Origin of the sequence: Brachybacterium saurashtrense (genome assembly GCF_003355475.1) — a bacterium.
Lineage (GTDB): Bacteria > Actinomycetota > Actinomycetes > Actinomycetales > Dermabacteraceae > Brachybacterium > Brachybacterium saurashtrense.
The window spans coordinates 3,173,851-3,230,210 of record NZ_CP031356.1; the positions used below are offsets into that span (position 1 = coordinate 3,173,851).

General features: G+C 72.8%; 52 protein-coding genes (2 of these 52 only partly in view). 30 read left to right on the top strand and 22 right to left on the bottom strand.

Features of this window, described 5'->3' with window-relative positions; translation table 11 throughout:
* The 3 genes from DWV08_RS14300 to DWV08_RS14310 form a co-directional block, all read right to left on the bottom strand.
* Positions 1-886, bottom strand: the 5' portion of a protein-coding gene (locus DWV08_RS14300) for a TRAP transporter substrate-binding protein (protein ID WP_115414409.1). Its footprint begins 164 nt before the window's first position; 886 of the gene's 1,050 nt are visible here — the first part of the coding sequence; the start codon lies at positions 884-886; the stop codon falls past the left edge of the window.
* A gap of 181 nt (positions 887-1,067) precedes the next feature.
* Positions 1,068-1,898, bottom strand: coding sequence for a sugar phosphate isomerase/epimerase family protein (locus DWV08_RS14305; protein WP_115414410.1), 831 nt, complete (start codon positions 1,896-1,898; stop codon positions 1,068-1,070).
* A complete protein-coding gene (locus tag DWV08_RS14310) occupies positions 1,895-2,671 on the bottom strand; it encodes an SDR family NAD(P)-dependent oxidoreductase (RefSeq protein ID WP_115414411.1) in 777 nt (258 codons plus the stop codon). Before DWV08_RS14310 ends, DWV08_RS14305 begins: the two co-directional genes overlap by 4 nt.
* 623 nt (positions 2,672-3,294) lie before the next feature.
* Here DWV08_RS14310 and DWV08_RS14315 point away from each other — a divergent pair.
* From DWV08_RS14315 to DWV08_RS14335, 5 genes are all read left to right on the top strand, one after another.
* Positions 3,295-4,083, top strand: coding sequence for a FadR/GntR family transcriptional regulator (locus DWV08_RS14315; protein ID WP_115414412.1), 789 nt, complete (start codon positions 3,295-3,297; stop codon positions 4,081-4,083).
* A 14-nt stretch (positions 4,084-4,097) separates the two neighbouring features.
* Positions 4,098-4,973 (top strand): transketolase, encoded by an 876-nt coding sequence (locus DWV08_RS14320; protein WP_164740392.1) that lies wholly within the window; start codon positions 4,098-4,100, stop codon positions 4,971-4,973.
* On the top strand, positions 4,970-5,989 hold the full coding sequence (locus tag DWV08_RS14325; RefSeq protein WP_115414414.1) for a transketolase family protein: 1,020 nt from the start codon (positions 4,970-4,972) through the stop codon (positions 5,987-5,989). Before DWV08_RS14320 ends, DWV08_RS14325 begins: the two co-directional genes overlap by 4 nt.
* Before the next feature lie 169 nt (positions 5,990-6,158).
* On the top strand, positions 6,159-7,154 hold the full coding sequence (locus tag DWV08_RS14330) for a Gfo/Idh/MocA family protein (protein WP_115414415.1): 996 nt from the start codon (positions 6,159-6,161) through the stop codon (positions 7,152-7,154).
* Positions 7,148-8,200 (top strand): Gfo/Idh/MocA family protein, encoded by a 1,053-nt coding sequence (locus DWV08_RS14335; RefSeq protein WP_115414416.1) that lies wholly within the window; start codon positions 7,148-7,150, stop codon positions 8,198-8,200. The genes DWV08_RS14330 and DWV08_RS14335 overlap by 7 nt, the downstream gene beginning before the upstream one ends.
* A gap of 20 nt (positions 8,201-8,220) precedes the next feature.
* Here DWV08_RS14335 and DWV08_RS14340 read toward each other — a convergent pair whose 3' ends face one another.
* Positions 8,221-8,691 (bottom strand): Lrp/AsnC family transcriptional regulator, encoded by a 471-nt coding sequence (locus tag DWV08_RS14340; protein WP_115415048.1) that lies wholly within the window; start codon positions 8,689-8,691, stop codon positions 8,221-8,223.
* Between the two features lie 179 nt (positions 8,692-8,870).
* Between DWV08_RS14340 and DWV08_RS14345 the strand changes: the two genes are divergently transcribed.
* The 9 genes from DWV08_RS14345 to DWV08_RS14385 all read left to right on the top strand — a co-directional run bounded on the left by DWV08_RS14345 (position 8,871) and on the right by DWV08_RS14385 (position 19,753).
* Positions 8,871-9,998, top strand: a complete 1,128-nt coding sequence (locus DWV08_RS14345; RefSeq protein WP_115414417.1) for a thiamine pyrophosphate-dependent enzyme — start codon at positions 8,871-8,873, stop codon at positions 9,996-9,998.
* On the top strand, positions 9,995-10,987 hold the full coding sequence (locus DWV08_RS14350) for an alpha-ketoacid dehydrogenase subunit beta (RefSeq protein WP_115414418.1): 993 nt from the start codon (positions 9,995-9,997) through the stop codon (positions 10,985-10,987). The genes DWV08_RS14345 and DWV08_RS14350 overlap by 4 nt, the downstream gene beginning before the upstream one ends.
* Complete coding sequence (locus tag DWV08_RS14355) at positions 10,987-12,330, top strand: dihydrolipoamide acetyltransferase family protein (protein WP_115414419.1); 1,344 nt, start codon at positions 10,987-10,989, stop codon at positions 12,328-12,330. Before DWV08_RS14350 ends, DWV08_RS14355 begins: the two co-directional genes overlap by 1 nt.
* Before the next feature lie 62 nt (positions 12,331-12,392).
* On the top strand, positions 12,393-14,009 hold the full coding sequence (locus DWV08_RS14360) for a carboxyl transferase domain-containing protein (RefSeq protein WP_241237352.1): 1,617 nt from the start codon (positions 12,393-12,395) through the stop codon (positions 14,007-14,009).
* Between the two features lie 7 nt (positions 14,010-14,016).
* Positions 14,017-16,164: an acetyl/propionyl/methylcrotonyl-CoA carboxylase subunit alpha gene (locus tag DWV08_RS14365; RefSeq protein ID WP_115414421.1), complete on the top strand. Its 2,148-nt coding sequence runs from the start codon at positions 14,017-14,019 to the stop codon at positions 16,162-16,164.
* Positions 16,161-16,697 carry a MaoC family dehydratase gene (locus tag DWV08_RS14370; protein ID WP_115414422.1) on the top strand — a complete coding sequence of 179 codons (537 nt, stop codon included), beginning with the start codon at positions 16,161-16,163 and terminating at the stop codon, positions 16,695-16,697. The genes DWV08_RS14365 and DWV08_RS14370 overlap by 4 nt, the downstream gene beginning before the upstream one ends.
* Entirely contained in the window at positions 16,694-17,563 is an 870-nt protein-coding gene (locus DWV08_RS14375; protein WP_115414423.1) for an HpcH/HpaI aldolase/citrate lyase family protein, read from the top strand. Before DWV08_RS14370 ends, DWV08_RS14375 begins: the two co-directional genes overlap by 4 nt.
* A 115-nt stretch (positions 17,564-17,678) precedes the next feature.
* Entirely contained in the window at positions 17,679-18,890 is a 1,212-nt protein-coding gene (locus DWV08_RS14380) for an acyl-CoA dehydrogenase family protein (RefSeq protein WP_115414424.1), read from the top strand.
* A gap of 149 nt (positions 18,891-19,039) precedes the next feature.
* Entirely contained in the window at positions 19,040-19,753 is a 714-nt protein-coding gene (locus tag DWV08_RS14385) for a GntR family transcriptional regulator (protein WP_115414425.1), read from the top strand.
* Here the strand turns inward: DWV08_RS14385 and DWV08_RS14390 are convergent, their stop codons facing one another.
* Positions 19,754-20,656 (bottom strand): hypothetical protein, encoded by a 903-nt coding sequence (locus tag DWV08_RS14390; protein WP_241237325.1) that lies wholly within the window; start codon positions 20,654-20,656, stop codon positions 19,754-19,756.
* 258 nt (positions 20,657-20,914) lie between these two features.
* Between DWV08_RS14390 and DWV08_RS14395 the strand changes: the two genes are divergently transcribed.
* Positions 20,915-22,177 carry a prolyl oligopeptidase family serine peptidase gene (locus tag DWV08_RS14395; RefSeq protein ID WP_115414426.1) on the top strand — a complete coding sequence of 421 codons (1,263 nt, stop codon included), beginning with the start codon at positions 20,915-20,917 and terminating at the stop codon, positions 22,175-22,177.
* 81 nt (positions 22,178-22,258) lie between these two features.
* Here DWV08_RS14395 and DWV08_RS14400 read toward each other — a convergent pair whose 3' ends face one another.
* From DWV08_RS14400 to DWV08_RS14435, 8 genes are all read right to left on the bottom strand, one after another.
* Positions 22,259-22,750: a nucleoside deaminase gene (locus DWV08_RS14400; RefSeq protein WP_115414427.1), complete on the bottom strand. Its 492-nt coding sequence runs from the start codon at positions 22,748-22,750 to the stop codon at positions 22,259-22,261.
* A gap of 113 nt (positions 22,751-22,863) precedes the next feature.
* Positions 22,864-23,637: a triose-phosphate isomerase gene (locus DWV08_RS14405; RefSeq protein ID WP_115414428.1), complete on the bottom strand. Its 774-nt coding sequence runs from the start codon at positions 23,635-23,637 to the stop codon at positions 22,864-22,866.
* A 47-nt stretch (positions 23,638-23,684) separates the two neighbouring features.
* Entirely contained in the window at positions 23,685-24,152 is a 468-nt protein-coding gene (locus DWV08_RS14410) for a ribose-5-phosphate isomerase (protein WP_115414429.1), read from the bottom strand.
* A gap of 95 nt (positions 24,153-24,247) precedes the next feature.
* Complete coding sequence (locus tag DWV08_RS14415) at positions 24,248-25,963, bottom strand: dihydroxyacetone kinase family protein (protein ID WP_115414430.1); 1,716 nt, start codon at positions 25,961-25,963, stop codon at positions 24,248-24,250.
* A gap of 179 nt (positions 25,964-26,142) precedes the next feature.
* The gene (locus DWV08_RS14420) at positions 26,143-27,576 is read right to left on the bottom strand and encodes a GntT/GntP/DsdX family permease (protein WP_115414431.1); all 1,434 of its coding nucleotides are present in this window, start codon (positions 27,574-27,576) and stop codon (positions 26,143-26,145) included.
* Between the two features lie 65 nt (positions 27,577-27,641).
* Positions 27,642-28,544 carry a phosphogluconate dehydrogenase C-terminal domain-containing protein gene (locus DWV08_RS14425; RefSeq protein WP_115414432.1) on the bottom strand — a complete coding sequence of 301 codons (903 nt, stop codon included), beginning with the start codon at positions 28,542-28,544 and terminating at the stop codon, positions 27,642-27,644.
* A 35-nt stretch (positions 28,545-28,579) separates the two neighbouring features.
* A complete protein-coding gene (locus DWV08_RS14430) occupies positions 28,580-29,413 on the bottom strand; it encodes a sugar phosphate isomerase/epimerase family protein (protein ID WP_115414433.1) in 834 nt (277 codons plus the stop codon).
* 169 nt (positions 29,414-29,582) lie between these two features.
* Complete coding sequence (locus DWV08_RS14435; RefSeq protein WP_115414434.1) at positions 29,583-30,365, bottom strand: FadR/GntR family transcriptional regulator; 783 nt, start codon at positions 30,363-30,365, stop codon at positions 29,583-29,585.
* A 104-nt stretch (positions 30,366-30,469) separates the two neighbouring features.
* Between DWV08_RS14435 and DWV08_RS14440 the strand changes: the two genes are divergently transcribed.
* From DWV08_RS14440 to DWV08_RS14465, 6 genes are all read left to right on the top strand, one after another.
* Positions 30,470-31,390 carry a sugar phosphate isomerase/epimerase family protein gene (locus DWV08_RS14440; RefSeq protein ID WP_115414435.1) on the top strand — a complete coding sequence of 307 codons (921 nt, stop codon included), beginning with the start codon at positions 30,470-30,472 and terminating at the stop codon, positions 31,388-31,390.
* Positions 31,391-31,471: 81 nt separating this feature from the next.
* Positions 31,472-32,275, top strand: a complete 804-nt coding sequence (locus tag DWV08_RS14445) for an SDR family NAD(P)-dependent oxidoreductase (protein ID WP_115414436.1) — start codon at positions 31,472-31,474, stop codon at positions 32,273-32,275.
* A gap of 148 nt (positions 32,276-32,423) precedes the next feature.
* A complete protein-coding gene (locus tag DWV08_RS14450; RefSeq protein WP_115414437.1) occupies positions 32,424-33,395 on the top strand; it encodes a 3-hydroxyacyl-CoA dehydrogenase family protein in 972 nt (323 codons plus the stop codon).
* A gap of 197 nt (positions 33,396-33,592) precedes the next feature.
* A complete protein-coding gene (locus DWV08_RS14455; protein WP_115414438.1) occupies positions 33,593-34,993 on the top strand; it encodes a GntP family permease in 1,401 nt (466 codons plus the stop codon).
* A 135-nt stretch (positions 34,994-35,128) separates the two neighbouring features.
* Entirely contained in the window at positions 35,129-36,484 is a 1,356-nt protein-coding gene (locus DWV08_RS14460; RefSeq protein WP_115414439.1) for a four-carbon acid sugar kinase family protein, read from the top strand.
* Positions 36,485-36,555: 71 nt separating this feature from the next.
* Positions 36,556-37,440 carry an NAD(P)-dependent oxidoreductase gene (locus tag DWV08_RS14465; RefSeq protein ID WP_115414440.1) on the top strand — a complete coding sequence of 295 codons (885 nt, stop codon included), beginning with the start codon at positions 36,556-36,558 and terminating at the stop codon, positions 37,438-37,440.
* Between the two features lie 25 nt (positions 37,441-37,465).
* On the opposite strand, the gene DWV08_RS14470 is transcribed toward DWV08_RS14465, so the two are convergent.
* Positions 37,466-38,248 (bottom strand): SDR family NAD(P)-dependent oxidoreductase, encoded by a 783-nt coding sequence (locus DWV08_RS14470; RefSeq protein ID WP_115414441.1) that lies wholly within the window; start codon positions 38,246-38,248, stop codon positions 37,466-37,468.
* A 216-nt stretch (positions 38,249-38,464) separates the two neighbouring features.
* On the opposite strand from DWV08_RS14470, the gene DWV08_RS14475 reads away from it, so the two are divergent.
* The 5 genes from DWV08_RS14475 to DWV08_RS14495 are packed head-to-tail and all read left to right on the top strand — an operon-like array spanning position 38,465 to position 42,982.
* Positions 38,465-39,331: a fumarylacetoacetate hydrolase family protein gene (locus DWV08_RS14475; protein WP_162801584.1), complete on the top strand. Its 867-nt coding sequence runs from the start codon at positions 38,465-38,467 to the stop codon at positions 39,329-39,331.
* On the top strand, positions 39,328-40,713 hold the full coding sequence (locus tag DWV08_RS14480) for an enolase C-terminal domain-like protein (RefSeq protein ID WP_115414442.1): 1,386 nt from the start codon (positions 39,328-39,330) through the stop codon (positions 40,711-40,713). The genes DWV08_RS14475 and DWV08_RS14480 overlap by 4 nt, the downstream gene beginning before the upstream one ends.
* A gap of 27 nt (positions 40,714-40,740) precedes the next feature.
* On the top strand, positions 40,741-41,076 hold the full coding sequence (locus tag DWV08_RS14485; protein WP_115414443.1) for an L-rhamnose mutarotase: 336 nt from the start codon (positions 40,741-40,743) through the stop codon (positions 41,074-41,076).
* A complete protein-coding gene (locus DWV08_RS14490; protein WP_115414444.1) occupies positions 41,073-42,050 on the top strand; it encodes an aldo/keto reductase in 978 nt (325 codons plus the stop codon). Before DWV08_RS14485 ends, DWV08_RS14490 begins: the two co-directional genes overlap by 4 nt.
* Positions 42,047-42,982: an amidohydrolase family protein gene (locus DWV08_RS14495; RefSeq protein ID WP_115414445.1), complete on the top strand. Its 936-nt coding sequence runs from the start codon at positions 42,047-42,049 to the stop codon at positions 42,980-42,982. The genes DWV08_RS14490 and DWV08_RS14495 overlap by 4 nt, the downstream gene beginning before the upstream one ends.
* 194 nt (positions 42,983-43,176) lie before the next feature.
* On the opposite strand, the gene DWV08_RS14500 is transcribed toward DWV08_RS14495, so the two are convergent.
* Positions 43,177-43,869, bottom strand: a complete 693-nt coding sequence (locus DWV08_RS14500) for a FadR/GntR family transcriptional regulator (protein ID WP_115414446.1) — start codon at positions 43,867-43,869, stop codon at positions 43,177-43,179.
* Positions 43,870-44,146: 277 nt separating this feature from the next.
* On the opposite strand from DWV08_RS14500, the gene DWV08_RS14505 reads away from it, so the two are divergent.
* From DWV08_RS14505 to DWV08_RS14520, 4 genes are all read left to right on the top strand, one after another.
* A complete protein-coding gene (locus tag DWV08_RS14505; protein WP_241237326.1) occupies positions 44,147-45,403 on the top strand; it encodes an ABC transporter substrate-binding protein in 1,257 nt (418 codons plus the stop codon).
* A 101-nt stretch (positions 45,404-45,504) separates the two neighbouring features.
* Positions 45,505-46,353: a carbohydrate ABC transporter permease gene (locus DWV08_RS14510; protein ID WP_241237327.1), complete on the top strand. Its 849-nt coding sequence runs from the start codon at positions 45,505-45,507 to the stop codon at positions 46,351-46,353.
* Positions 46,343-47,206 carry a carbohydrate ABC transporter permease gene (locus tag DWV08_RS14515; RefSeq protein ID WP_206516749.1) on the top strand — a complete coding sequence of 288 codons (864 nt, stop codon included), beginning with the start codon at positions 46,343-46,345 and terminating at the stop codon, positions 47,204-47,206. Before DWV08_RS14510 ends, DWV08_RS14515 begins: the two co-directional genes overlap by 11 nt.
* A 67-nt stretch (positions 47,207-47,273) precedes the next feature.
* Positions 47,274-48,581 (top strand): alpha-L-fucosidase, encoded by a 1,308-nt coding sequence (locus DWV08_RS14520; protein ID WP_115414448.1) that lies wholly within the window; start codon positions 47,274-47,276, stop codon positions 48,579-48,581.
* Between the two features lie 96 nt (positions 48,582-48,677).
* Here DWV08_RS14520 and DWV08_RS14525 read toward each other — a convergent pair whose 3' ends face one another.
* The 7 genes from DWV08_RS14525 to iolD all read right to left on the bottom strand — a co-directional run.
* A complete protein-coding gene (locus tag DWV08_RS14525) occupies positions 48,678-49,907 on the bottom strand; it encodes a toxic anion resistance protein (protein WP_115414449.1) in 1,230 nt (409 codons plus the stop codon).
* A gap of 151 nt (positions 49,908-50,058) precedes the next feature.
* On the bottom strand, positions 50,059-51,090 hold the full coding sequence (locus DWV08_RS14530; protein ID WP_115414450.1) for a hypothetical protein: 1,032 nt from the start codon (positions 51,088-51,090) through the stop codon (positions 50,059-50,061).
* A gap of 183 nt (positions 51,091-51,273) precedes the next feature.
* Positions 51,274-52,449, bottom strand: coding sequence for a Gfo/Idh/MocA family protein (locus DWV08_RS14535; RefSeq protein ID WP_115414451.1), 1,176 nt, complete (start codon positions 52,447-52,449; stop codon positions 51,274-51,276).
* A gap of 31 nt (positions 52,450-52,480) precedes the next feature.
* Positions 52,481-53,350 carry a sugar phosphate isomerase/epimerase family protein gene (locus DWV08_RS14540; RefSeq protein ID WP_115414452.1) on the bottom strand — a complete coding sequence of 290 codons (870 nt, stop codon included), beginning with the start codon at positions 53,348-53,350 and terminating at the stop codon, positions 52,481-52,483.
* 10 nt (positions 53,351-53,360) lie between these two features.
* Positions 53,361-54,332, bottom strand: a complete 972-nt coding sequence (locus tag DWV08_RS14545) for a TIM barrel protein (protein ID WP_115414453.1) — start codon at positions 54,330-54,332, stop codon at positions 53,361-53,363.
* A 135-nt stretch (positions 54,333-54,467) separates the two neighbouring features.
* Positions 54,468-55,967 (bottom strand): CoA-acylating methylmalonate-semialdehyde dehydrogenase, encoded by a 1,500-nt coding sequence (locus DWV08_RS14550; RefSeq protein ID WP_115414454.1) that lies wholly within the window; start codon positions 55,965-55,967, stop codon positions 54,468-54,470.
* Between the two features lie 64 nt (positions 55,968-56,031).
* Positions 56,032-56,360 carry the final stretch of a 3D-(3,5/4)-trihydroxycyclohexane-1,2-dione acylhydrolase (decyclizing) gene (gene iolD, locus DWV08_RS14555; RefSeq protein ID WP_115414455.1) on the bottom strand. It continues 1,600 nt past the right edge of the window, so the window shows 329 of its 1,929 coding nt (coding positions 1,601-1,929); its start codon lies beyond the right edge, outside the window; it ends in the stop codon at positions 56,032-56,034.

Below are 56,360 nucleotides of genomic sequence, written 5' to 3' on the forward strand. Positions count from 1 at the left end.
CGGCGTAGATCTCCTCGCTCTGGGAGAGCATCAGGCTCCGCTGCTCCTGCTGCGCCTCGACGGCGGCCTCCTCGATCACGGTGCGGATCGCGGGGTCGAGGCCCTCCCAGCGGGTGGTGGAGATGACGAAGGGGTTCATCTCGTACTTGTGCCCGGTCACCGCGAGGTGCTCCTGCACCTCGTGGAGCGAGGAGGAGTGGATGTTGACCACCGGGTTCTCCTGGCCGTCCACGGCGCCCTGGCGCAGTCCCAGGTACAGCTCGCCGAACGCCATCGGGGTGGGATTCGCGCCGAGCTCGCGGAAGATGTCGATGGTCATCGGATCGTCCGGGGTGCGGATCTTCAGCCCGGCCACGTCCTCGGGCACCTCGAGGGGCCGCACCGAGTTGGTGATGTCGCGCATGCCGTTGTCCCAGAAGCCCAGCACGTGGAAGCCCTTGGTCTCGGCGAGGCCCGCGAGGCTGTCCTGGATCTCGCCGTCGAGCACCGCGAAGGCGTGCTGCGAGGTCTCGAACAGGAACGGCAGGCCGATCAGCGCGGCCTCGGGCACGTAGCTGGAGAACGGGCCCTGGGAGTTGATCGTCATGTCGAGGGTGCCGGCGGCCACCGAGACCATCATCTCGGTGTCGCTGCCCACGGACTCCTGGCCGAGGATCTGGATCTCCACCTCGTCGTTCGACTTCTCGGCGACCAGGCGCTGGAAGGCCAGCGCCCCGTCGGAGCGGGGGTTCCCGGGCGCGGCGCCGTGCCCGAGGATGATCCGCACCGAGTCGGTGCGTCGGGGCCCGTCGCCGCCGGCGCAGGCGCTGAGGCCGACGCCGGCGAGGCCGGCCAGGGCGGCCCCGCGCAGGACGCCGCGGCGGCTGGGGGAGCGGGGAGGGAGCATGGGGACCTCCTGGGTGGGGTGCGACGTCGCACCCCGTGGTGGGGGGGTGGGCCGAGGCCGGCGGGTGCCGGCACGGCGGGATCTGACCAGCGGGACTGACCAGCGGGGACTGACCAGCGGGAGCTGAACAGCCGGATCTGAACTGCGGGAACTGCGAAGAAGGGCCCGGGGACCCGTGGTGTCAGGCGGTCTGCGCCAGCAGCGCGGAGATCTCCGCGTGGCTGCGGGCGACGTCCCGGACGCGGTCCTCCTCGTCGATGTCGTGCGTCTCCAGCTCGAGGACGTACGTGCCGGGGAAGCCCTGCTGCTCGAGGGCGCACACCAGGGCGGGGAAGTCCACGTCCCCGGCGCCCAGGGAGAGGTTGAGGTCCCCGGGCACCGCGTCGCGCAGGTGCACCCGCTCCACCCGGTCGCCGAGGGAGCGGGCCCAGGCCAGCGGGTCCTCGGCGGAGGCGACCACGTGGGAGACGTCGAACAGCACCCCGAACTGCGAGGGCGTGCAGCGTGCCAGCAGCGCGTCGGCGTCCGCGACGGTGTGGACGTAGCGGCGGTGGTGCAGCACCTCCACCAGCAGGCGCACCCCGTGCTCGGCGCACACCTGCGAGATCAGCTCCAGGTTCGCGGCGATGCGGTCGAGGTCCGCCTCGCGGTCCACGAACGGGGCGTGGGACGCGCGACCGGCCGGCACGATCAGCGCCGCACCGAGGGTGGCGGCGAGCCCGGCGAGGGGAGCGACCACGTCGCGCAGCGCCTCGGGGGTGAGGTCGGGGTCGTTGAGATCGCCCGGATCGGCGTTGACCGCGCCGGTGCGCAGTCCCTCCGCGGTGATCCGCCGGGCGTACTCGGCGCTGTCGCCGTGGAAGGGGACCGGCACGTGGTCGGTGACGTCCGGGATCGCGCCCAGGTCGATCTCGCGGGCGCCGGTCGCCGCGATCAGCGACAGCGCCTCCTCCAGCGGGCGGTGGCGGAACGAGATCGTGGAGATCCCGACGCGGTGGTGGGGCGCGCTCATGAGATGTACGCGCCGCCGTTGATGGCCTGCGTGGTGCCGGTGATGTAGCCGGCGTCCTCCCCGGAGAGCCACACCACGAGCGCGGCGATCTCCTCGGCGGTGGCCTGGCGCTTCATCGGGATCGAGGCGGAGAGCGCCGCCTCGGCCTCCTCGGTGGTGTTGCCGCGGATGTTGGTGTCCGCCGCGCCGGGGGAGACGGCGTTGACGGTGATGCCCTCGGGTGCCATCTCGCGGGCCAGCGAGCGGGTGAGGCCCAGCACCCCGGCCTTCGCGGCGGAGTACGGGGTCTTGGAGAACACACCGCCGCCCTGCTGCGCGGAGACGGAGGACATGTTCACGATGCGGCCGTAGCCGCTCTCGAGCATGGCGGGCAGGAAGGCGCGGCAGGTGTAGAAGCTGCCGGTGAGGTTCACGGCGAGGATCGTGTCCCACAGCTCGTCGGTGACCTCGAGGAACGGGACCGGGGAGGGGATCCCGGCGATGTTCGCCAGCGCGCCGACGGGCGGCAGCTCGCTCGCGGCGATCTGCGCGGCCACCTCGTTCACGGCGGCGGAGTCGGTGACGTCGAGGGCGTAGCCCGCGGCGGGCACGCCGTGCGCGGCGGAGAGCTCCTCGGCGAGGACGCGGGCGCCCTCGCCGTCGAGGTCGAGGATCGCCACGGCCCAGCCCTCGCGGGCGAAGCGGGTGGCGGTGGCGCGGCCGATGCTGCGGGGGCCGGCGCCGCCGGTGACGACGGCGGTGCGGCGCTGGGGGCCGGTGGTCTCTGTGTGCATCGGTGCACTCCCTCACGTCGGTGTGGTCGGGCACGGGGCCCGGGGTCGGGTGGGGCCCGAGGGCCCGGAACGGATCGAGCTGACCGTAGGGGCGGCGCAGTGGTCGGACAACTCTGGGCGGTTGCCGGGCTGTGCGGCCGACGAGGAAAGTGCAGGTCAGAGGGGTGCGCCCGGGGCAAGATTGGTCAGACCACGAGAGGCGGAGGGGCGGGGCGGGATGCGCCGCGCGGCCGACACGGAGCGCGCGACCGACGCGGGGCGTGTGGCCGACGCGGGGCGTGCGGCCGGCGAGATGCGCTGGGGTGCCCCGGCGGCGCGCCCGGAGCGCCTTGTGCCAGAATGGTCGACCAATTGTTCCACACCGGGAACCGGCTCTGACCAGCACCGCGAGGGGCACGGCGGGGCGGAGTGCGAGCGGCCGTGATTGCCGGAGCGCAGAGGGCGTGCTTGCATCGTCGCCATCCTGCGGGCCGGACCGCGATCTGCGGACCGGACCGTGCACGGGTTCGCACCGCGCACCGGACGTGCGGCACCGCCCGCCGCACGGCCCCCACCCCGCGCCCCGCCCGTGCAGCCCCGTCGGCGCCGCGCCGCCCGGTACGACGACGACCGAAGGAGGTCCGATGGACGCCGAGACCCTCGAGTTCCTCGACAGCCTCGTGCGCGAGGGCACCGCGGTGGAGGAGGGGATCCTCATCCCCACCGAGCGCCGGCTCGCCGAGGCCAGCGGCATGTCCCGGGCGCGGGTGCGCGAACGGCTCTCCGGGCTGCAGATGCTGGGCATGCTGAAGAAGGTGCAGGGCAGCGGGAACATCCTGGTCACGCCCTCCTTCGACGGCGGCAGCGGGAACGTGTTCGAGCTGATGCTGCGCGCGGGGATGGTCACCGGCTCCCAGCTCGCCGAGGCCCGGGAGATGCTCGAGGTGGCGATCGCGCCGCGCATGGTGGAGCGGGTCACCGAGGAGCAGATCCGCGAGCTCGAGGACCTCGTCCACGAGATGATCGACGCCTCCTCGGACAGGGACTTCGTGCGCGGGCTGCGCGCCGACCACGCCTTCCACCTCGCCCTGTTCGCCGTCCTCGGCAACCCGATCATGAACTACGTGGCCGGGGGCATGAACCACGCCCTCCACGACCTGCTGCTGGAACGGCGGCGTGTGGTGATCAGCAAGGAGATCGCCGCCAACGGCGGGGCCATCCCCGAGATGTTCGCGAGCGACGAGGTGCACTTCGAGATCACCCGCGCCCTGCGCACCCGTCGGCGGGAGGCGGTGGCCGCCGCGATGGCCGAGCACTTCGACCGCTGGCGCCGCATCTCCCGCACCCCCTCGCGCGGCGGCGCGGACCGCCCCGCACCCGGTGCCGCGCCGCAGACCGCGCAGGCCCCGGACGAGACCCCACCCCCCACCTGAGGAGACCAGTGACCGTGACCTCCCCCGCGACGCCCGCGCCGGAGCGGATCCTCCGGCTCCGCGAGGCCGCCCACCGCATCCGCCAGTACGCGCTGATCCAGGCGGAGGTGCAGGGCCAGGGCTACATCGGCCAGGCCCTCGACATCGCCGACGTGCTCGCCGTGCTGTTCGCCGATCAGCTGCACCTGGACCCGCTGGACCCGGAGAGCGCGGAGCGCGACCGCTTCCAGCTCTCCATCGGCCATTACGCCCTCGCCCTCTACGCGGCGCTGGTGGAGGCGAAGGTGCTGCCGGCCGAGGAGCTGCAGACCTACGCGGGGGACGACTCCCGCCTGCCGATGTCCTCCATGCGCACCTACACCCCGGGGGTCGAGATCTCCGGCGGCTCCCTCGGCCACGGCCTCGGGATCGCGAACGGCGTGGCTATGGGGCTGAAGCGCAAGGGCTCGGAGAGGTTCGTCTACAACCTCCTCTCCGACGGCGAGCTCGGCGAGGGCTCCACCTGGGAGGCCGCGGCCGTCGCCGCCCACCACCGGCTCGACAACCTGATCGCGATCGTGGACTTCAACGACCAGCAGGCCGACGGGAAATCCACCCACATGCTCTCGATGGAGCCGGTCACCGAGAAGTTCGAGGCCTTCGGCTGGGAGGCCCGCCGCTGCGACGGGCACGACGTCCCGGCGCTGGTGCAGAACCTCACCGCGCTGCGCGAGAGCACGCAGCCCCGCCCGCGGGTGCTGATCGTGGACACCACGCTCGGCAAGGGCGTGGACTTCCTCGAGGCACGGGAGAAGCTGCACTTCATGAAGGTCGAGCCGCAGGAATGGGCGCTCGCCCACGAGAAGCTGGCCCAGAGCCACCGAGCACTCACGGAGGACCAGGCGCGATGACCACCCCCACCTCGACCCCGAGCCCGACGCCCACCTCGACCCCCGCCGCGCTCCGCTCCGGCGCCATGAGCGCGGATCTCGCCGCGGACGGCCAGCGCGCGATCTCCGCGCCGCTGGGCCATGCCCTGGTCGCCGCCGCGCAGCGCGACGAGCGGATCGTGGGCCTCTCCGCTGACCTCGCCAAGTACACCGACCTGCACATCTTCCGCGACGCGATGCCGGAGCGCTTCCACCAGATCGGCATGGCCGAGCAGGCCCTGCTGGGCGCCGCCACGGGTCTCGCGATGGAGGGCTTCATCCCCTTCGCCTCCACCTACTCCGTGTTCGCCACCCGGCGCGCCTACGACTTCCTGCTGCTGGACATCTGCGAGGCGAACCTCAACGTCAACCTGGTGTGCGCCCTCCCGGGCCTCACCACGGGCTACGGCCCCTCCCACGCCGCCACCGACGATCTCGCGATCCTGCGCGCCGCCCCGCGCCTCACGATCGTGGACCCCTGCGACGCGATCGACATCCAGCAGGCGGTCCCGCAGCTCGCCGCCGCCGAGGGCCCCACCTACCTGCGCCTGCTGCGCGGCCGGGTGCCCGCGGTGCTGGACGAGTACGACTACACCTTCGAGCTCGGGAAGGCGGCCCTGCTGCGCGACGGCGCGGACGTGCTGGTGGTCTCCAGCGGGCTGATGACGGAGCGGGTGCTCCAGGCCGCCACGGCCCTCGAGCGCGACGGCATCGGCGTGGCCGTGCTGCACGCCCCCACGATCAAGCCCTTCGACGAGGAGGCGCTGGTGGCGCAGCTGGGGACGGGGCGTCTGGTGCTCACCGCCGAGAACCACTCCGTGGTGGGCGGGCTGTTCGACACCGTCGCGCGCGTCGTCGCCTCCCGCGGGCTGGGGGAGCGGATCACCCCCATCGGCCTGCCGGACGGGTTCCTCGAGGCGGGCGCCCTGCCCACCCTCGCCGACAGGTACGGCGTCAGCACCGCCGCGATCGTGGAGCGCGTGCGCGCCCTGCTGTGAGGGGCGCGGCGGGCGCCGGCCCGGGAAGCCTTGACACCCGGTGGCCGTGCCGGGAGACTTATGAAACCAGCTTGCACAATGCGGTGGTGCGGCCCGTCGCCCTCCGGCGGACCGCCGAACCGGCCCGCGGTGGCGGGCCGCACCCTCCACCGCTCGCGAAAGGTCGACGATGTCCCACCCCTCCTCGCCCCCACCCCCGCTGCGCGTCGGCATCGTCGGCACCGGCGGGATCTCCCGCGCCCACCTGCCCGGATGGCTCGCGCTCGACGCGGAGCTGCACTGCACCAGCCACGAGGGCGCCGAGGCGTTCGCGGCCGAGTCCGGCGCGCGGGTGCACAGCACCCTCGAGGAGCTCCTGGCCGCGGTGGACGTCGTGGACGTGTGCACCCCCACCCCGGAGCATCCCGCGATCGTCCGCGCCGCGCTCGCCGCCGGGAAGGACGTGATCTGCGAGAAGCCGCTCGCGCTGGACCCCGCCGAGGCCCGGGAGCTCGCCGACCTCGCCGCGCGGGAGGGCCGCCGGCTCCTGCCCGCGCACGTGGTGCGGTTCTTCCCCCAGTACGCGGCGGCGAAGCGCGCGGTCGAGGCCGGCACGATCGGCAGCCTCGCCGTGCTGCGCTTCGAGCGCACCGGCTCCCTGCCGGACCGTGACTGGTACGCGGACGACTCCCTCTCCGGCGGCATCGTGATGGACCAGATGATCCACGACATCGACCAGGCGCTGTGGCTCGCCGGCCCTGTTCGCACCGTCCATGCGCAGCAGGCGCGCGCCGGCTCCGACGCCACGATCCGCACCGGCCACGTGATGCTCACCCATCGCTCCGGGGCGCTCAGCCACTGCCGCGGCTTCTGGGGCCCGCCCGGCACCGGCTTCCGCTACACCCTGGACCTCGCCGGGGACGCCGGCCGCCTCCGCTACGACAGCGCCGGGGATCCGGGGGTCATCTTCGACGAGGTGGCCGCCGCCCGTCAGGCCGGCGCGGACGGCTTCCTGCCGGACGTCTCCGGGATGCCGGACCCCTACGCGGCGGAGATCGCCGAGTTCATGACCGAGATCGGCGGCGGCCCCGCCGCCCGGGTGGACGCGGCCGACGGCGTGCGCGCCGTGGAGGTCGCCGCCGCCGCCCTCGAGTCCCTGCGCACCGGACGGAGCATCGCATGCTGACCACCCCCGCCCCCGAGGCCGGTCCCACCGGCGCTCCCGCCCCGTCGGTCGCCGGCGGGTCGACCCCCGCCCCGCTGCGCCTCGCGCTGATGAGCTGCGCCCACACCCATGCCGCCTCCTACGCAGGCCTCCTCGAGGCCCGGGCCGACGTCGACCTCGTCGTCGCCGACCCCGACGGCTTCGGCGACGTGCCGGCCGCGCGGGTGGTCGCCTCCTATGAGGAGGCCTGGGAGGCCTGGTCCGACGGTCCCGACGCGATCGTCGTGACCAGCGCGAACGCCCATCACCGGGATCTCGTGCTCGAGGCCGCGCGCCGCGGCGTGCACGTGCTGTGCGAGAAGCCCCTGGCCACCACCGTCCCCGACGCGGAGGCGATGGTCGCCGCCTGCCGCGAGGCGGGCGTGGTGCTGATGACCGCGTTCCCCGTGCACTTCTCGCCCGCGGTCGAGGCGCTGCGCGCCGCGGTCGCCGACGGCACCCTCGGCGAGGTGATCGGCCTGACCGGCACCAACAACGGCAAGCTGCCCGAGGGCCGGGACTGGTTCACCGACGTGGATCTGGCCGGCGGCGGCGCGATGGTGGACCACACCGTGCACCTCGCCGAGATCCTGGAGTCGATGTTTGGGCAGCCGGCGACCGTCCGCGCCGTCACCAACCGGATCCTGCACGCGGACCGCGCCGGGGAGGGCGCCGAGACCGGCGGTCTGGTCACCCTCACCTATGACACCGGCATCGTCGCCACGATTGACTGCTCCTGGTCGCAGCCGGATAGCGCCCCCACCTGGGGCGGGCTCACCCTCCAGGCCGTGGGCACCGGCGGGCAGCTGCAGATCGACGCCTTCGCCCAGCATGTGGGTGGCCCCGGCCAGTGGCTGCCCTACGGCGCCGATCTGGACGCCCTCCTGCTGGAGGCCTTCCTCGGCGCGGTGCGTGCGGGCGAGGCCGTGGAGCCCTCGGGCGAGGTGGGCCTGCGCACCGTGCGCGTGGTCGCCGCGGCGAAGGAGTCGGTGCGCACCGGGCAGCCGGTCGCGCTCGCGGACGTCTGAGAGGAGCGGCGCCGCCGCCGTCAGCCCCCCAGGTCCCGCTCCAGCACGGGCGCCAGCCGGAAGGGGATCAGCTCGCCCATCGCCAGCGAGGTGTCCGTGCGGATCACGCCCTCGCAGCCCAGCACCAGCTTGTTGACCCGGTAGAGGTCGTCGGTGTCGCGGCACACGCAGCGCACCAGGATGTCGTGCAGGCCGCTGAGCCCGTGCACCTGCACCACCTCCGGGATCTCGCGCAGCTGCGCGATCACGTGCTCCAGCCGCGGCTGATCCACCTGCGTCTCCATGAAGGCGGTGAGCGGGTAGCCGAGCGAGGCGGCGTGCAGGCGCCGGTCGTAGCCCTGCAGGGCGGGTCCCGCCTCGAGCGCCGCCAGGCGTGACTGCACGGTGTTGCGCGAGAGGCCCAGGCGCTCGGCGAGGGAGACGATCGTGGAGCGGGGATTCTCCGTCATCGCCAGCAGCAGCCGGCGGTCGGTGTCATCAACGGTGCGCATACTGCGCAACTCTACGCGGCCGTAGCCGGAGAAGTTGAGCATTCTGCTCCCGATCCTCCGTTTCCGTTGTACGCCCTGCACTCCGGGCGTAACGTGCGTCACGACGACGACGTCACGGGCGCCCACAAGGCGCCGACGTCCCATGCGCCCACCCGGCGCGGCGGATACTGGAGGCCCGTATGTTGACGACCCCGTCAGCTCCCGAACGCGACCTGGTCGCTGGACTCGCCCAGCCCCTGCGCGTCCTCGCCGAGGACGGCACCCGGCACCCCGACCCCACCCTCGACCCCCTGCTCGACGACGTGGACGAGGAGCTGCTGCGCAGCCTCCACCTCGACATGGCGGTGATCCGCGCGCTGGACGACGAGGCCGTGGCCCTGCAGCGCCAGGGCGAGCTGGGGCTGTGGCCCCCGCTGCGCGGCCAGGAGGCGGCGCAGATCGGCCTGGGCCGCGCCCTGCCGGAGACCGACTTCCTGTTCACCTCCTACCGGGAGAACGGCCTGGCCTGGTGCCGCGGCGTGGGCCCGGAGGAGATGCTGGCCGTGTGGCGCGGCACCGCGCTGTCCGGCTGGGACCCCTTCGCCCACCACATGGCCACCCCGCAGGTGATCATCGGTGCGCAGACCCTCCACGCCGTGGGCTGGGCGATGGCCGCCCGCGCCAAGCGCGAGGACGCCCTGGCGGTGGCCTGCTTCGGCGACGGCGCCGTGAGCCAGGGGGACGTCAACGAGGCGATGGCCTTCGCGGCCTCCTTCCACGCCCCGGTGCTGTTCTTCTGCCAGAACAACCAGTACGCGATCTCCGAGCCGGTGACCGTGCAGGCCGCGGTGCCGATCGCGCAGCGCCCCGCCGGATTCGGCATCCCCGCCCTGCGGGTGGACGGCAACGACGTGCTCGCCGTGCGGGCGGCGAGCCTGCTGGCGGCCCGTCGGATCCGCGCTGGCGAGGGCCCGATGTTCCTCGAGGCCGTCACCTACCGGATGGGCCCGCACACCACCAGCGACGATCCCACCCGCTACCGCGACGAGGCGGAGCTGGAGCGCTGGCGGCGGCGCTGCCCGCTGGCCCGGGTGGAGCGGCACCTGGAACACCTGGGCGCCGACGTCGAGCAGCTGCGCGCAGAGGCGCAGCGCCGCGGCGACGAGGCCCGCACCGGGCTGCAGGAGGCGGTGACCGCCCTGGCCGCACCGGCCCCGGAGAGCCTGTTCGACAACGTGCTCACCACCGAGCCCGCGCACCTGCGGCGCCAGCGCGAGCAGTTCCGCGCCTTCACCGCGTCGCTCGCTCCCGAGGGGGCCGCGTCATGACCACGATGACCATGGCCGCGGCGCTGAACGCCGCGCTCGGCGACGCGCTCGCCGAGGACGGAGACGTGCTGCTCATCGGCGAGGACATCGGCACCCTGGGCGGGGTCTTCCGCATCACCGACGGGCTCAAGGACCGCTTCGGCGCCGAGCGCGTGATCGACTCCCCGCTGGCGGAGTCCGGGATCCTCGGCACCTGCGTGGGCATGGCGTACCACGGCCTGCGCCCGGTGGCGGAGATCCAGTTCGACGGCTTCGTGTTCCCCGCCGTGGACCAGATCGTCACGCAGGTCTCCCGCCTGCACTACCGCACCGGCGGCCGGGTGCGGATGCCGCTCACGCTCCGCATCCCCGTGGGCGGGGGGATCGGCGCGGTGGAGCACCACTCCGAGTCCCCGGAGGCGTACTTCGCCCACACCCCCGGGCTGCGCGTGGTCACCGTCGCGGACCCGCAGGACGCCTACTCCACGATGCGCGCCGCGATCGCCTGCGACGACCCGGTGATCCTGCTCGAGCCCAAGCGCCGCTACTGGGGCACGGGCGAGATGGACACCTCCCTCACCGCCGATCTCGACTCCGCCCGGGTGCTGCGCGAGGGCCGTGACGCCACCCTGGTCGCCTACGGCCCGCTGGTGGTGACCGCGCTCGAGGCCGCCGTCGCCGCCGAGGACGACGGCATCGACCTCGAGGTGATCGACCTGCGCTCGCTGTCCCCGTTGGATCGGGACACGGTGGCGGCGAGCGTGCGCCGCACCGGCCGGCTGGTGGTCACCCATGAGGCGCCCGGCAGCGTATCGCTGGCCTCCGAGGTGATCACCGCCGCCGTCGAGGACTGCTTCGCGCATCTCGAGGCCGCGCCCGAGCGGGTCACCGGCTACGACGTCCCCTATCCGCCGGCGGCGCTCGAGGAGCACCACCTGCCCGGCATCGACCGGATCCTGGATGCGGTGGATCGCACCCTGGGCCGGCGCAGCTCGAGGGAGGCTGCCTGATGAGCGACTTCCGACTTCCCGACCTGGGCGAGGGCCTCACCGAGGCCACCATCGTGGCCTGGCACGTCGCCGTGGGCGACGAGGTGACCCGCAACCAGCCCCTGGCCGAGGTGGAGACCGCCAAGGCCCTCGTGGAGCTGCCCAGCCCCCGCGCGGGGCGCGTCGCGGCGCTGCACGCCGCGGAGGGGGAGACCCTCGCCGTCGGCACCCCGCTGATCGGGTTCGAGGAGGTGGCGGCGTCCGGCGCGACGCAGCCCTCCCCGGAGCCGGCCCCGTCGGCCGCGGAGGAGACCCCCGCACGGCCGCAGCGCCAGCAGGTGCTGGTGGGGTACGGACCGGTGCTGCCCGGCACCGGACGGCCCCGCCGTCGGCCCCGCGCCTTCGCCACCGAGCCCTACCGGGGACGCACCGCCGAGGAGGCCGCGCACGAGCGCCCGCGGGCGATGCCGCCGGTGCGGCGCCGCGCCCGCGACCTGGGCGTGGACCTCGCCGCGGTGCACGGCACCGGCCCGGGCGGGCGGATCCTGCGCACCGACGTGGAGGCCTGCGCGGACGATGCCCGCGGCGGCAGCTGCTCCTGCGGCGGCACCGGCGCGGCAGGCGAGACGGGCGGCGCAGCGGGCACCACCGCGGTGGCCGCCAGCGGCACCGGCCGCCGCACCTCCACCCGCACCCCCGTCACCGGGCTGCGGCGGGAGACGGCGCGGGCGATGGCGACCTCCGCGTCCACCGCCCCGCACGCCTCCGTGCACACCACCGTGGACGTCACCGACACCCTCGAGCGCCTGCGCACCCCGGGCCGGGACGCGGGCCGCACGTCGTTCCTGGGCGCCGTGTGCCGAGCGCTCGTGCCGGCCGCGGCCCGCACGCCCGAGGCCAACGCCCGCTTCGACGAGGAGGCCGGGGAGATCGAGCTGTTCGACGAGGTGGACCTCGGGATCGCCGTCGCCACCGAGCGCGGCCTGGTGGTCGCCACCGTCCCCGGCGCCTCCACCCTCGGCGGCGCCGCGCTCACCGAGGCCATCGCCGCACAGGCCGCCCGGGCCCGCGAGGGCGCCCTCACCCCGGCGGAGCTCACCGGCTCCACCCTCACCGTCACCAACGTGGGCGTGTTCGGGGTGGAGGGCGGGGTGCCGATCCTCAACCCCGGCCAGAGCACGATCCTCGCCCTCGGCGCGCTGCGCAGCCGGCCCTGGGAGCATCGCGGCGGCATCGCGCTGCGCACTGTCGTGACCCTCACCCTCTCCTTCGACCACCGGGTGCTCGACGGTGCCGAGGCTTCCCGCTTCCTCATGGACATCGCGGACGTGCTCGCCGACCCCGCCACCCTGCTGACGAGGTGAGCATGGACATCCTCCGCACCGCCGCCGCCCACGACGCCGACGCCGCAGACCGCGCCGCGGCGATGGACGCCCTGGTCGCCGAGCTGCGCCGCCGACTCGCCGCCGCGGTGGAGGGCGGCTCCGAGACGGCCCGGGCCATGCACCGCCAGCGCGGCAAGCTGCTCGCCCGGGAGCGGATCGACCGCCTGCTCGACCCCGGCAGCCCCTTCCTCGAGATCGCGCCGCTGGCCGCGGAGGGGATGTACGAGGGCGCCGCACCGAGCGCCGGGGTGGTGGCCGGGATCGGGATGATCCACGGCCGGCACTGCCTGGTGCTCGCCAACGACGCCACCGTCAAGGGCGGCACCTACTTCCCGATGACGGTGAAGAAGCACCTGCGCGCCCAGGAGATCGCCGCCCAGAACCGGCTGCCGTGCGTGTACCTGGTCGACTCCGGCGGGGCCTACCTGCCGATGCAGGACGAGGTGTTCCCCGACCGCGACCACTTCGGCCGGATCTTCTACCACCAGGCGCGGATGAGCGCGGACGGCATCGCGCAGCTCTCCGCCGTGATGGGCTCCTCCACGGCCGGCGGCGCCTACGTGCCCGCGATGAGCGACCAGACGGTGATCGTGCGGGACCAGGGCACGATCTTCCTGGGCGGGCCGCCGCTGGTGAAGGCCGCGACCGGGGAGGAGGTCAGCGCCGAGGAGCTGGGCGGCGCCCTGATGCACACCGAGGTCTCCGGCGTGGCCGATCACCTCGCCGAGGACGACGAGCACGCCCTGGAGATGCTCCGCGACATCGTCTCCACCCTGCCCGCACCGGCGGCCCCGCAGGAGGGCGCGGGTCCCGGGGGCTCCGGGTCGCGGGCCGCCGGGCCGGCCGGGTCCGGGCCGACGGATCCCGCGCCGGGGCGGACCGCGCCGCGCGAGCCCGCCGTGGACCCCGCGAGCATGGGCGCCGCCGTCCCGTCGGACCTCTCCACCCCCTACGACGTGCACGAGGTCATCGCCCGGATCGTCGACGCCGGCGAGTTCTCCGAGTTCAAGCCCGGGTACGGCACCACGCTGGTCACCGGCTTCGCCCGCCTGCACGGCCACCGGGTGGGGATCGTGGCGAACAACGGGGTGCTGTTCAGCGAGTCCGCGCTCAAGGGCGCCCACTTCGTGCAGCTGTGCGACCAGCGCGGCATCCCGCTGGTGTTCCTGCAGAACATCTCCGGGTTCATGGTGGGCGCCGAGTACGAGCGCGGCGGCATCGCCAAGGACGGGGCGAAGATGGTCACCGCCGTGGCCTGCGCCCGCGTCCCGAAGCTCACCGTGGTGATCGGCGGCTCCTTCGGCGCCGGCACCTACTCGATGTGCGGGCGGGCCTACTCGCCGCACTTCCTGTGGCTGTGGCCCACCGCGCGCGTGTCCGTGATGGGCGGGCAGCAGGCCGCGGCCGTGCTCGCCACCGTCAAGCGGGACCGGATCGAGGCCGGCGGCGGCACCTGGAGCGCCGAGGAGGAGGCCGCGTTCCGGCGCCCCATCGAGGAGGAGTACGAGGCGCAGGGCAGCCCCTACTACTCCACCGCCCGGCTCTGGGACGACGGCATCATCGAGCCCTCCCGGACCCGCACCGTGCTGGGCCTGGCGCTCGACGTCGTCACCCGCACCCCGCTCGCCGCGCCCTCCCACGGCGTGTTCCGGATGTGAGGCCCCGATGACCAGCCCTTCCACCCTGCCCGCCGGCGCCTTCGACGCCGTGCTCATCGCCAACCGCGGCGAGATCGCCCTGCGGATCCTCCGCTCCGTGCACGCCGCCGGCCTCGCCGCGATCGCCGTGCACACCGACGAGGACGCCGCCTCCCCGCACGTGCGCGCCGCCGATCGCGCCGTGCGCGTGGACTCCTACCTGGACGGCGACCAGATCCTCGCCGCCGCCCGCACCACCGGCGCCGGCGCGATCCACCCCGGCTACGGGTTCCTCGCCGAGAACGCCGCCTTCGCCCGCGCCTGCGCCGCGGCCGGGATCGTGTTCGTGGGCCCGCCCGCCGCCGCGATCGAGACCATGGGCGACAAGATCGCCGCCCGCGCCGCCGTCACCGCCCGGGACGTGCCCGTGGTGCCCGGCCTCGCCGAGCCCGGCCTGGACGATGCCGCGCTGTGCGCCGCGGCCGCGGAGATCGGCTTCCCGCTGCTGGTCAAGCCCGCCGCCGGCGGCGGCGGCAAGGGCATGCACGCGGTGGCCGACGCCGCCGCGCTGCCCGCCGCGCTCGCCGCCGCGCGCCGCGAGGCCGCCGGCGCCTTCGGCGACGACACCCTGTTCCTGGAACGCCTGATCACCGCGCCGCGGCACATCGAGGTGCAGATCCTCGCCGACGCCCACGGCCACGTGATCCACCTGGGGGAGAGGGAGTGCTCCCTGCAGCGCCGCCACCAGAAGGTGATCGAGGAGGCGCCCAGCCCCTCCCTCACCCCCGCGCAGCGCGAACGCTTCGGGCAGGCCGCGGTGGAGGCCGCGCGGGCGGTGGACTACGTGGGCGCCGGCACCGTGGAGTTCATCGTCGCCGGCGACGCCCCCGAGGCGCCGTTCTTCCTGGAGATGAACACCCGGCTGCAGGTGGAGCACGCCGTCACCGAGGCCGTCACCGGCATCGACCTGGTCGCCGCGCAGCTCGCGATCGCCGCCGGGGTGTCGCTGTCCCTCACCCAGGAGGAGGTGCAGCTGCGCGGCCACGCGATCGAGGCCCGGATCTACGCCGAGGATCCGGACGCCGGCTTCCTGCCCACCGGCGGCACGCTCCACGCCCTCGCCCTGCCCGACGCGGCCCGGGTGGACCACGCGCTCGCCGAGGGGCTCGCGGTCTCCTCCCGCTACGACCCGATGCTCGCCAAGGTGATCACCCACGCCCCCACCCGGGCGCAGGCGCTGGGCCGGCTGGACCGGGCGCTGGCGCAGACGCACCTGCTGGGCGTGGTCACCAACACCGCCTTCCTCCGAGCGCTGCTCGCTCTGCCCGAGGTGCGCGAGGGGAGGCTGGACACCGGGCTCATCGAGCGCCGCCTCGCGGAGCTGGCCCGGCCGCCGCTGCCCGCGCACGTCCTCGCCGTCGGCGCGCTGCTGGAGCGCGAGGCGGTGACCCGTTCGCGCCCCGCCGGGCTCTGGCACGCGACCTCCGGCTGGCGCCTCGGGGCGCCGGCGCCCTACCGGGTGCGGTTCGAGGAGGCCGACGGGACCGTGCACACCATCGCCCTGGTCGACACCGCCGCCGCTGACGGCGCCGACGGCGCTGTCGCGGACGCTGCAGCGCGGGCGCGGGTCGAGAGCGGGCCGGCCGGGGCGGGGGAGGCGGCGCCCGCCGAGGAGTTCACCCTCTGCCTGCACGAGGGTGCGGTGACGATCGACGGGGTGCGCCTGCCGCTGCGGCACCACCTCAGCGAGCACACGCTCTGGGTGGGCCTGCCCGGCGAGGACCGGGAGCTGCGACGCCACCGTCCCCGCTGGGAGGCCGGCGGCGGCGCCGCGGCCCCCACCCTCGACGCCCCCATGCCCGGCACGGTCACGGCCGTGCTGGTCGCGGACGGCGACCCGGTCACGGCCGGGCAGGCGGTGCTGGTGGTGGAGGCGATGAAGATGGAGCACACCCTGCTCGCCCCCGAGCCCGGCACCGTGCGTCTGGACGTCGCCGCCGGTCAGCGCGTCGCCCGCGGGGAGGAGCTCGCCTGGGTGGAGCCCGCCGAGCCCGCCGACGGCCCCTCCGACTCCGTCGGTGCCGATGCCGCGGAGCCCGTCGGCCCGGATGCCGCGGACCCCGTCGGCCCGGCTCCCACCGACACCGGACCCGCCCCTGAGGAGGCCCGCCCATGACCACCCCGCAGCCGCCCCGCGGCGAGGAGCCGGACGCTGCCGGTCCGCGCCGGATCGTCCAGCGCGGCCTGTACGCGGACGAGCTCGAGATCGGCGCGATCTACGAGCACCGCCCCGGCCGCACCCTCACTGAGGCGGACAACGTCCTGTTCACCACGATGACCATGAACCCGCAGGCCCTGCACCTGGACGCCGCCTGGGCCGAGGGCACCGAGTTCGGCCAGCGCTTGGTCAACTCGATGCTCACCCTCGCCACCGTGGTGGGCGCCTCCGTCGCCCAGCTCACCCAGGGCACGCTGGTGGCGAACCTCGGCTTCGGGGAGATCACCTTCCCCCACCCCGTGCACCTCGGCGACACCCTCTGCTCGCAGACCGAGATCACGGGCGTGCGCCCTTCGCGCTCGCGGCCCGGCCAGGCCGTGGTCTCCCTCGTCCACACCGGCCGCAACCAGCACGGCGACGTGGTGGTGCGCGCCGAGCGCACCACGTTGATGCACTGCACCCCGCAGACGCCCCGTCAGGAGGAGTCATGACCCCGCATCGCGTCCCGACCGACCGCGAGCCGCTGCCGCTGGGACCGGCGCTGCTGTTCTGCCCCGGTGACCGGCCCGATCGCTTCGCGAAGGCGGCCGAGCGCGCCGACGCGGTGATCCTCGACCTGGAGGACGCCGTCGCCCCGGAGCACAAGGCCGCCGCCCGCACCGCCGTCGCCGTGCACGAGCTCGACCCCGCCCGCACCGTGGTGCGCGTGAACCCGCCGGGCACCGCCGACTTCCTCGCCGACGTCGCCGCCCTCGCCCCGCGCCGCCCGCGCCGGGTGATGCTGCCCAAGGCGGGCTGCACCGCCGATGTGGACCGGCTGGTCGCGGCGCTGCCCGGGGTGCGGGTGGTGGTGCTGTGCGAGACGGCGCCCGGCGTGCTCGCCGCGCCCGCGCTCGCCGCCCATCCGGACGTGGACGCGCTGATGTGGGGCGGGGAGGACCTCGTCGCCTCGCTCGGCGGCACCTCCTCCCGCGGGGCCGACGGCGGCTACCGCGACGTGGTGCGCCACGCCCGCTCGACCGTGCTGCTGGCGGCCCGCGCCCACGGACGCAGCGCCATCGACGCGATCCACACCGAGATCGCCGACGAGGACGGCCAGCGCGCCGAGGCGGAGGACGCCGCCGCCAGCGGCTTCACCGCCACCGCCTGCATCCACCCCGGCCAGGTGCCGGTGATCCGCGCCGCCTACGCCCCCGCCGCCGAGGACCTCTCCTGGGCGCGGGACGTGCTCGCCGCCGCGGAGGCGCACGGCGACGGGGTGTTCACCCACCGCGGCCGGATGGTCGACGGCCCGATCCTGCGGCACGCCCGCGTGCTCGTCGGCCGTGCCGAGGCCCTCGCGGCGTCCCCCGTCTAGGGCCTCGCCCGGCCCGTCGGCCGGCCCCGTCGGCCTCCCCTTCGCGCCCCCGCCCCTCGTCACCCACCACCCGTCCCCCCTGCACCCCGGGCGCACCGCCCCGAAGGAGCCCACCATGACCAGCACCGCCACCCGCACACCGCCGCCCGGCACCGAGCTGCTCCGCGAGGAGCACCAGCGCCTGGCCGCACAGGTGCGCGACTTCGCCGACGAGGTCGTGGCCCCCGCCAGCTACACCTACGACACCGAGCGGCGCCTGCCGATGGAGATCATCGCGCAGATGGGGGAGATGGGCCTGTTCGGCCTGCCGATCCCGCGCGAGTACGACGGCCAGGGTCGCGACTACCTCTCCCTCTGCGTGGCGGTGGAGCAGCTGGCCCGCGTGGACCAGTCCATCGCCGTCACCCTCGAGGCCGGCCTGGGCCTGGGCGCGATGCCGATCCTCACCTTCGGCACCGAGGAGCAGAAGCGCCGCCACCTGCCGGCCCTGGCCCGCGGCGAGGAGCTCGCCGGGTTCGGACTCACCGAGGCCGACGCCGGCTCCGACGCCGGCGGCACCCGCACCACCGCCCGCCTCGAGGACGGGCAGTGGGTGATCGACGGGACCAAGCAGTTCATCACCAACTCCGGCACCCCCATCACCTCCCTGGTCACCGTCACCGCCGTGACCGGGCAGAAGCAGCGCCGCGACGGCAGTACCACCCCGGAGCTCACCAGCATCATCGTCCCCACCGACACCCCCGGCTTCACCGCCCTGCCCGGCTACGACAAGGTGGGCTGGCACACCTCGGACACCCACCCGCTGCTGCTCGAGGACGTGCGCGTGCCCGAGGAGAACCTGCTGGGGGAGCGGGGCACGGGCTTCTCCAACTTCCTCACCATCCTCGACCAGGGCCGGGTGGCCTTCGCGGCGCTCGGAGTCGGCGCCGCCCAGGGCTGCCTCGAACAGGCCGTCGAGTACGCCAGGACCCGCGTCGTGTTCGGCCGGCCGCTCGGGGAGAACCAGCACATCGCCTTCACCATCGCCCGCATGGAGGCCCGCGTCGCCGCCGCCCGCGCCCTCATGCACGAGGCCGCCCGACGCCTCGACGCCGGCATGGACTTCAGCAAGGAGGCCTCGCTGGCGAAGCTGGTGTGCAGCGAGGCCGCGAGCGCCAACGCCCGCGACGCCTGCCAGATCTGGGGCGGCAACGGCTTCCTCAACGAGAACGTCGTGGCGCGCCACTACCGCGACTCCCGCGTGCTGGAGGTGGGGGAGGGCTCCACCGAGGTGCAGCTGGCGATCATCGCCAAGCACCTCGGCTTCCCGGACGCGCTGACCCGGTGAGGGGGCGGGCCCGTCGGGCGGATCCGGCATGCCGCCTGCGGATTCACCGACGGGGGAGCGGCAACTTCCTATAGGGTGAGGCGGTCATCGTCGAAGTGCGGAGAGGGGCGCGCAGCCGCCCCGGCCGCGACGCGGAGGGGAGGGCCGTCATGGCCGTGCGACGTCAGGTGCTGCGCGCCGAGGTGGAGGAGCTGATCCTCCAGCGACTGCTCGAGGCCCGCTGGCCCCCCGGAGCCCGCCTCAGCATCGACGGCATGGCCCGTGACCTCGAGGTCTCTCCCACCCCGGTGCGCGAGGCGATGGTCTCCCTGGAGCGCTCCGGGCTGGTGGAGTACGTGGCCCTGCGCGGCTACGTGGTCGCCCCGATGCTCGACCCCGCGCAGATGACCGAGCTGCTGGACGCCCGTCGGGTGGTGGAGGCCGCGGCGCTGGGCCGTGCCTTCGAGGACGTCGACGCGCTGCTGGTGGACCTCGAGCGCGCGCACGCCGCGCACGGCGACGTGATCGACCGGATCACCGCGGCCGGCGAGGTCACTTACGAGCTGATCCAGGAGCACTTCCACGCCGACTGGTCCTTCCACCAGACCCTCTTCGACCACGCCGGCAACCGGTACCTCTCCACGATGGTGGAGACCGTGCGCGCCCACACCCACCGCATGCGTCAGACCTGGGTGGGCGGGCCGCCGGCTCTCGACGTGGACGAGGCCTATGCCGAGCACGGGAAGATCCTCGAGAAGGTGCGCCGCCACCACCACGACGGGGCGCTGCAGGCCCTTGAGGAGCATCTCAGCGCCGTGCTGGAGCGCTCCCACGCCGTCGCGGCCGAGGAGGCGGCGAGGGGCGCGGAGGCGACCGGCGTCTGATCAGCTCTCCAGCAGCGGATCCGCGGAGTCCTCGGAGAAGCGGGCCCGCAGGAACTCAGAGTGCACGTCCAGAGAGCGGGTGACCCCGGAGACCACGTCGTCCTCGAGCCGGTCGAGGCGACCGCCCAGCACCGCCAGCTGCTGGTCGATGCTGTGCAGGTTCGCCAGCGCCTGCTCCCGCGCGGACTCGGTGGTGGTGGGGGTGAGGAAGCCGGCGGTGTCCTCCAGGGCGTCCACCAGCTCGGGGAGATAGCGCTCCGCCATCCCCTCGAGCATCATCACGTCGGCGTCCGAGGCGCGGCGGGACTGCAGCGCCGCCGAGCCCATCAGCGCCTCCACCCGCAGCAGCAGCGTCTCCGCGCGGCGGAGGATCGGCGTCACCGCGCCGCCACGGGCGCGCCGCTCCAGGTGCTGGACGCGTCGCTGCTGCCGCCGGGAATCCTTCACCACCTTCTCCACCAGCACCCGGGTGCCGGCGGGCATCTCCGCCGGGGCGCCCCGGGGCGGCGCCACCGGCGAGGGCCGACGATTGCGCAGCAGGAACGCGGAGCCGCCGCCGGTCACCGCGGCGACGCCCAGCCCCGCCAGGAACGGGGTGAGCAGTCCCGCCCCGCCCACCAGACTGCTCACGCCCAGCACCAGGAAGCTGCTGATCCCCAGCATCCCGGCGAGCACCACGGGGACCCCCACGGTGAGCCAGCGGCCCCGCCGCCGCGGCACCCGCAGGGCCTTCGAGCGCGGGGCGTGGATCGTGCCCTCCAGCGGGCTGCGGGGCGGCGGAGACGGCGGAGGCAGCCGTGACCAGGGCTCCTGTGCGGTGCGGGGGGAGGTCGCGCCGTGACGCATCGACGCGGCGCCGCGGCGGAGCGGCTGCTGCCCCGACGGGCCGTTCTGCGCATTCATGGGACCGTGCACCTCTCGCTGGACGGGGACGTCCAGGCTATCGCTCCCCTCTGCGCGGCGGCTGGGGGATAGCCCCCGAGGTGGGCGCGCGGAGGCGTGCAGGAGAGGGTGCGGGGGCGGGCCCATAGGCGACGCGAGCCCACTCTGCAACGTTCCAGAGGACCCTTGACGGGAATAGTGAACCCTCCCTAATCTGCGCTCACCGACGTGCAGTCCACGAAGCGTCGGCCCCGAATGCCAGTGAACGAAGGAGTTCTCATGCGCACCACCCTGCCTCGCCGTTCCCTCCTCACCTCGGGAGCGGTCGGTGCCGCCCTCGGCGCCACCGCGCTCCTGCCCGCCGCCGCCCACGCCGCCCCCGCCGACAGGAGCGGGCGCCGCCAGGCCCGCTTCGACCTCGACGCCGAGGTGCTCGACGGCGGCGAGCAGGTCGTCTCCCTCACCGTGCGCAGCAGCGCGCTGGCCTCCGTGGCGCCGGAGTCCCTCACCGCCGGCACCTTCGCGGTGCACGTCCGCGCCACCAGCCCCCTGGACGGCGGTCTCGCCTACGAGCAGGATCGCGTCGTCACCGGCGTGCACTGGTCGGGCTCCGACGCGGTGCTCGAGCTCGAGCACGGCGAGGGCGTCGCCGGCGGCGGCACGCTGCTGTACACCTCCGGGCGCAACGTGCAGTTGGACCTCGAGTACACCCTTACCCAGCTCCAGCCCCTCAGCCATCGCGGCAACGGTGCGGCGGTCGAGTTCGAGACCTTCACGCAGGGTGATCTCGTCTCCCCCGAGGTGGACGCCTTCTCGTACCACCAGGTCGAGGACGGGCTGAAGTACCGCCTGTTCAGCCCCTCGGCGCGACGCGGCACGGGACGCGACAAGGCGCTGGTCGTGTGGCTGCACGGAGGTGGCGAAGGAGGCCTGCTCACCGGCGGGAACGACTATTACGACAACGAGACCACGCTGCGGGCCAACCGCGGGGCCCTCGGCTTCGCGACCGCGGAGGCGCAGGAGATCTTCGGCGGCGCCTACGTGCTCGCACCGCAGTCCACCTCGGCCTGGATGCAGGACGGGGACGGCTTCGCGCCACAGATCCAGGCCGTCATCGACGAGGTGGTCGCACGGGAGCGGATCGACCCCGATCGCATCCATGTCACCGGCTGCTCGAACGGCGGGTACATGACGTTGAAGATGGTGGCCGAGCAGCCGGAGCAGTTCACCTCGCAGGTCCCGATCTGTGGCGCCGTCAGCGGCCCCGGCGGCACGTTCCACCTCAGCGACGAGACGCTGAGCTCGCTCGCCTCGACGCCCACCTGGCTGGTCGCCGCCGCGAACGACACCACGATCGATGCGCAGCAGCACACCGTGCGGTTCCACGAGCTGATCGACGGGTCGATCCTCAGCCTGTACCCGACCGTCGAATGGGACGGGTACGAGTTCCCGGGCCACTGGTCGTGGATCTACGTGGCGCGCAACGACCCGCAGGAGCAGGGCGTGCACCTGTGGGAGTGGATGGCCGCGCAGGAGCGCTGAGGACGGCGGGTCCCGTGTGGTGCTCGCCGCCCGGCGTCGCGTCAACGCCCGAGGTGCCCTGAGCGGGTCGGAGCAGCAGGCTCAGCGCTGGGCGGCGCGCACGTGCAGGGCCCGGATCTCGCGCGCGAGGTCCGGGTCCGGCCCGGCCACCTCCACCCCCGGCGCGACCTGCGGGATCGGCAGCGGTGCGACCGGCCCGGGGGCGAGGCCCAGGTCAGCGTGCCAGGTCCCCAGCTGGACGGTGCTGGAGGCGTAGACGATCCGGCCCAGCCCCACCCAGGCATGCGCGGCGGCGCACATCGGGCAGTGCTCGCCCGAGGTGTACACGGTCGCGGCGGCTCGCTCCTCCGGCGTGAGGTGGGCGGCGGCCCAGCGCGCGATCTCGAACTCGGGATGGCGCGTGTTGTCGCCGTCCTTCACCCGGTTGCGGTCGGCGAAGCGCTCAGCGCCGTGTGCGTCCACGAGCACCGAGCCGAAGGGCTCATCGCCCGCCTCGACCGCCTCGGCGGCGAGATCCACGCAACGGCGCAGATGACGGCGGTCGACGTCGGTGAGGACAGTGCTGGTCTTCATGCCCCCACCACAGCACATCCGCGCGCTCCCCGCAGGCAGTGGCGCGGCCGACGGGCGGGAAGCACCACCGGCGACCCGCGCGCCTGCCGGCCCAGGCCGCGTCGTCCGCGTGCTCAGGCCGTGGCGTGCGCCTGCGCGATCCGGAGCAACTCGAGGTAGCCCTCCAGCCGCCAGGCGGTGCGGCCCACGAACAGCCCGGTGACGTGCTCGATCCCGAGCAGGGCGGCGGCGTTGTCGAGGTTCACCGAGCCGCCGTACAGCAGCCCCGCCACCCGGCCGGAGTACTCCGCGCCGAGAGCCGCGAAGGGCTCGATGAGCTCCTCCACCGTGGCGGGCCTGCCCTTCTCGCCGATCGCCCAGATCGGCTCGTAGGCGATCACCACGCGGGAGAGCTCCTGCGGCGAGAGGCCCTCGAGGGCCCCTGCCGCCTGCTCGAGGATGAACGCGCTGGAGCCGCCGGCGTCCTTGACCTCGGCGCTCTCCCCGATGCACAGCAGCGGGGTGAGGCCGTGGCGCAGCGCCGCGGCGACCTTGAGGCGCGTGGTCTCCACCGTCTCGCCGAAGTGCTCGCGGCGTTCCGAGTGGCCGATCTCGACGACCTGCGCGCCCGCGTCCTTCGCCTGCGGGACGGAGACCTCCCCGGTCCACGCGCCGGCGTCCTCCCAGTGGGCGTTCTGCACGCCCAGCAGCACAGGGGAGTCCTCGCCCAGGATCCCCGCCACCGTGGTGGTCGCGGTGAACGACGGGATCACGAAGGGCTGCACCCCCGAGGGCGCAGCGCCGCCGTGCTCCGCGACGAGATGGTCGCGCAGCCCCTCCGCCCAGGCGCGGCCCTCGACGAGAGTCTTGGTCATCTTCCAGCTGGTGCCGATCCAGAGGGTGGGCATGTCTCTCCTTGGTGTGGGGGTGCGGGGTCGGCCCGCCCGGGCTCAGGTCACTTCTCGAGCGAGCCGTCGTAGGCGCAGATCGCGTCGACCTTCGCGGCGGAGCTGGAGGCGGGATCGAACTCGAGGTCCAGCCACACCTTCACCAGCTCCTTCGCGGATTCGAGGCCGATCACGCGCTGGCCCATGCACAGCACCTGCGCGTTGTTGGACAGCACCGAGCGCTGCACGGAGTAGAGGTCGTGCGCGGTGACGGCGCGGATCCCGGAGACCTTGTTCGCCGCGATCGCGACGCCCAGGCCGGTGCCGCAGATCAGCAGCGCCCTGTCCGCCTCCCCGGCGGCGACCTTCTCCGCCGCGGCGACGGCGACGTCGGGGTAGTAGGTGCCGTCGTCCGCCGAGCCGACGCCCACATCGGCCACCGAGGCGACGCGGTCGTCGGCCTCGAGCAGGGCCTTGAGCTCTTCCTTGTGGGTGTAGCCGGCGTTGTCTCCGCCGACGATGATCCGCAGTGCCATGGGTTCTCCTTCACGAGAGGGTGGTCGAGGGTCGCAGGCGGGGCCGCCTGCCAGGACGGGGTGCGGGAGTCCGGTCCCGCACCCCGGGGTCGAGGTCAGGACAGGTGCTGCCCGAGCTCCTTCATGAGGATCGAGAAGGAGATCGCGCCGGGATCGGGGGTGCCCACGGACTTCTCGCCGAGCACGCGGGAGCGGCCCAGCGTCGCCGTGATCGAGGCGGTGGCGTCGGCCGCCTCGCGGGCGGCTCCGGCGGCCTCGAGGATCGCGGCGGCGGCGTTCTCGCCGGTGAAGGTGCTCGCGAGCGTCTGGCGGAAGGGCACCGCCGCGTCGATCATCGTCTTGTCGCCCACCTGGGCGCCGCCCAGGCGCTGGATCGCGTCGATGCCGGCGTCCAGGGCGTCCACCACGGTGCGGGAGCCTGCCCCGTCCCGGTCGTCGAACACGCCGCCGGCGGCGATGAGGGCCGCGCCCCACAGCGCACCGGAGGTGCCGCCGGCCGATTCCGACCACGCCTCCCCGGCCCGGACCAGCAGGGTGCGGGCCCCGGCGCCGTCCTCGAGGGCGGCACGCGCCGCGGCGGCCGCCCCGCTGGAGCCGTAGGCCATGCCCTGGCCGTGGTCGCCGTCGCCCGCGATCGCATCGATCCGGCCCAGCTCGGCCTCCTCGCGGGCGCAGACGCTCTCGAACAGTGCCAGCACCTCTGCGACCTGCGCGGCGACGGCGCGGGACTCCTCGGTGGACTCCGGGGTCTCGTCGGCCCCCGCCTCCCAGAAGGAGGTGCGGCGCGGACGCTGGACGGCCGGCATCGCGCCGCGGTGGAAGGCGGGGGTGTCCACCGGGGCGAGCCAGTGCTGCTCCAGCTCCTCGTCGAGGAACACCAGGGTGAGGGAGAGGCCGGCCATGTCGAGGCTGGTCACGAGCTCGCCCACCTCGGGACGCACGGAGGTGATGCCCGCGTCCTCGAGCAGCTCGGCCACCTTGCGGTAGACCACGAACAGCTCCTCGTACTTCACGGTGCCCAGCCCGTTCACGAGCACCGCGGCGCGGCCCTGGTAGCCGCCGTCCGTGCGCTCGGGCTGCTCGGCGAGCACGCCCTCGACCAGCATGGCCGCGATCTCGTCGGCCGTGCCGATCGGCTGGTCGCGCACCCCGGGCTCGCCGTGGATGCCCAGGCCCACGCCCATCTGCCCCTCGGGAACGTGGAACAGGGCGCCCTCCGCGCCGGGCAGGGTGGGGCCGTCGAAGGCGACGCCGAAGGAGCGGGTGGCGTCGTTCGCCTTCCACGCGATGCGCTCGGCGGCGTCGAGATCCGCGCCCGCCTCGATCGCGGCGCCGGCGATCTTGAACACCGGCAGGTCGCCGGCGATGCCGCGGCGGTCGCGGTGGTTCTCGGGGGTGTTGGAGATGATGTCGTCGCTGACCTTGATGATCCGCACGTCGATCCCCTCGGCGCGCAGCTTCTCCGCCGCGGCGCCGAAGTGGAGCACGTCCCCGGCGTAGTTGCCGAAGCCCAGGATCACGCCGCCGCCGTTCTGGGCGTTGCGCGCCACCGAGTAGACCTGGGAGGCCGACGGCGAGGCGAAGATGTTGCCGCAGGGCGCGCCGTGGCCCATGCCCGGACCCACCCAGCCGGCGAAGGCGGGGTAGTGGCCGGAGCCGCCGCCGATCACCAGGGCGGGCTGGCCCGCGGGGGTCTCGGTGGCGCGCACCACGCCGCCGTGCACCACGGCGACGTGGTCGGGATGGGACAGGGCGAGCCCTGCGACGGCCTCGGCGGCGAAGTCCGAGGCGTCGTTGAAGAGGTACGTCATCGTGGGGTCCTCCGTGTGCTGCCGTGCGGGGGCCGACGGCGCGTGGTCGTGGGGTGCCGGGCGACGAGGTCGCGACAGTGAGATCCTATAGGAAACGTGCGGTGCGGGGCGGGACGTTCCGCCCGGCCCTCCCGATCATGCGACGGGAAGCCCGGACAGCGGAACATCCCGCCGAATGGTCAGACCACCAGCCAGGCGAGGCTGATCAGCAGCATGCCGAGCACGCCGAGCACGGTGCACATGACGGTCCAGGTCTTCAGCCCGTCGATCACCGACAGCCCCATGAACTTCGTGGAGATCCAGAACCCGGAGTCGTTGATGTGGGACAGCGAGAGCGATCCCATCCCGATCGCCAGGATGATCAGCACGATCTGCACGGAGGAGAACTCCCCGGAGGTCACCGTGCCCTGCACGATGCCCGCGGCGGAGAGCGTGGCCACGGTGCCGGAGCCCTGGGCCACCTTGAACGCCAGCGCCACCAGGAAGGCGAGCAGCAGGATCGGCACCCCCAGGTCCAGCAGCATGCCGGAGAGCGCATCGCCCACGCCGGTCTCGGTGAGCACCTTCGCGAACACGCCGCCGGCGCCGGTGACCAGGATGACGATCGCGGCCGGGCCCAGGGCGCCGTCCATCACCTCGCTGATCTGCTGGCGTCCCCAGCCGTGCATGCGGCCCAGCAGGTACATGGCCGCGAGCGTGGCCACCAGCAGCGCGGTCGCCGGGGCGCCCACGAAGGAGACCACGTGCGCGGCCGCGGAGTCGTCGGCCGTGAGCATCCCGCCGACGGTGCCGATCGCGATCATCACGATGGGCAGCAGGATCAGGGCGATGACCAGCGCCGCGGGCGGGCGCGTGGCCGACGGGGAATCGCCCTCGGAGGCGCCTGCCCCGAGGCCGCCGTCGCCGCCCGCCTCGCCCGCGCCGCCGGTGGGCGCGCCCACGCCGGCCGCCCCGGTGAGGGCGAACTTCCGGGCCGTCTCCGGCGAGTAGTCGACGATGTTCGCGGTGAGGCGCTTGCCCAGCACGTAGACGATGAACCCCATCGGGATCGCGAGCAGGATGCCGGCGAGGGTCACCATGCCCATGAGGTCCGCACCCAGCAGGGTGGTGGAGCCGACCACGCCGGGGTGCGGCGGCACGGTGTTGTGGATGAACACCATGAACACGGCCACGGGCATGCCGATCATGGCCGGGCCGCGGTGGCCGGCGGCCTTCGCGAAGGCGAAGATGATCGGCACCAGGATGATGTAGGCGACGTCGAAGAAGATCGGGATCGCCACCAGGCCGGAGGAGAGCAGCAGCGCCTGCTCGAGGCGCTTCTCCCCGAGCGTGCGGGCGGCGGCGAGGGCGATCACCTCGGCGCCGCCGGTCTTCTCGATGATGCCGCCCAGCATGGCGCCGAGGCCCACGAGCAGGGCGACGTTGCCGAGGGTGCCGCCCATGCCCTCGATCATGAGAGGGACGACCTCCTGGACGGGGATGCCGGCGGCCAGGGCCGTCAGCGCGGCCACGAACAGCAGGGCGAGGAAGGCCGGCCACTTGAGCTTGATGACGGTGAGCAGGAGGATCGCGATCGCGCCGACGGCGATGGCGACGAGGAGCAGGGGGTCCATGATGATCCTTGGTCAGGGCCGGGGGCGGGCGTCCTCGCCCACCCCCGGCAGGGGAGAGGTGCTGGTCAGCGCTCGATGGTGTCGAGGTCGAGCATCTGGGCGAGCACGGTGTCGAGCTCCTGGTCGTCCCAGATCTTCGTCCAGTCGGGCTTGATGAGGGAGTCGCGGCCGTAGTCCATGGCGCGCAGGCACGCCTCGGAGAACGGGTTCGAGCCGCGCAGCGCATTGGTGAGCGCGATGAAGATGTGCCCGTAGAACAGGGCCTTCACGGCCTTCTCCGGGATGCCCACCTCGTGGATCGCGTGGTCCATCGAGTCCTTGAGGAACTGGCCGATCATGCAGCCGGTGGTCTCCACCAGGGTGGGCTCGAGCTGGGCGAGCTGCTTGACGGTCACCCAGTGCACGTCGATGACGGGGGCGTAGATCGCGCGGACCACCTTCGCGACCGTCTCGCGGATCTGCTCGTCCTCGCCCTCGTAGGCGGCCACGACCTCCTGCGGGGCGGCGATGCCGCCGAAGGTGTCCGCCCACTCCTCGGGGGTGGTGCGCTCGAGGAACACCGACGGGTGGGCCGGGTGGGCGCAGGCCTGGTGCACGCCCTCGCGCTCGGCGAGCAGGCCCGCGTACGCGGCGGCCGGGTCCAGGGTGAGCAGCACGGAGCCGTCCTTCATCAGCGGCACCACCTGCTCGGAGATCGTCCCGAGCACCACGTCCGGCACCGCGAGGATCACCACGTCGGCCGCGGAGGCGGCGTCCTCGAGGGTGCTGACCTCGCGGCCCAGCTCCTTCAGGCGCTCACGGCCGGCCTCGGAGGCCTCGACGTAGTGGATCGGGGCGTCGGTGAGGTTCAGGTTGTTGGAGACGCGGGTGCCCATCTTCCCGGCCGCGCCGACCACGGCGACCGAGATCGACGGGTCGAGCTCCACGGACTTGCCGTACAGGGGGTTCAGTTCCTTGCTGCTGGTCATCAGAGGTTCTCCTTCGAGAGTGGGGGTGTGGAGGGTCAGGACAGGTGGGTGCTGCGCCAGTCGCGCAGCGCGGCGAGGGTGCGGTCGGTCCAGGCGCGCTCGCGGGCGAGGGTGGCCTCGAGGTCGCCCTGCCAGGGCAGCCAGTGCTCGACGATGGCGGACGGGGCGCCGCCTCGGGCCGACGGGAGCCGGTGGCCCCGGTACACGGCGTCGAGCTCGTGGTCGAGATCCAGCAGGCCCTCGCCGAGCGGGGCGCCGGAGAACGTGAAGCCCACCCAGCCCTCCTGGCGCGCGAAGGCGAAGTCCTTCACGTGCAGGTTCGCGGTGCGCGGCGCGCAGGCCTCCACCACGTCGCGAGGGTGCTCGAGGGCGGAGACGCAGTTGGCGGGGTCGAGGCAGATGCCCACGTGCGGGGAGTCGAGCTCCTCGACGACGGCGAGCAGGGTGGCGGTGGGGACCTGCTCGTAGGTCTCGAGGGCGAGGGTCACGCCGGCCTCCTCGAGGCGGGGGAGCGAGGCGCGCAACTCGGCGACCGCCGCGGCGGGGCCGGCCGCGATCTCCTGGCTCTGGATCATCGAGCGCAGGGTGCGGGCGCCGAGCGCCTCGGCGATGTCGACGTAGCGGCTGAGGTGCTCGCGGCCGACGGTGCGGGTGCCGAGCTCCAGCTCGAGCCCGAGGATCTCGGCCCGTTCGCGCAGGTCGCGCAGGGCTGTGAGGTCCAGCTCCTCGATCCGCGGGTCGTCGCAGATCTGGAACACGTCGCAGCCCAGGCGCGCGGCGCGGTCGATCATCCCGGCGATGCCGAGGGGTGCGGGATTGCGCTCGGCGAACTCCCAGAACAGGGCGTAGGTGCCGATGCCGATCTTCATTGGCCGGGAACTCCGTCGTCTCGTGGTGATGCGTCGCGGACACCGTAGACCCGATCCGGCCAACCGGTCAACCGGTTGGCCGCAAGTGGGCAGGGAGCGGTGCCGACGTCGGTGCGGGGGTAGCGCGGAGGAGCGCGGGCGGCGGTGCCGGCCTGCGGCGGGAGGGCTGTCAGCCGGCGGGGGAGTCCTGCGAGGCGGCGGACTCGTCGGCGTCCGGCCCGCCGCTGTCGCGCAGGAGGCGTCGACGGGCCGAGGCCATGTGGGCGATCATCGCGGAGGCGGCGCGGTCGCCGTCGCGCGCCTCGAGCGCGGCGAGGATCTCGCTGTGCTCGTCCAGGGCGGTGCGCATGTCCTCGCCCTCGTGCACGGCGCGGTCGTTGTACACCCGCAGCAGCTGCCGGGTGACCTTCAGCAGGTCCGTGACCACCGGGTTGCCGGCGGCCTCGCCCAGCAGGGCATGGAAGGAGGAGTCCGCGGCGACGAACGCCTCCACGTCCTCGAGGCCCTCGCGCATGGTCTCGATCGTCGTGCGGAGGCGCTCGAGGCGCACCCCGTCGACCCGCTCGGCCGCCAGGCGCGCGGTGAAGCTCTCCAGCCCCGCCCGCAGCTCCATCAGCTGGTCCGTGCTGCGGGAACCGATCATCAGGCCCCAGCTGAGGGTCTGGGGGAGCAGCTCGCTGGCGCTGCCGCGAAGGTAGGTGCCGGAGCCGGGGCGCACGTCCACGATCCCCAGGATCTCGAGCGCGGCGAGGGCCTCGCGCACCGCGGAGCGGCCCACGCCGAGGGATTCCGCGAGCCGGCGCTCCGGGGGCAGGCGGGTGCCGGGCTCGAGGGTCCCGTCGGTGAGCCGCTCCAGCAGCTTCCCGGCCACACCGGAGACGGGCGTGCCCGCCGGCACGGCCGAGAGTGACGCGACGAGGGCGTCCGAGGAGCGGTCCGAGTAGGCGGGCATGGCAGGAAAGGTACCAAGACTCGCGGTGGCGGGCCGTGGCGCTTCCCCTCCGACCAAAGTTCCTATAGGATCCATGACGCGATCTTCCCGAGGAAAGGACGACGATGTTCACCGCAGAGAACTGGCCCATCGGCGCCAACATGCTCTCGTTCGGCAGCACCACGCCGGACGGCACGCCGACCCTCGAGGCCTCGTCCTCGGTGTGGGCGTCCCAGCTGCGCCAGGTCAAGGAGCTCGGGGTCGACCAGATCGACCCCACCGACGCCTGGCTCCCGCTCGCCAAACTCTCCGACGAGCGCGTCGAGGAGTTCCGCCGCGTGCTGGACGGCGAGGGGCTGACCCTCTCCTCGATCTCCATGACCCGCAACTCCGTGGTGGACACCCGCCGCGGCGAGGAGAACCTGGCCGACGCGCTGCGGTTCATCGAGCTCGCCCCGAGCTTCGGCGTGAGCGTGGTGAACACCGGCTTCATGCAAGACCTCACCCCCGCGCAGGCCGCGGCGATCTGGTTCTGGCTCGAGGACGGCCACGTGGACGACCCGGCGCTGCGCGACCTCGCGATCGAGCGCACCCGCACCCTCGGCGACGCCGCGCAGGCGCAGGGCATCCAGCTCAGCCTCGAGATGTACGAGGACACCTACGTGGGCACGGCCGACGAGGCCGTCGCGTTCCTCCAGGACGTCGACCACGAGGCCGTGGGCCTGAACCCGGATCTGGGCAACCTCGTGCGCCTGCACCGCGAGGTCGAGCCCTGGTCGGACATGTTCGAGAAGGTGCTCCCGCACTCCAACTTCTGGCACATCAAGAACTACACGCGCGACTACGACCCGGCCACGGGGGCGTACTCGAGCGCGCCGATGCCCCTGAAGCACGGCTACATCAACTACCGCCAGGTGATCCGTCGCGCCCTCGATCACGGCTACACCGGCCCGTTCTGCTGCGAGCACTACGGCTCCGACTCCCTCGGCGTCATCGCCGAGAACGTGCACTACATCCGCCAGGTGCTGGCCTCGGCCCTGGCCTGACGCCGCACCCCGACCCGGCCACGGCCGGAGCGGGGCGCGACCCCGCGCGCCCCGCAGACCCTCACCGTTCGAAGGAGAACCATGACTCTCGAGATCCGCCGCATCCAGCCCTTCCCCGATGCCCGCACGGCCGTGGTCACCGGCGCCGGCGCCGAGCGCGGCATCGGCCGGCGCGTGGTGCGCACGCTCCTCGCGCAGGGATGGAGCGTGGTCGCCGCCGACATCGACGGCGAGGCCACCGAGGCGTTCGCCGCCGAGCTCACCGCCGAGCTGCCCGAGGGCGCTGTCCAGAAGGTGCTCGGCGTGGGCGTGGACGTGAGCGACCAGGCCTCGATCGACGCCGCCTTCGCGCGCATCGACGCCGAGATGCCGCAGGTGGTGGCGCTGGTGAACCTCGCCGGCATCCCCAGCCCCCACTCGATCTTCGAGCTCACCCCGGAGATCTGGGACCGCGTGATGGACGTCAACGCCAAGGGCACCCTGTTGATGACCCAGGCCGCGGCGCGGCGCATGATCGACGGCGGCGTGGGCGGCCGGATCGTCAACACCGCCTCGATCACCGCGCTGGACGGCGGCGGCACCTTCTCCAAGACCGGCTATGCCGCCGCGAAGGCCGCGATCCAGGGACTCACCCGCGGCAGTGCCCGTGAGCTGGGTCAGCACGGCATCACCGCCAACGTGATCCTGCCCGGCCCGATCGACACCGACATCATGGGCGGCACCCTCACCGAGGATCGCAAGGCCGGCATGAGCGCCGACATCCCGCTGCAGCGCGTGGGCCAGCCCGAGGAGGTCGCCGGTCTCATCGGATTCCTCGTCGGCGAGGACTCCAGCTTCGTCAGCGGCACCTCGATCAGCGTCGACGGCGGCAAGCACATGCACTGACGCCCACCGCTGGATCGCCCACCACTAGCCAATATCCCATAGGATCAATACCCTCAGTGCTGTATCGCTGTCGCAGGATCGCCGATCCCGCACGGCACAGGCGCCCTCGCCCGCGACGGCGCGCAGCCCGGACGAAGGAGTTCCCCGCATGACCATCTCCACCGTGACCATCGTCGGCGCCGGCTACATGGGCGGCGGCATCGCCCAGGTGCTCGCCATCGCCGGCTTCGACGTCACCATCGCCGACGTCAGCGTCGAGAACGCCAACGCCTCCCTCGAGCGCCTGCAGCGCGAGGCCCGCGAGTTCGAGGAGCAGGGCCTGTACAGCCCCGGCTCCGCCGATCTCGTCGCGAAGAACATCTCCGCCGGCAAGACCCTCGAGGAGGCCGTGGCGGACGTCGACTTCATCGAGGAGGCGGTGTTCGAGCGCGTGGACGTCAAGCGCGACGTGCTCGGCACCATCTCGCAGCACGCCCGCCCGGACGCCATCATCGGCACCAACACCTCCACCATCCCGGTGAAGGAGCTGGTGAGCGCCGTGAAGAACCCCGAGCGGTTCCTCACCGTGCACTTCTCCAACCCGGCACCGTTCATCCCCGGCGTGGAGCTGGTGGCCGGCGAGGCCACCACGCCCGAGACCGTCGAGGCGGTCAAGGCGCTGCTCGCGGCCTCCGGCAACGAGGGCGCCCAGGTGGCCGACACCCCCGGCATGGTGCTCAACCGCCTCCAGTACGTGCTGCTCAAGGAGGCCACCAAGATCGTGGAGGAGGGCGTCGCCACCGCCGAGGACGTCGACACGATCGTCCGCACCACCTTCGGCTTCCGCCTGGGCTTCTTCGGTCCCTTCGCGATCGCCGACCAGGCCGGACTCGACGTGTACGCGAACTGTTTCGTCACCTTCGAGGACGCCTTCGGGGAGCGCCTGGCGACCCCGCAGCTGCTGAAGGACGCCGCCGCCGCGGACCGCAAGGGCGTCAAGAACGGCAAGGGCCTGCTGGGCGACTACGACGAGGCCACCGCGGCCGAGCTCGTCGCCTACCGCAACAAGGCCTACGCCAAGATGTCGCAGCTCCTGGCCGAGCTCGGCCCGGCGCCCACCGCCGCCCCGACGGCCGACTGACCTCCGGGAGCGGCGGCCGGCCCCTGCCGCCCGCCGCTCCCCTCCCACCTCATCCATCCCGCGGGCTCCGCCCGTCGGCCGGGCATCGCCGCCCGGGAACCGAGCCAGCGCTCGGGGCCCGTGCGACACCCCGGGTCCCGAGCGCTCGCGCGTGAGGGAGGCCGACGCGTCCCGCCCCACCGTCACCGGAGACACTCGTGGAAGACCTCGTCCTCGCAGACCGGCCCGTCTGGCTGCTGCTCACGATCGCCGTGGTCGCGATCGCCGTCCTGCTCGTCCTCATCATCAAGGCCCGCCTGCACGCCTTCTTCTCCCTGCTCATCGTCGCCGTCGCCACCGGTCTCGCCGCCGGCATCGGGGTGGGGGACGTGATCGACGTGGTGATCACGGGCTTCAGCTCCACCGTGGGCACCGTGGCGCTGCTGGTCGGCTTCGGCGCCGTGCTGGGCCGACTGGTGGAGGTCACCGGCGGTGCGCAGGTGCTCGCCGACAAGATGCTCGACACCTTCGGCGAGAAGCGCGCGCCGCTCGCCCTCGCCGTCGCCTCGCTGTTCTACGCCTTCCCGATCTTCCTGGACGCCGGCTTCATCGTGATGCTGCCGGTGATCTACACCGTGGCCCGCCGCCTGGGCGGCTCGTTCATGCTCTACGTGCTGCCCTCGATCGCGTCGTTCATGATGATGCACGCCCTGCTGCCCCCGCACCCCGGACCCACCGCCGCCGCCACCGTGATGGGTGCGGACATCGGCCTGGTGGTGCTGGTGGGCCTGCTCATCGGCCTGCCCACCTGGTACTTCGGCGGCTACCTCGTGGCCCGTGCGATCTCCCGCCGCTTCCCGGACACCCCCGTGCCGACCCTGCTGGGCGAGCCCCGCGACGTCCCCGCCGAGGAGCGCCCCTCCTTCGGCGCCATCCTGCTGGTGCTGCTGCTCCCGCTGGTGCTGATCTTCTTCAACACCGCGTTCTCCACCCTCGAGGCGCAGGGCACGGTCACCGCCGACAACGTCGGTTACCAGCTCTCGCGCCTGATCGGCGCCACCCCGGTGGCGCTCGCCCTCTCCGCCCTGCTGGCGATGCTGGTGCTGTACGTGCTCCCGAGGCGCCGTCGCGGCGAGGCGACCGGCGGGCTGCTCGAGGAGCTGGTGGACGACGCCCTCGGGCCCGTCTGCTCGATCATCCTCATCACCGGCGCAGGCGGTGCCTTCGGCCGGGTCCTCACCGAGACGGGGATCGGCGGCGAGGTCGCCGACGGGCTGGACGCGATGGGCCTGCCGCTGATCGTCGCCGCCTACCTGGTGACGATGGCGATGCGCATCGCGCAGGGCTCCGCCACGGTCGCCGCCACCACCGGCGCCTCGATCATGGCGCCGGCCATCATGGCCGGCGACTTCGGGGCCGTGGCCGTGGCCGCCGTGGTGATCGCCATCGGGGCCGCGTCGATCGGCTGGTCGCACGTGAACGACTCCGGGTTCTGGCTCATCGGCAAGTTCTGCGGCTTCGACACCGTCACCACGTTCAAGACCTGGTCCCTGGTGGGCACCACCATCTCGCTGGTGGGCTTCGCCCTCTCCTCGGTCGTGTTCGTCATCGCCGCCTGATCCGGTGGCACAGTGGGGTCGGGGCGTGCGCGCCCCGACCCCACCTCCCGTTCACCGCCCTCACCTCGCGACAGCCCTCGCCACCGCGACGGTCCGCAACGCGACAGCCCTCGCCCGCCCGGAAGGCAGGTCCCCGTGCCCGAGACCCCTCAGCACCGACTCCTCGTGCTCGACGACGACCCCACCGGCTCGCAGTGCGTGGCCGGCGTGGACATCGCCCTGGACACCGATCCGGCGGTCGCCGCCGCGGCGCTCGAGGCGCCCGGCTCCACCTGCTTCGTGCTCACCAACACCCGTGCGCTGGAGGAGCCGCAGGCCGTGGCCCTGAACCGCCGCGTCCTCTCCGGCGTGCTCGCCGACCCCGTGGCCCGGCACGGGCTGCACGTCGTCTCCCGCTCCGATTCCACCTTGCGCGGGCACGTGATCGCCGAACCGGTCGCGCTGTGCGAGGAGCTGGCGGCGCACGGGATCGCGGTGGACGCGATCCTGCTGGTCCCGGCGATGCTCGAGGCGGGCCGCTTCACCGAGGGGGACGTGCACTACGCGGTCGTCGGCGGGGAGGCGCGACGGGTGGAGGAGACCGACTTCGCCCGCGACGCCACCTTCGGGTACCACCACTCCGACCTGCGCGAGTTCCTCGAGGAGCGCTCCGGCGGGGCGGTGCGCGCGAGCGACGTGCTCAGCCTCTCCCTCGAGGACATCCGCACCGGCGGCGTGCCCCGTGTGCGCGAGGTCCTCGCCGGTGCCCGCGAGCGCCGCTGGGTGGTGGTCAACGCCACCGAGTACGCGGACATGGAGACCGTCGCGCAGGCGGTGGCGGAGCTCGAGGCGGAGGGCCGCACGTTCCTCACCCGCTGCGGCCCGTCCTTCGTGCGCCCTCTGGCCGGGCAGCGCGGCGCCCGCGTGGTGGGCCCGGACTCGATCGCCGTCCCCGCCGGCCGTCTCGGCCACGGCCTGGTGGTGGTCGGCTCCCACGTGGGCCTCACCACCACGCAGCTGCGCGCGGTGCAGGCGCGCGGCACCCTCGTCGAGCACGAGCTCCACGTCCCCTCCGTGCTCGACGAGCGCCGCGAGGCCCACCTGGACCAGCTCGCCGCGGCCGTGCGCGAGACCCTGGGCCGCGCCGACTGCGTGCTCTACACCAGCCGCGACCTGGTGCGCACCGACGATCCCGCCGAGTCCCTCGCCATCGCCCGCAGCGTCTCCGACGCCGTGGTCGAGGTGGTGCAGCGGGTACGCGGCGCGAAGCCCGCCTGGGTGGTCGCCAAGGGCGGCATCACCTCCCACGAGGTCGCCGCGGGCGGGCTCGGGATCCGCCGCGCCCAGGTGGAGGGCCAGTTCTGGCCGGGCCAGGTCTCCCTCTTCTCCGCGCAGGAGGCGCCGGAGGAGGTGCTCGGCATGCCGTACGTGGTCTTCCCCGGCAACGTGGGCGGCGAGCAGGCCCTCGCCGACGTGGTCGACACCCTCACCGCGGCCGTCGCCGCCCGCTGATCCGCCCGCCCGACGTAGACCGCCCGCCGCAGCCCGCCCCGCCGCCGCCCGCTCACCCGAGGAGACCCGCCATGACCCCCGCCCCCGCCGTCGCCTGGATCGGACTCGGCGCCATCGGCACCCCGATGGCGCGCGCCGCCGCGCTCGCCGGCCACCCCGTCACCGCCTTCGACCTGAACCCCGCCGCACGCGACGCCGTGGCGGACGTCGCCGTCCCCGCGGCCTCCGCCCGCGAGGCCGTGCGCGGCGCCGACGTGGTGGTGGTGATGGTGGCGACCCCCGCCCAGCTGGAGTCCGTGCTGCACGGCGAGGGCGGCATCGCCTCCGAGCTCACGGCGCAGACCACGCTGCTGGTCATGTCCACGGTGGGCCCTGCCGCGATCGAGCAGACCGTCGCCTCCCTCGAGGGGATCACGGCGCACGTGGTCGACGCCCCGGTCTCCGGCGGCGCCGCCCGTGCCGCGCAGGGAGATCTGCTGGTCATGGTGGGCGGCGCGGAGGAGGACGTCACGACCGTGCGCCCGCTGCTGGACGCGCTCGCCTCGAACGCCCCCGTCGTCGGCCCCCGACCGGGCGACGGCCAGCGCTTCAAGGTCGTCAACCAGCTGCTGTGCGGCGTGCACATCGCCGCCGCCGGGGAGGCGCTCGCGCTCGCCGACGCGATGGGCCTGGACCTGGGCCAGGTGCACGAGGTGCTCGGCACCGGCGCCGCCGCCTCGTTCATGTTCGGCGACCGCGGCCAGCGCATGGTGGACGGCGCCTTCGACGACGTCCGCTCCGCCCTGACCATCTTCGTCAAGGACATGGGCCTGGTCGCCGAGGCCGCGGCGGAGGTGTCCCAGGACGTCCCGCTCGCGGCCTCCGCGCAGGAGGTCTACCAGCGCGGCAGCGCGCTGGGCTGGGACCGCCGGGACGACTCGATCGTCTACAAGGTGCTGCGGGGCGAGACCGACTGACGCGGCCCGTCGGCCGGCGCGCCGCTCACCGGCGGGTGCGCACCCCCACCACGCCGCCGTCGATCGGCAGCAGCACGCCCACGCTGGAACGGTTCCGCGGCGAGGCCAGGTAGCAGTGCGCCTGGGCCACCTCCTCGGCGCTCACCAGGCGGCCGTGGGGCTGGCGCGCCTCGAGGGCGGCCCGCTCGGCCGCCGGATCCTCGGCGGCGTCCAGCAGCTGGCCCACCCACGGCGTGTCGGCCGTGCCGGGCAGCACCGCGTTCACCCGGATCCCCTCGCCCACCAGATCGGCGGCCATCGCGAGGGTCATCGCCTGCACCGCGCCCTTGCTGGCCGAGTACAGCACCCGCTGCGGCAGCCCCACGGCGGAGGCGATCGAGGCGGTGTTCACGATCGCCGCGTGCGCGGAGCGGCGCAGGTGGGGCAGGGCGGCGCTCACCACGCGGGCCACCGCGGTGACGTTCACGTCCAGCACCTGCGCCCACTGCGCGTCGTCGTTCGCGGCGGCATCGCCCTGCGCGCCGATCCCGGCGTTGTTGATGACGATGTCGAGCCCGCCCAGCTGCGCGGCGGCGGCGTCCACCGCCTGCTGCACCGCGTCGCGGTCCGCGACGTCGCAGGCCAGCGCCACGGCGCCCTCGGGCGCGCCCTCGGGATGCAGGTCCAGCACCGCCACCGCGGCTCCGCGCGCCAGGAGCTCCTCGGCGGTGGCCGCGCCGAGGCCGGAGGCGCCGCCGGTCACCAGGGCGCACAGCCCGGCGAACTCGCCGGCGGTCGCGTGGGCATCGGAGGGAGGGGGAGTGGCCATGGGAGCTCCTCGGAGGTGGGATGACATGCTCGCCGAATCATCCTAGCTCTGCGGGGGTGTCGACGTCGCGGATCGCGCAGAAGTGCATTGTTGTTGCAGTTCTCTGGTGTTGCTTGTGGGGAACTCCCGTCCAGACATAGGATGATGTGGTCGACGGGGTCAGGATCGGGCGCCCGTCGGCGCGGATCCCTCGGCCCGGTCGTGAACGGAGTGCTCGTGGAACTGCGACGTCTCGGCCCGGCGGGCCAGGAGCGACCGGCGGTGATCGCCGACGGGGTGACCCACCGGCTCGACCCCCTCACCCGCGACATCGACGGCGACTTCCTCGCCGCGGGCGGGATCGCGCGCACCCGCGCCGCGCTGGACGCCGGCGAGCTGCCCGTCTGGGAGGGCGCCGAGGAGGAGCGCGTCGGCGCCCCGATCGCGCGGCCCCCCGCGGTGCTGTGCATCGGCCAGAACTATGCGGCCCACGCCGCGGAGTCCGGGGCCGCCCCGCCCGAGGTACCGATCCTGTTCCACAAGCACCCCAACACCGTGATCGGCCCGCAGGACGAGGTGGAGATCCCGCCGGGGGCTTCGACGGTGGACTGGGAGGTGGAGCTCGGCGTGGTGATCGGCGCCGAGGCCGCGTACCTCCTCGATGAGCAGGCGGCGCTGGACGTGATCGCCGGCTACGTGACCAGCCACGACCTCTCCGAACGGGACTTCCAGCTGGCCGAGTCCGGCGGGCAGTGGTCCAAGGGCAAGAACGCGCGCGGCTTCAATCCGCTGGGCCCCTCGCTGGTCCCGGCCGACGAGGTGGACCCGCAGGCGCTGCGCCTGTGGTCCAGCGTGAACGGCGAGGCCCGCCAGGACTCCACCACGGCCGACATGATCTTCACCGTCGCCCGGATCGTGCACCACCTCAGCCAGTACATGGTGCTCTCGCCCGGCGACCTCGTGAACACCGGCACCCCGCAGGGCGTGGCGCTCTCCGGCCGCTTCCCGTACCTCGCCGCGGGGGACGTGGTGGAGATCGGCATCGACGGGCTCGGCGCCCAGCGCACCCGGTTCGTGGCGGCCGGGGTGCCGGGGACCCGATGACCACCTTCACCGCCCTCGACGTCCAGGACGTCCGCTTCCCCACCAGCCGGGACCTCTCCGGCTCCGATGCGATGAACCCGGACCCGGACTACTCCGCCGCCTACCTCACCCTGCGCACCGACGCCCCGGACGCCGGCACGGCACTGGTGTTCACCATCGGGCGCGGCAACGACGTGCAGAGCGCCGCGATCCAGGCGCTGGCCCCGCACCTGCTGGGGCGTGACGTCGAGGCGGTGCTGGCGGACCTCGGCGGGCTGTACCGCGAGCTGGTGCACGATTCGCAGCTGCGCTGGCTGGGGCCCGAGAAGGGCGTGATGACCATGGCGATCGGCGCCGTGGTCAACGCCCTGTGGGATCTGCGCGCCCGCCGCGAGGGCCGGCCGCTGTGGCTCACGCTGGCGATGCTGAGCCCCGAGGAGCTGCTGGACCTGGTGGACCTGCGCTACCTCGAGGACGTGCTACCCCGCGAGGAGGCGCTCGAGATCCTCCGCCGCGGCGAGGAGGGCAAGGAGGAGCGGATCGCGGCGCTGCGCGAGAGCGGCGTGCCCGCTTACACCACCACCCCCGGCTGGCTGGGCTACAGCGACGAGAAGCTCGCGCGCTTGCTGCGCGAGGCGCGCGAGGACGGCTTCGAGATGGTGAAGCTCAAGGTGGGTGCCGATCCGGCCGACGACGAGCGCCGCCTGCGCATCGCCCGCGAGGTCATGGGCCCGGACTACCCGATCGCCGTGGATGCGAATCAGCGCTGGGGCACCGCCGAGGCGATCGGCGCGATCCGGGCGCTGGCCCCGCACGATCCGTACTGGATCGAAGAGCCCACCAGCCCCGACGACGTCCTCGCCCACGCCGCGATCCGCGAGGCGGTCTCCCCGGTGCGCATCGCCACCGGCGAGCAGGGCGCCAGCCGGATCCTGTTCAAGCAGCTGCTGCAGGCCGGTGCGATCGACGTGCTGCAGGCCGACGCCACCCGCGTGGCGGGCCTCAACGAGAACCTCGCGATCCTCCTGCTCGCGGCGAAGTTCGACGTGCCCGTGTGCCCGCACGCCGGCGGCGTGGGACTGTGCGAGATGGTCCAGCACCTCGCCTTCGTCGACGCGGTCGCGGTGGCGGGGGAGGATCCCCGGCGTCGGATCGAGTTCGTGGACCACCTCCACGAGCACTTCGAGGTGCCGGTGCGGATCGAGCGCGGCCGTTACATGCCGCCCGAGGCCCCGGGCGGCGGCGCCCGCATGCACGAGACCTCCGTGGCCGAGCACCTGTTCCCCCACGGCCCCGTCTGGCAGGAGATCGCCGCGGCCGACGGGCCCGGTCCGTCCGACGAGCGCGCCGAGGACGACGGGCGCGACGCTGCCGTCCCGGTCCCCGTCCCCGCCGCCGATTGACCGCCCGCCCTGCCGAGAGGACCCCGCATGGAACGGATCGCCCTGCACACCCGCATCGCCGCAGGCCACGAGGAGGACTACGAACGCGAGCATGCCCGCATCCCCGACCAGCTCGACGCCACCCTGCGCGCCGCCGGCGTGCACGGCTGGCGCATCTGGCGCGACGGCCGCGACCTGTTCCACCTGGTCGAGGTGGAGGACTACCAGGCGATGCGTCGCGCCCTCGCGGACGACCCCGCCAACCAGGCCTGGCAGGAGCACATCAACCGCTTCCTCGAGGTGGTCGACGACTACGGCGGCGAGGACTCCGGGATCCGCCCCGTCTGGTCCCTGCCCGACGAGGCGCCGGGGGAGGAGTCGTGAGCGCCGCCGGGGCCCTCGCCCTGCCGCGCCTCGGCTTCGGCGCCGCCCAGCTCGGCAACCTCTACCGCGTCACCACCGACGAGGAGGCCGACGGCGCTGTGCGCGCCGCCTGGGACGCCGGCATCCGCTCCTTCGACACCGCCCCGCACTACGGCCTGGGCACCAGCGAGCGCCGACTGGGGCAGCGCCTCGCCCCGTACCCGCGCGAGGAGTACCTGCTCTCCACGAAGGTGGGACGTCTGCTGCGGCCCGGGCCCGGCACCGGCGACGACACCGCGAACGGGTTCGCCGTCCCCGACCACCACGTGCGCGAGTGGGCCTTCTCCGAGTCCGGGGTGCGGCGCTCGCACGAGCAGTCGCTCGAGCGCCTGGGCCTGGACCGCGTGGACATCCTGTTCGCCCACGACCCCGAGGAGGGGCCGGAGGATCAGGCGATCGCGGAGGGCCTCCCGGCTCTCGCGAGGATGCGGGACGAGGGCCTGGTCCGCGCCGTCGGCGTCGGCTCCAAGGACGCCCGCGTCCTCACCCGCGCGGTCCGCACGGGCCTGATCGACCTGGTGATGCTCTCGGGCCGGTACACCCTGCTCGAGCAGGAGGCCTCCCGAGAGCTGCGCGAAGAGTGCGAGGCGCGCGGCGTCGGCATCATCGCCGTCTCCGTGTTCAACTCGGGCCTGCTCGCCCAGCACGAGGTCCCCGAGGACGCCCCCTACGAGTACGGCCGCGCCCCACAGGCGATGCTCGAGCGTGCCCGGGAGCTCGCCGCGCTCGCCGAACGCCACGGCATCACGCTCCCGGACCTCGCCGTGCAGTACCCGCTGCGCCATCCCGCGGTGCGCTCCGTCGCGCTCGGGATGCGCACCGCTGCACAGGTGCGCTCCAACCTCGAGCGGATGGCGGCGCCCGTGCCGGAGGCGGCGTGGGCGGAGATCGAGCGGCTCGAGCGCGAGGCGCGGGCCGCAGGAAGCTCGGCATGACCCCCGCTCCCGCGCCCGCCCCGGACCCCGCGCCCGCCCCGGACCCCGCGCCCGATCCCGACGCGACCCCCGGCCCGGTCACCGATGCCCACCTGCACCTCTGGGACCTCGAGCGGAGCCCCTACGCCTGGCTCGCCGACGCCCCCGCTGCGCTGCGCCGCACCGTCACGATCGAGGACGTGCGCGAGGAGCTGCGCGCGCTCGGCGTCACCCGCGTCGTCCTCGTCCAGGCGGACGACACCGCCGAGGACACCGCCCACCTGCAGACGACCGCCCGCGCGATCGAGGCCGACGGGTGCCTCGCCCGCGCCGACGTGGTCGGCTGGTTGCCGCTGAGGGACCCAGAGGCGGTGCGCGCCGCGCTCGCTGACCCGGAGCACACCGATCACCTCGTGGGCGTCCGTCACCTCGTGCACGACGACCCCGACCCCGGCTTCCTGGACCGGCCCGAGGTGGCGCACTCCCTGGACCTCCTCGCGGAGGCGGGCCTGCCGCTGGACGTGCCCGACGCCTTCGAGCGTCACATGGCGCAGGTGGTGCGCATCGCCGAGCGGCATCCCACCCTCACCGTCGTCCTCGACCACCTCGGCAAGCCTCCGCTCGGGGACGCTGCGGCGATGCGCCGCTGGGACGAGGAGATCGCCGCGATCGCGACGCACTCGAACGTCGTCGCGAAGCTGTCCGGGCTCTCCACCAGCGGCGACGGCGACTTCGCGGACGCCGTCGAGCGGGCCCGCGCCCTCTTCGGCCCGGACCGGCTGATGATCGGCTCGGACTGGCCGATCGCGCCGCGCGCGCTCGACGTCTCCGCCGGCTTCGCACCGCTGCTCGCGCACCTGCGCACCTGGGACGCGGCCGACGTCGCCGCCGTCACCCACGGGACCGCGGCCCGCGTCTACCGCCGCCTCGGCGAGGCGCGGGCCGCCGGGTGAGCGGGAGGTGAGCGCGTCCTCCGCCTGAGGCCGTGGTGCGGTGCGGGTGCGAACAGTCGGCTCACGAACCAGTGCCGGCCCGGATGCGGTTCGTCAGTGGGCTGTTCGATCGTCCGTGCCGGGTGCCGGGTGCCGGGTGCCGGGTGCCGGGTGCCGGGTGCCGGGTGCCAGGTGGCCGCCGGACCGGGCCCGGTTCACTCCGCCGGCGGCTCCCCCTGCTGCAGCAGCCACGACTCGACCCCCGCCACGTGCGCCGCGGCGTAGATGCGGGCCAGATCGGGGCGGCGTGCCCGCAGCGCGTCGAGGATCCGCCGATGCTCGGCGAGGGTGCGCTCGATCGCGGAGTCGTCGGTGAGGCCGCGCCAGATCCGCGCCCGCGCACTGGAGCCGCCCAGGCTCTCCAGCAGCGTGCTCAGGTAGTTGTTGGGGCAGCGGTCGTTGATCAGGCGGTGGAAGGCGACATCCGCCATGACCAGCTCCTCGATGCCGGAGCTGGCGTCGATGTCCTCCATGATCCGCTCCAGCTGCGCGAAGTCCTCGTCGGTCAGGTGCGGGCAGGCCTGCTCCACGGCGACCGGCTCGAGCAGTCGTCGGATCTCCAGGATCTCCACGTAGCTGGCATCCCGGTGCAGGTCCAGCACGAAGGCGAGGGACTCCAGCAGCTGCTCGGGCTCGAGCGCGGTGACGTAGGTGCCGTCGCCCTGGCGCACGTCCAGCACGCGGATCACCGCCAGCGCCTTCACCGCCTCGCGCAGAGAGTTGCGGGACACCCCGATCCGCTCGGACAGCTCCTTCTCCGGCGGGAGGCGATCCCCGGGCGTCAGCTCGCCGTCCACCACCATCTGCTTGATGGCGGCGATGGCGCGGTCGGTGACTGCGGAGGCCATCTCGTGTGCTCCTTCGTGGTCGATCGGGGGAGTGGGCGGCGCGAGCGGCGCGGCGTCCCGAGATCCGATGTCTCCCCGATGGTCGGCGGCGATCGGGACGAGTCTGCCACGTCGCTCCTCGAGATCTGGGAGGAAAGGTCGCGTCCACGCCACATACTGCCGTTGACACATCCTATGTTTTACGGCAGTCTCACTAGTGCGCAGTAAACGTCCGATGTATGGATGTGCTCACGGCCCTGCTTGAGGATCATCGACGATCCTCGCCCGAGGAGAAGACATGAATGCTTCCACCACGCGAATGCCCTCGCTGTCCCGCCGTTCGTTGCTCGCGGGCGTGGGCGCAGCCGTCCCGCTCGCAGCATTGGCCGGGTGTGGAGGCTCGTCGAGTTCCGGCTCCGACCCCAGCACCACTCTGTACACATGGATCTCGAACGAGAATGACAGGGCGCAGTGGCAGGCGTTCGTCGATGCGGCGAAGGAGGTCGACCCGGAGTTCGAGCTCACACTCGAGGGGCCGAGCTTCGAGGACTACTGGACGAAGGTGAAGACTCGGATGTCCTCGAACGACGCGCCATCCCTGCTCACCACGCAGGCGGCGCGCGCGCAGGAGCTCGATGCGCTGCTGGCTCCGCTCGACGACCTCGCCGAGAGCGCCGGCATCGATCTCGGGCAGTACAACGAGGCGATGATCGGCGGTATGACCGTGGACGGCACTGTGCGGGCGATCCCGTACGACGCCGAACCCATGGTCCTGTTCTACAACAAAGCGCTGTTCACCGACGCGGATCTCGAGTTGCCGGGGTTGTCGTACACGATGGATCAGTTCCTCGACAACGCCAGCGCCTTGACGTCGGGCGATGCATACGGGCTCGCGATCTCCGCCGGACTCGTGCATCTCGGAATGTCGATCGGCTTCGCGAACGGGGGAAGCCCGGTGACCGACGGTGCGCTGTCGCTCACGGATCCGAAGATCGTCGAGGGCCTGCAGTTCAGTTTCGACCTGGTCACCGAGCATGAGGTCGCTGAGGCGCCCGCTGCGGTGGACTCCGAGCCCGCCGCGCAGCAGGCGCTCATGAACGGCGACGTCGCCATGTACGTCGACGGCCCATGGATGTACCAGGCCTACGCCGACGCTCTCGGCGAGGATCTCGGCGTGGCGATCATTCCTTCCGAGTCGGGGGAGGCGAGAGGACTCATCCAGGGATCCGGCTTCGGTATCGCCTCCAACGCGAAGGATCCGGAGGCCGCCTTCGCGTCCGTCATGGCCATCACCACGCCGGAAGTGATCGGATCTGTCGCGAACGCGCGCGGCACATTCCCCTCGATTGCATCGGAAGAGCAGCAGTGGGCGGAGGGAAAGGCCGAGGACAACGTCGCTGCGGTCACGGCGCTCGCCGAGAACGGCGCGCCGTTGATCACCACGCCGACGTGGAACGAGGTGGGATCGCAGTTCTCGCAGTTCGCCACGGACGGCTTCCGGGGGAACCGGAGTGCTGAGGAGATCCTCGGAGAGATCCAGGCGGCGATCGGCTGATGGCGGCGCCAGTCGTCCAAGCGCCGGCCGGAGCGCCGGGCGTCGCGCCGGCACGTGCCGCACTCGGACGAGCCGGCCGGGCGCGCAGCGGATGGACAGTCGTGCCCTATCTCGGCCCGGGGATGCTGGGATTCGCGATCTTCATCGTGGTGCCTCTCGTCGTCTCCCTGGTGATAAGCGTCTTCGACTGGCCGCTGTTCGGCGCCCCTGAGTTCGTGGGCCTCCGGAACTACCAGTACATGCTGGACGGCGATCCGGCGTTCTGGGTCAGTCTCCGCAACACGCTGATCTTCGCAGTGCTCTACACCGCCGTGAACCTCGCCGTCGCACTCGGTCTGAGCTACTGGCTGATGAACCTCGGCGGGCGGTGGGCGGCGTTCTTCCGAGTGCTCTTCTTCATCCCCGTCGTGACGCCGATGATCGGCAATGCCCTCATCTTCCGGCTCATGCTCAACGACGACGGCATCGTGAATCAAGCACTGGCCGTCATCGGCATCGAGGGGCCCCAGTGGCTGAACGTGCCCGGGTGGGCAATGTTCTCCCTGATCATGATGTCCCTCTGGCAGGGGATGGGATACAACATCATCGTCCTCGGTGCCGGCATCGCGGGGATCAACCCGAGCGTGCTGGAGGCGTCGAGGATCGATGGAGCGGGCCCGGTGAGCAGGTTCTTCCGCGTGGTCTTCCCGATGCTGACTCCCACGATCTTCTTCTGCACGATCATGACCGTGATCGGGGCGTTCAAGGTGTTCGCGCAGCCCTATGCGCTCACCGAGGGCGGTCCCGGAAATGCCACCAACACTCTGGTCCTGCACCTGTACCGCAACGGCTTCTCGTTCGACAGGCTCGGATACGCCTCCGCGCTGGCATGGGTCCTGTTCGTCCTCGTCATGCTGATCACCGCCGTCCAGTTCAGCCAGCAGAAGAGGTGGGTCACCTATGACAGCTGAAACGATGACACCTGCAGCGCCCACGATGCGCCATCGCCATCGGGGGCAGGTTCTCTCCCGGGTCCTCATCTGTGTGGTGGGTGCGGTGTTCCTCTTCCCGTTCGTATGGATGGTCGCGACATCGCTCAAGCCTACGAACGAGGTCTTCGCCAGCGGGACGAGCTTCTTCGGGTCACGCATCGAGTGGAGCAACTACTCGGTGGCCTGGACGGCGATCCCCTTCGGACGCATCCTCATCAACAGCTTCCTCGTCGCGTTCGCGGGAGCTCTGCTCACCGTCTCGGTGTCGGTGCTCAGCGCGTATGCCTTCAGCAGGTTCAGATTTCGCGGGCGCGCGGCGTTGTTCGGCGCGTTCCTCGCGACCATGGTGCTCCCGCAGGAAGTGCTGATCATCCCGCTCTATCTCATGATGCAGCGTGCGGGGCTGGTCAACTCGTACCCGGCGCTGATACTCCCCTTCGCGTTCGGCGCCTTCGGCACCTTCCTGATCAGGCAGTTCCTCTTGTCGCTCCCGCCGGACTACGAGGAGGCGGCCACCATCGACGGAGCGAGTCGCCTGCGCACTCTCGTCAGCGTGATCGTTCCGCTGCTGCGAGCCCCGATATCGGTGGTCTTCGTGTTCGCCTTCATCGAGTACTGGGGGAGCTTCCTGTGGCCTCTCATCGTGGTGAACGACGCCTCGATGGCGACCGTGCCGATCGGCCTGCAGATGTTCTCCGGGGAACGAGGAACCGACTGGGGACCGCTCATGGCCGCAGTCACCCTCGTCGTGCTTCCCAGCCTCCTCATCGTCGTGCTGCTGCAGAAGCAGTTGCCGCAAGGCGTCTCCATGGGGGGATTCGGCGGCCGGTGAGTCGCTGAGCCGCCCCTTCGCCCACCCCGTCACCGACCGACCCCACCTGAGAAAGTGAGACCTCGCCATGCCCGACACCTCGACATGGGACGCGCTCCCGCACCGCCTGCCCGACTGGTTCCGCGACGCCCCGCTGGGCATCTTCATCCACTGGGGGCCGTACTCGGTGCCTGCCTGGGCCGAGCCCACCGCCGAGCTCGGCGCCATCGAGAGCGACCTGGGCTGGTTCGCCCACAACCCCTACGCCGAGTGGTACTTCAACACGATCCGCATCGAGGGCTCCCCGGCCGCCGAGCATCACCGCCAGGTGCACGGCGACGCGCCGTACGACGACTTCCTCGACCAGTGGGAGACCACCGCCTTCGACCCCGCGGCCTGGGCGGACCTGTTCCGCCGGGCCGGCGCGGACTACGTGGTGCCCACCACCAAGCACCATGACGGCGTGACGCTGTGGGACGCCCCCGGCACCGGGGACCGCAACACCGTGCGCCGCGGACCGAAGCGGGACCTCGTGGGCGAGATAGCGAGCGCGGTGACCGAGGCGGGACTGCGCTTCGGCGTCTACTACTCCGGGGGCCTGGACTGGCACGTCCGGCCCACCGAACCGCTGGTCAGCGGTGAGGACGTGAACGACCGTTGCAGGCCGCGGGACGACGAGTACGGGAAGTACTGCAGCGCCCACGTGCGCGATCTCATCGACCGCTATCAGCCCGACGTGTTCTGGAACGACATCGGCTGGCCGGACGAGAACTTCCACTTCGGCCAAGGCGGGCTCGGCGAGCTGCTCGAGCACTTCTATACCCAGCGCCCCGAGGGGCTGATCAACGACCGCTTCGCCGGCGCCCACCAGGACTTCGTCACCACCGAGTACCAGGCGGGCGAGATCCCTGAAGGGCAGCCGTGGGAGAACTGCCGCGGCGTGGGCCTCTCCTTCGGCTACAACCAGGTCGAGGACGCCGCCCAGTACATGAGCGCTGCACAGGCCGTACGGCACGTGGTCGACGCGGTCTCGAAGGGCGGTCGGGTGCTTCTGAACGTGGGCCCGCGCGCGGACGGCTCCCTGCACGAGCTGCAGGTCGCCGCGCTCGAGGGCCTGGGGGAGTTCATGGCGGAGCACAAGGTGCACCTGGCCGGCTCCCGTGGGCTCGGCGAGCTGCGCCTGAAGGGTGTGGAATGGGCGCGCGCCGTGGAGAAGGACGGCACCTGCCACGTGTTCCTCAGCGGCGACGCCGGCGAGATCACGGTTGCGGCGCAGGATCTGCCCACGGGCTTCGCCTGGCCCGAAGTCGGTCGCACCGTCACGCTCGCCGGCGAGGAGAACGCCCCGGTGGCTGTCTCTGCACCGGCCGCTGACTCCGCACCGACGGCGGGCTGAGCGCGCAGAGGATGCTCCGCCCGGAGGCGGGCGGAGAAGGAGGGCGCGGTCCTCGGGACCGCACCCTCCGCTGGTGAGGCACTGCTCTTCAATTGCTCAGCGGCGGTCCTCGATCTCCAGCAGGTCCATCGCGTTCGTGCCGGCCTGCTCGATCTGTTCGTGCTCGGGCTGCTCCTTCTGCATCCGCTCGAGGTACGGCTGGGCGCGCTGCACCTGCTGCTCCAGGTTCGTCACCGTGGTGAGGAAGTTCTGGTTGGCCTGGGTGCGGAAGGAGTCGATGCCGTCCATCGTGGTGAACAGGTTGTCGAAGGCCTTCTGCAGGGTCTCCGGGGAGACGCCCGAGGTCGCGGCCTGCTTCTGGATCTTCACGGAGTTGTCCGCCAGCATCTGCGAGGTGCGGGAGATGAGGTTGTCGGTGGTGCGGTTGACCGCATCGATCTGGTCCAGCACGATCTTCTGGTTCTCCAGCGCCTGCGCGGTGATCACCGCGGTGCGCAGCGCGGTGACCGTGGTGGTGCGCGCCCGCTCCACGCCCTGCTGGAGCTTGGTGTTGTTGTCCTCGATCAGCCCCATCGACAGGTAGGCCTGCACGGTGACGGCGATCTGGGTGGCGACGTCCTGGCGGCGCTGCCGCACGGCGAAGAGCACGTCCCGTTCGAGGGCGTCGGCCTCGGCGGCCTTCCCCTCGGCCCGTGCCTGCTCCACGCGGCGCACCGCCCGCTCGTCCAGCAGGGAGAGCAGGTAGGAGGCCTTCTTCAGGGCGCCCAGGTCCTCCCACAGCGAGCGCCGCTCCACGGCCAGCTCGGCGTTGTCCTTCTGCAGCATCTCCTGGCCGCGGCTGAGCGCGCCCAGCACCTCGTCGAGCTGGTCCTGATTGGTCTCGAAGCCGCGGAAGTAGCGCTTGGCGACGTTGCGGCCGGGCAGCCAGCCCAGCGCCTTGTCCGCGAAGGTCTCCTCCTTGGGGGCGAGGTCCTCCATGGTGGTGCGCAACTCGGAGAGGGACTTCGCGACGGACTCCTGCGCGTTGCCCTTCTCCTTCGACTCCCGCAGCGACTGCTCCATGAAGCGGGAGGAGGTCTGGCTGGTGCGCTCGAAGGTGCGGCGGGCCACCGCGCCCAGCGCGTTGACCTGCGCGGTGTACTCCTGCGAGTGCGGGTTCAGCTGGGAGACCTGCTCCACCCAGGCGTCGGCCCGCTGCTCGAGCTGGGCCTGCTGCTCCTCGGGCAGCTCGGGGAGCATGGCGCCGGCGTCGTCGACCTCCACCTCCTGCACCGGCTCGGCGGGGGTGATCTCCTGCTCGGGCGTGGGCGGCTGGAGCTTGTCCATCAGGGCCTCCTGGGGTCTCCGGGGTGATCTCCCCGGGATCGTGGGTGTCGGGTGGGAACGTCGGGTGCGGGTGCGGGTGCGGGTGCGGGTGCGGGTGCGGCCGTCGGTCGGTCGGGCGGCGGGGGTGGTGAGCGCCGGAGCGGGCGGCGTGTCAGAGGGTCCGGATGTCGATGAGCGGGTCCACGTGCTGGTCGGCGAAGCGGGCGCGCAGGAACTCGGAGTGCACCTCGAGGGAGCGTGAGACCCCGCCGACCACGTCCCCCTCGACCTGCTCCACCCCCTCGGCCAGCACGTTCAGCTGCGTGTCGATGCTCGCGAGGTTCGCCAGCGCCTCCTCGCGCGCGCTGCCGGCGAAGGTCCGGAGGAAGCCGATCGTGTCGCTCGCGGCGTCCACCAGCTCGGGCACGTAGCGGCCCGCGATCCCGTCCAGCAGGGTCAGCTCCGCGGCCGACGGGCGCATGGCCTGCAGCTGCTCGGCGCCCACGAGCGCATCGATCCGGGTGAGCAGCGAGGTGACGTCGTCGAGCACGGCGACGGCCGCCGGGGTGCTGCTCGCCTGCGGGCGGAGCTGTGCGACACGGTCGCGGGTGGTGCCGTTCGCCTCCAGGATCCCCGCCAGCATCTCGCGCGTGCCGCCGGTGACCGAGGCGTCCAGCGTGGGCCGATCGGGGGCGGCGGGCAGCGGGCGATTCGCCGCCACGCCCACGGCGCCGAGGGTCACCGCGCCGATCCCCGCGGCCGCGGCGAGGGCCAGCAGCGGGCCGCCGAGCCCCGCGCCGAGCACCACCAGGAGCGCCGCCAGCGCCGCGAGGGCGCCCAGCACCACGGGCGCGCCGAAGCGCACCAGCGGCGAGCGACGGGGACGGCCGACGGCGCCGCCGTGGGGTGAGCCGCCGGCAGGGGAGCGGCCGGCGGGGGAGCGGGTCCCGGGGCCGTGGACCGTCCCGTCGAGCGGTCCCTGCACCGGTCCCCACAGGTCGCGGCGCTCCGCCGTGGCCTTCCACGGCAGGTCGCGGTCGCCGGGAGCGGTGGGCGGGGTGTCGGGACGGCGGTCGGCGTCCGGTGTCGTGGTGGCGGGTGCGCGGGAGTCGTCGGGCGCGGCGTCGGGCGCGGTGGGATCAGGGAGCCGGTCGCTCCCGCTGCTGCGCGGCCGATCGGCCGACGGCTGCTCTCCTGCGCTCACTGCTCCCCGCTGTCCTCCCCGAGACGGGGACGAGGCCTGCCCGCGCGGATCCGGCGACGCCGTCCCCGCTGCTGTGCGCACGCCTCGTCCGGGCGTGGCGCCAGGTTATCGCGCAGGGCTGGACATCGCCCGACAACGATCGTCGCGGGAGGGCGTCCGATCGTCGGCGCCGGCCCGACGGGGTCATCCCTGCGGCACGGTCTCCCAGGCACGGGACGCCGCCGAGCGGACGATCGCCTCGCACACCTCGGCCGCGGCGAGCCCGTCGGCGGCGCTGGGCGCGCTCGTGGTCCCGTGCACCACGTCGGAGAGGAAGGCGGCGGCCTCGATGGTCTTGAGGTCGTCGAAGCTCATCGGGATCCCCGGCCCGGGCTGGAAGTGCGCGAACTCGCCGTGGCCCGGCCCGGCCAGCACCGTGGTGTAGCCGTGCTCGGTGCCGCCCTCGCCGAGCATCACCTCGAACTCGTTCATGCGAGTAAAGGACCAGCGGGCCGAGCCCTCGGTGCCGAACACCTCCAGCGCGTAGTCGCTGCGGTGCCCGCGCGCCACCCGGGACGACTCGAGCGTGGCGTGCGCGCCGCCGTCGAGCCGGGCCAGCGCCGCCACCCAGTCCTCGTTCTCCACCGGGCCGCGCTCCTCGCTCACCGCCACCGCGCCATGGCCCACGCCCGCGCCCAGCGGCAGCCGTCGTTCCTCGATGAACACGTCCGAGGTGGCGGTGACCTCGGCCAGCCGCTGCCCGGTGACGTGCTGGACCAGGTCCGCGCCGTGGGAGAGCAGATCCCCGATCACGCCGCTGCCGCCCCGCTCCCTGTCGTACCGCCAGGTCAGCGGACCCTCCGGGGAGGAGGCGTAGTCGGCGTAGAACCAGCAGCGCACGTTCGTGATCCGGCCCAGCCGGCCGCCGGCCACCAGCTCGCGCAGGTGCGCGATCGCCGGCGCGTGGCGGTAGTTGAAGCCCACGGCGGTCGCGATCCCGGCGCCGTCGCGGGCGCTGGCCGCCGCATCGCGGATCTCGCGGGACTGCGCCGCGGAGACGCCCATCGGCTTCTCGATCCAGAAGGGCTTCCCGGCCGCCGCGGCCGCGAGCGCGAAGTCGCGGTGCAGGAAGTTCGGGGAGCAGATGGAGACGACGTCCACCTCCGGATCGGCGAGCACCTCCTCGATCGAGGCCACCGCCTTCTCGAACCCGAACTGCTCGATCGCGGCCTGCTGGTTCTCCTCGATCGGGTCCGCGGCGACCACCAGGCGGGGGCGGATCCCCAGCTCGGTGAAGCGGGAGGGGAGCCGCTGGTAGCTGCTGGCATGGAGGCGACCCATCCAGCCCAGGCTGATCACGCCGATGCCGATCTCGCGCATGCTGTCTCCTTCGTAGGGGTGGGCCGGGCGCTCAGACGCCGCCGAGCTCCTTCTGGATCCGCTCGCGCATCCGCACGTGGAGCGCGTCGGCGTCTTCCTCCCAGCCGAACACGCACACGGACACCGGCCCGTCGTACTCCCGCTCGCGCAGGTAGGCGAAGGCGGCATCCCAGTCGATCTCGCCGTTGCCGATCTCGTTGTGCTGGTGGATGCGGGCGTCCACGCCGGGCGGGTTCATGATGTAGCGATTGCCCACGTTCGCGGTGTGGTCGAAGACGTCCGCGATGTGCAGGTGCTTCAGCCGGTCCCCGGCGTAGTCCATCATCTCGCGGGGGTCCCGGGCCCCCTGGCCCAGGTGGTAGGCGTGGGGGAAGCAGAACTCGTAGTTCAGCCAGTCGCGGTCCACGCCGCGGATGATCTGCACGGCGCGGTCGTTCTCCTCCACGAAGTCGTAGGGGTGCGCCTCGATCGTGCACTCCAGGCCGTACTTCTCGAAGACCGGGATCAGCTCCTCGATCGACCTGTAGAACTGGCCCTCGCTCTGCCGGGGCCGGTTCGGGTCACCCGAGAACTCGGTGGCGATCAGCGGCACCTCGAGGGCGTCGGCGAGCTCCAGCAGCCGCCGCCAGTTGCGCACCTGCGCCTGGCGCTCCTGCTCATCAGGGCTGGACCAGTCGAACACGGGGTTGAACGTCCAGATCTTCACCCCGGTGTCCTTCATCGCCTGCTTCACCTCGGCGATCAGGTGGCGGTCCACCTTGGGGTAGTGGTGCCACTCGTGGAAGTCCGCGCGGGGGGAGAGCTCGAGGTACTCGTACCCGAGCTCGGCGGCCTTGCGCAGCTCCTCGGCGACCGAGAGATGCGGGTGGTACATCGACGGGTCCAGCAGGATCTTCACCATCGGGGTCTCCTCACTTGATGCCCAGGCCGCACTCGGCCAGGAACTCGCGGGTCGCGATCGCGTTGGGCAGCGGCAGCGACGGGTCGCAGGGGTAGAGGTCCTGCTCGCAGATCACGTACAGCTCCTTGTCGAGCGTGGCGAGCTTCGCGACCAGGTCCTTCATGTCCGGCAGGCCGGCCGGCGGCCGCACCGAGGCGCCCTTGGCGACGGCCTCGCCGAAGGGCCAGTCCTGCTCGTGGGCCTGGCGCGTGATCTCCGGATCGAACGCTTTGATATGGACGTACCCGATCCGCTCCGGGTACTCGTCGATCATCGAGATCGGGTCGCCGCCGCCGTAGATGATGTGGCCCGTGTCCAGGCAGAAGGAGACCAGCTCCGGATCGGTCGCCTCGAACACGCGGGCGATCTCCTCCGGGGTCTCGATGTGGGAGTCGCCGTGGGGGTGCAGCACCATCGTGAGGCCGTAGTCCTGCTTCACGATGCGGCCCAGCTCGTTGGCGTTCTCGACGTAGCGCTTCCACGCCTCACCGGTCAGCTCCCGCTCGTCGGTGAACTCCCAGGTCTTCTCGTCGCGGTACATCGGCGGCAGGTGCACCATGTACTCCGCGCCCACGGCCGCGTGCGTCTCGGCGATCGCACGGAAGGTCTTCTCCGTCTCCGGCCAGGCCTCCTCCTGGTGCAGGATGCCCCAGCCGGTGCCGGCCACCACGCGGAAGCCGTGCTCGTCCATGACGGACTGCAGCTGCGTCGCGTCCTTGGGGAAGTAGCCCCACGGGCCGGTCTCCATCACGGAGAAGCCGGCCTGGGCCATCTCCGCCAGCGCGGTGCGCCACGGGATCTGCTTCTCGTCCTCGGGGAACCACACGCCCCACTGGTCGGGGCACACCCCGATGGTGAGCTTGTCGAACGGCGCCTCGGGATTGCGGGAGCGGTCGGCCTGCGGGCCGGGGACGCCGTCGGGCGTGCTGGCGGGGCTGGTCATGGGTCTTCTCCTTCGAAGGCGGTGTGCGGCGGTGTGCGGCGGTGTGCGGTGCGGGCTGCGCGGCGGCGGTGTGGGCGGCCGACGCCGGCCGACCCGTCGGCCGCCGCCGGGCCGCCGCGCCCCGCCGAGGCCGGCTCAGTCGTGGGTCGGGAAGCTCATCGAGGACTCGACCGTCTCGTTCTGCGAGGGCCAGCGGGTGGTGACCGCCTTCTGGCGGGTGTAGAAGCCCACGCCCTCGGGACCGTGCGCGTGGTGCTCGCCGAACAGCGAGTCCTTCCAGCCGCCGAAGGAGTAGTAGCCCACCGGGGTGGGGATCGGCACGTTGATGCCGATCATGCCCACCTGGATCTCGTCCTCGAAGCGGCGCGCGTAGTGGCCGGAGTCGGTGAAGATCGCGGTGCCGTTGCCGAACGGCGAGGAGTTCACCAGCGCGATCGCCTCGTCGAAGTTGTTCACGTGCATCACCACGAGCACCGGGCCGAACACCTCGTCGGTGTAGGTGGGGTGGTCGGCGGCGAGATCGGTGATCACCGTAGGCCCCACGAAGTTGCCGCCCTCGAAGCCCTCGACCACCAGGCCGCGCCCGTCCACCAGGATCGTGGCGCCGGCGGCCTCGGCCTCGTCGGTCATGCGGACCACGCGGTCCTTGGCGTCGGGCGTGATCACGGGCGGCATGTCGGTGCCCTCGCGGTCGCCGGGGCCGACGACGAGCTTCTCGGCCTCGGCTGTGATCGCGGCGAGGAACGGCTCATGCGCATCGCCCACGGTCACCGCGACCGGGACGGCCATGCAGCGCTCGCCGGCGGAGCCGAAGGCGCCGGAGGCCACCTGGCCCGCGGCGAACTCGATGTTCGCATCCGGCATCACCACGGCGTGGTTGTTCGCGCCGCCGAGGGCCTGCACCCGCTTGCCGGCCGCGGAGGCGGTGGCGTGGACGTGCTGGGCGATCGGGGTGGAGCCCACGAAGGAGACGGCAGAGATCCCCTCGTGCTCGCACAGCGCGTCGACCACGGTCTTGCCGCCGTGCAGCACCTGGAACACGCCGTCCGGCAGCCCGGCCTCCTGGTACAGGCGGGCCACGATGTTCGAGGCCGACGGGTCGCGCTCGGACGGCTTGAGCACGAAGGCGTTGCCGGTCGCGATCGCGATCGGGTGCATCCAGAAGGGCACCATCGCCGGGAAGTTGAACGGGGTGATGCCGGCGACCACGCCGAGCGGCTGGCGCAGGGTGTGCGCGTCCACTCCGGTGGAGACGTCCTGGGTGAAGCCGCCCTTGAGGTCCTGGGTGATGGAGGTGGCGAACTCGAGGGTCTCCAGGCCGCGGGCGATCTCGCCCTTCGCGTCGGCGATCGTCTTGCCGTGCTCGCGGGTGATCACCTCGGCGATCTCATCCGTGTGCTCGATCATCAGCTGCCGCATCCGGTAGAGGATCTGCGTGCGCTTGGCCAGCGAGACCTTCGCCCACGTCTCCTGCGCGGCGACGGCGACCTGCACGGCACGGTCCACGGTGGCCTCGTCGGCCAGGCGCAGGGTGCCCACCTCGCCGCCGGTGGCGGGGTTCATGATCGGCTGGGTGGAGGCGGAGTCGCCGGCGTCCTCGCGGCCGTCGATCCAGTGCGTGATCTCGTATCCCATGGGTGTTCTCCTCGGGGTGGTGATGGGGGCGGCCGACGGGGCCGCGCGGTGGTGGGCGTTCGGGTCAGAGGTAGTGGCGCTGCCCCACGCGCTGGTTCTCGTAGACGGTGCGCGCCTCGCGGGTGGACTCGAGCGTGGAGACCTCGGAGACGGGCACGTCCCACCAGCCGTTGCCGGGCGGGTTCGGGCCGTACAGGTTCGTGTTCACCACGATCGCGGTGGCGGTCTCGGAGGCCTCGGCGCGGCGGTACGCCTCACGGAAGGCCTCGGTGTCGGAGACCTCCTGCACGTCGATGCCGTAGGAGCGGATGTTGGCGGGGATGTCCAGCGGGACCAGCCCGCCGTCCAGCAGGCCGGATTTCTCGTCGCGCATGCGGTACTTGGTGCCGAAGC

Coding starts and splice junctions, on each gene's coding strand:
- DWV08_RS14365 (WP_115414421.1), top strand. CDS start 14,017: ATGACCAGCCCTTCCACCCTGCCCGCCGGCGCCTTCGACGCCGTGCTC.
- DWV08_RS14540 (WP_115414452.1), bottom strand. CDS start 53,350: ATGGTGAAGATCCTGCTGGACCCGTCGATGTACCACCCGCATCTCTCG.
- DWV08_RS14340 (WP_115415048.1), bottom strand. CDS start 8,691: ATGCGCACCGTTGATGACACCGACCGCCGGCTGCTGCTGGCGATGACG.
- DWV08_RS14545 (WP_115414453.1), bottom strand. CDS start 54,332: ATGACCAGCCCCGCCAGCACGCCCGACGGCGTCCCCGGCCCGCAGGCC.
- DWV08_RS14410 (WP_115414429.1), bottom strand. CDS start 24,152: ATGGCACTGCGGATCATCGTCGGCGGAGACAACGCCGGCTACACCCAC.
- DWV08_RS14375 (WP_115414423.1), top strand. CDS start 16,694: ATGACCCCGCATCGCGTCCCGACCGACCGCGAGCCGCTGCCGCTGGGA.
- DWV08_RS14345 (WP_115414417.1), top strand. CDS start 8,871: ATGTTGACGACCCCGTCAGCTCCCGAACGCGACCTGGTCGCTGGACTC.
- DWV08_RS14415 (WP_115414430.1), bottom strand. CDS start 25,963: ATGACGTACCTCTTCAACGACGCCTCGGACTTCGCCGCCGAGGCCGTC.
- DWV08_RS14335 (WP_115414416.1), top strand. CDS start 7,148: ATGCTGACCACCCCCGCCCCCGAGGCCGGTCCCACCGGCGCTCCCGCC.
- DWV08_RS14440 (WP_115414435.1), top strand. CDS start 30,470: ATGTTCACCGCAGAGAACTGGCCCATCGGCGCCAACATGCTCTCGTTC.
- DWV08_RS14430 (WP_115414433.1), bottom strand. CDS start 29,413: ATGAAGATCGGCATCGGCACCTACGCCCTGTTCTGGGAGTTCGCCGAG.
- DWV08_RS14360 (WP_241237352.1), top strand. CDS start 12,393: ATGGACGCCCTGGTCGCCGAGCTGCGCCGCCGACTCGCCGCCGCGGTG.
- DWV08_RS14315 (WP_115414412.1), top strand. CDS start 3,295: ATGGACGCCGAGACCCTCGAGTTCCTCGACAGCCTCGTGCGCGAGGGC.
- DWV08_RS14535 (WP_115414451.1), bottom strand. CDS start 52,449: ATGCGCGAGATCGGCATCGGCGTGATCAGCCTGGGCTGGATGGGTCGC.
- DWV08_RS14400 (WP_115414427.1), bottom strand. CDS start 22,750: ATGAAGACCAGCACTGTCCTCACCGACGTCGACCGCCGTCATCTGCGC.
- DWV08_RS14525 (WP_115414449.1), bottom strand. CDS start 49,907: ATGGACAAGCTCCAGCCGCCCACGCCCGAGCAGGAGATCACCCCCGCC.
- DWV08_RS14355 (WP_115414419.1), top strand. CDS start 10,987: ATGAGCGACTTCCGACTTCCCGACCTGGGCGAGGGCCTCACCGAGGCC.
- DWV08_RS14550 (WP_115414454.1), bottom strand. CDS start 55,967: ATGGGATACGAGATCACGCACTGGATCGACGGCCGCGAGGACGCCGGC.
- DWV08_RS14350 (WP_115414418.1), top strand. CDS start 9,995: ATGACCACGATGACCATGGCCGCGGCGCTGAACGCCGCGCTCGGCGAC.
- DWV08_RS14420 (WP_115414431.1), bottom strand. CDS start 27,576: ATGGACCCCCTGCTCCTCGTCGCCATCGCCGTCGGCGCGATCGCGATC.
- DWV08_RS14470 (WP_115414441.1), bottom strand. CDS start 38,248: ATGGCCACTCCCCCTCCCTCCGATGCCCACGCGACCGCCGGCGAGTTC.
- DWV08_RS14480 (WP_115414442.1), top strand. CDS start 39,328: ATGACCACCTTCACCGCCCTCGACGTCCAGGACGTCCGCTTCCCCACC.
- DWV08_RS14445 (WP_115414436.1), top strand. CDS start 31,472: ATGACTCTCGAGATCCGCCGCATCCAGCCCTTCCCCGATGCCCGCACG.
- DWV08_RS14405 (WP_115414428.1), bottom strand. CDS start 23,637: ATGCCCACCCTCTGGATCGGCACCAGCTGGAAGATGACCAAGACTCTC.
- DWV08_RS14505 (WP_241237326.1), top strand. CDS start 44,147: ATGAATGCTTCCACCACGCGAATGCCCTCGCTGTCCCGCCGTTCGTTG.
- DWV08_RS14305 (WP_115414410.1), bottom strand. CDS start 1,898: ATGAGCGCGCCCCACCACCGCGTCGGGATCTCCACGATCTCGTTCCGC.
- DWV08_RS14380 (WP_115414424.1), top strand. CDS start 17,679: ATGACCAGCACCGCCACCCGCACACCGCCGCCCGGCACCGAGCTGCTC.
- DWV08_RS14520 (WP_115414448.1), top strand. CDS start 47,274: ATGCCCGACACCTCGACATGGGACGCGCTCCCGCACCGCCTGCCCGAC.
- DWV08_RS14425 (WP_115414432.1), bottom strand. CDS start 28,544: ATGACCAGCAGCAAGGAACTGAACCCCCTGTACGGCAAGTCCGTGGAG.
- DWV08_RS14435 (WP_115414434.1), bottom strand. CDS start 30,365: ATGCCCGCCTACTCGGACCGCTCCTCGGACGCCCTCGTCGCGTCACTC.
- DWV08_RS14485 (WP_115414443.1), top strand. CDS start 40,741: ATGGAACGGATCGCCCTGCACACCCGCATCGCCGCAGGCCACGAGGAG.
- DWV08_RS14370 (WP_115414422.1), top strand. CDS start 16,161: ATGACCACCCCGCAGCCGCCCCGCGGCGAGGAGCCGGACGCTGCCGGT.
- DWV08_RS14395 (WP_115414426.1), top strand. CDS start 20,915: ATGCGCACCACCCTGCCTCGCCGTTCCCTCCTCACCTCGGGAGCGGTC.
- DWV08_RS14500 (WP_115414446.1), bottom strand. CDS start 43,869: ATGGCCTCCGCAGTCACCGACCGCGCCATCGCCGCCATCAAGCAGATG.
- DWV08_RS14330 (WP_115414415.1), top strand. CDS start 6,159: ATGTCCCACCCCTCCTCGCCCCCACCCCCGCTGCGCGTCGGCATCGTC.
- DWV08_RS14495 (WP_115414445.1), top strand. CDS start 42,047: ATGACCCCCGCTCCCGCGCCCGCCCCGGACCCCGCGCCCGCCCCGGAC.
- DWV08_RS14515 (WP_206516749.1), top strand. CDS start 46,343: ATGACAGCTGAAACGATGACACCTGCAGCGCCCACGATGCGCCATCGC.
- DWV08_RS14390 (WP_241237325.1), bottom strand. CDS start 20,656: ATGAATGCGCAGAACGGCCCGTCGGGGCAGCAGCCGCTCCGCCGCGGC.
- DWV08_RS14385 (WP_115414425.1), top strand. CDS start 19,040: ATGGCCGTGCGACGTCAGGTGCTGCGCGCCGAGGTGGAGGAGCTGATC.
- DWV08_RS14325 (WP_115414414.1), top strand. CDS start 4,970: ATGACCACCCCCACCTCGACCCCGAGCCCGACGCCCACCTCGACCCCC.
- DWV08_RS14465 (WP_115414440.1), top strand. CDS start 36,556: ATGACCCCCGCCCCCGCCGTCGCCTGGATCGGACTCGGCGCCATCGGC.
- DWV08_RS14310 (WP_115414411.1), bottom strand. CDS start 2,671: ATGCACACAGAGACCACCGGCCCCCAGCGCCGCACCGCCGTCGTCACC.
- DWV08_RS14450 (WP_115414437.1), top strand. CDS start 32,424: ATGACCATCTCCACCGTGACCATCGTCGGCGCCGGCTACATGGGCGGC.